Source organism: Pseudomonas sp. Pseusp18 (assembly GCF_059506005.1).
Window position 1 is genome coordinate 5001 of record NZ_CP169240.1, and the last position, 57671, is coordinate 62671.

The following is a 57671-nucleotide window of genomic DNA, read 5'->3' on the forward strand; positions in this document are numbered from 1 at the left end:
TGAGAGGGGCTGCTCCTAGTACGAGAGGACCGGAGTGGACGAACCTCTGGTGTTCCGGTTGTCACGCCAGTGGCATTGCCGGGTAGCTATGTTCGGAATAGATAACCGCTGAAAGCATCTAAGCGGGAAACTAGCCTCAAGATGAGATCTCACTGGGACCTTGAGTCCCCTGAAGGGCCGTCGAAGACTACGACGTTGATAGGTTGGGTGTGTAAGCGCTGTGAGGCGTTGAGCTAACCAATACTAATTGCCCGTGAGGCTTGACCATATAACACCCAAGCAATTTGAGTCGAAAGGCCAGATTGCGGTGTGTGAAGACGCAATGAACCGAAAGTTCGCAACTATTCACAAAAGCCGCACAAACTATCGCATACCCAATTTGCTGAAGCGTCGAAAGACGGTTCGGTACCCGAATTTCTTGACGACCATAGAGCATTGGAACCACCTGATCCCATCCCGAACTCAGAAGTGAAACGATGCATCGCCGATGGTAGTGTGGGGTTTCCCCATGTGAGAGTAGGTCATCGTCAAGATTAAATTCCGAAACCCCTATCTGCATATGCAGGTAGGGGTTTTGTTTTAGTAGAAGTCACCAATTTTGCTGGCACGTTACCGCTGTAACGGGCTGGTCACAGAATTTCTTGACGACCATAGAGCATTGGAACCACCTGATCCCATCCCGAACTCAGAAGTGAAACGATGCATCGCCGATGGTAGTGTGGGGTTTCCCCATGTGAGAGTAGGTCATCGTCAAGATTAAATTCCGAAACCCCTGTCTGCTTATGCAGACAGGGGTTTTGTCTTTCTGGGCTTATAGACGTCTAAGTCTGAAGCGGGTCAAATCCAGGTCTGCGTGTCTCGCTGCTCCTTCGAGCCAGTAGCATCAGATATAGACCCCCCCTCATCGATACACCACAGCCAAAACACCCAACACCGCGATCATGACGTGCGGTAAGCCCAATAATCCGTCCCTTCTAGCACGCCGTTCGGCGGTTATCTGACGGGTTTTGTACAAATCCTTAAGTTTTCTCCCGCTCGTGCCGAAAGACTGATGAGACATGCGTGCACCAAAGTAGAGCGGCTTCAGAATGCCGTCTGCGCTGTTACATGGAATGTTGCAACCCGGAACGCATCCCCACTTTTGGCATAAGAAGTCCCATGAAATGAATCTCAAGTTCAGCCATAAAATCCTGCTGGCCGCTTCAGGCGTCGTGGTGCTGGCGTTTGCGTTGTTCACTTTGTACAACGACTATCTGCAACGAAACACCATTCGGCAAAACATCGAGTCCTCCGTTGAGCAAGCCGGCGACCTGACTGCCAGCAGCGTGCAGAACTGGATGAGCGGCCGCGTGCTGGTCCTGGAAAACCTCGCGCAGAACGTCGCCCATCAGGGTGCCAATGCTGACTTGCCAGGGCTGGTCGATCAACCGGCCCTCACCTCGAACTTCCAGTTCACCTACGTCGGGCAGGCCAATGGCATGTTCACCCAGCGCCCCGACGCGAAGATGCCAGACGGCTACGATCCGCGTCAGCGCCCCTGGTACAAACAAGCCGTGGTCGCCGACAAGACCATGCTGACCCCGCCTTATATGGCGGCGGTCGGCGGGCTGGTGGTGACCGTTGCCATACCGGTGAAAAAGAACAGCGAACTGCTGGGCGTGGTCGGCGGTGACCTGAGCCTGGAAACCCTGGTGAAGATCATCAACTCGGTGGACTTCGGTGGTATCGGTCACGCATTCTTGGTCAGTGCCGACGGTCAGGTGATCGTCAGTCCGGACAAAGACCAAGTGATGAAGAACCTGAAAGACATCTATCCGGGTTCCAGTGTTCGCATCGAGAAAGGCATCCAGGAAGTCGTACTGAACAAACAGGACCGCATCCTTTCGTTCACACCGGTGAGCGGTTTGCCGAATGCCGAGTGGTACGTCGGTCTGTCGATTGACAAGGCCAAGGCCTACGCACCACTGAGCCAGTTCCGCACCTCGGCGCTGATCGCGATGTTCATCGCCGTGACCGCTATTGCGGTGCTGTTGAGCCTGCTGATCAGCGTATTGATGCGTCCGCTGACCACGATGGGCCGTGCGATGCAGGACATCGCTCAGGGTGAGGGCGACCTGACCCGTCGTCTGGTCGTAGAAAGCAAAGACGAGTTCGGCGAGTTGGGTGGTTCCTTCAACCAGTTCGTGGAGCGGATTCACGCATCGATTTGCGAAGTGTCCTCGGCGACCCGCCAGGTTCATGATCTGTCGCAACGGGTGATGGCATCGTCCAACGCTTCGATCATCGGCTCCGACGAACAAAGCGCCCGCACCAACAGCGTGGCCGCGGCGATCAACCAATTGGGCGCCGCCACCCAGGAAATCGCCCGCAATGCCGCCGATGCTTCGCAACACGCCAGCGGCGCGAGCGAGCAGGCCGATGACGGCCGTCAGGTGGTGGAACAAACCATCCAGGCCATGACCGAGCTGTCGCAGAAAATCAGCCTGTCCTGCACGCAGATCGAAACCCTGAACGCGAGCACCGACAACATCGGCCACATTCTGGATGTGATCAAAGGCATCTCCCAGCAGACCAATCTGTTGGCGCTCAACGCGGCCATCGAAGCGGCCCGTGCCGGTGAGGCCGGTCGTGGTTTTGCGGTGGTGGCGGATGAGGTGCGCAACCTGGCTCATCGCACCCAGGAGTCGGCGGAAGAGATCCACAAGATGATCAGCTCGCTGCAGATCGGTTCTCGCGAGGCGGTGACTACGATGAACGCCAGTCAGGTGTCCAGCGAGCAGAGCGTCGAAGTGGCGAACCAGGCCGGCCTGCGACTGGTCAGCGTGACCCAGCGCATCGGCGAAATCGACGGCATGAACCAATCGGTGGCCGCGGCGACCGAAGAGCAGACGGCCGTGGTCGAAACCCTCAACGTCGACGTCAACCAGATCAACCTGCTGAACCAGCAGAGCGTGGCCAACCTCAATGAAACATTGAAGGATTGTGATGCGCTGTCCCAGCAGGCCAATCGTTTGAAGCAACTGGTTGATAGCTTCAAGATCTGATTGAGGTCAGTAGGATCGCGTTATCGTTCTTCGCGTGCAAGTCGGATCGCCGCACCGCTCGCTCCTACAAGAGCTAACCTGTAGGAGCGAGGCTTGCCTGCGATAGCGGTAGATCAGTCACCGCTGAACCGAAGTGTTACACAAACAGCTTCACCACATTCCCCATCGCATCATCGGCAAACCCCTGAACGAACTGCTTGAACCCCGGCAGGGCCTCGGCGCCGCCCTGGGCCGGTTCGGCGATGATCGTCCAGGTCGCCCGCGAGTTGTCTGTACCCAGGGATTCCACACTCATCGCCGCCCACAAATTGGCCACGCCCAAGGTGTTGTAGATCGTGGTCCAGGTCATGTTCAGCGCCTGGTCGTTGCGGGAGTTGAGCTGCTCGACCACCAGGTTGCCGTCCTTAAAGAACTTCTTGCGCAGCGACGACACACCTTCGCCGGTCATCTCGATGTGCGACAGCGCCGGAATGAATTTGTCGAAGCCGGCAAAGTTGCCGACCACCGCCCAGACTTGCGCCGCATCGACTGGCACTTCCACCGAAGACACAACGTGGCAGCCTTGAGGGTTTTTGATCAGGGTATCGGGTTGCAGGGTATTCATGTTTTTTGCTCCGTGCTTGGTTGGGGTGACTCAGATGAAGTTGATTTCTTTGAGGTAGTCGCAGCCGCGTCGCAGCAGCGCCGGGGATTTTTCCGGGTAGTGCGCGCCCATCTGCCGTACACCGGCCTGGGCGTTGTCGTGGCCGATCATCGAGATGTCGCCGATGTCTTCCTCGAAGCCGTTGAGGTAGAAACCCAGCACGCCAAACAGCGCGTTATCACTGTCGACCCGGCCCAATTGCTGCTGCCAGTCGGCGACGCTGACCATCGAGAACTCCCTTCCGGCTTCGCGAAAGGAAGCCACGTAGGTGTCCCAGCTCAGAGGTTCGGGGTTGTGCAGGTTGAACACCGCTTTTTCGGCCTGGTAACGGCTGGCATGGAAGGCGATGAAACGGGCGAGAAAATCCACCGGCATCAGGTCGAAATTCAGTGCGAACTCCGGTACCTGACCAAGCTGGATCGAGCCCTTGAGCATCAGCATCAGGCGATTCTTGTGGGGCTGGCAGACGCCGGTGAGGCTGTTGAAGCTGATATTGCCAGGGCGGTAAAGATTGACCCGAACTCCTCGTTCCCGCGCCCTTTCGAGAATCCGCTCACCGACCCATTTGGACAGGTTGTAGCCGTTCTTGATGTAGATCGGTGGTGTCTGCGCGGCGGGCAACTCCAGCACCCGGCCATCGTCGGAAATCGTGCTGGACGCCGAGAGCGTCGAGACGAAGTTGAAGATCTTCTTGCTGCGGCCTTCACACAGGCGCAGACACTCGAAAATCGGTTCGACGTTATCCCGCGCCAACGACTCGTAATCGAGGACGTGATTGACGTTGGCGGCGTTGTGCACCAGTGCGCCGAACTCTCGATCCAGCCGTTCGTAAACCGCTTCGCTGAGCCCCAGTTGCGGGCGAGTGATGTCCGCCGCGTAAACCTGCACCCGGCTCAGGTCCAGATGCTCCAGGCGGTTTTCCCGCAACGCATCCGCAAAGCGTTGCGCCGCCGATTGCCCACCGCCATCGCGCACCAGGCACGCCACTTCGCTGGCGCCCCAGGCAAGCAGCGCTTCGACGATATGCACACCGACGAAGCTGTTGGCACCGGTGACGATCACCTTGTGCACATCGCCCATTCGGCTGACCGGCAGCGGCTCGATGTCCAGTTCACGGAAGGCATCGGCCAAGGCTTTTTCACTCAGCACTTCCTCGGTCCCGGAGCCGCGCACCAACGTCGCCAGCTTCGCAATCGTCGGCAGTTCGATGAAGCGGTTGATCGAGATACTGCGGCCGAACTCCTCACGCAAACGCAGGAGCATGCGCGACAGCAGGATCGAGTGCCCGCCGAGGTTGAAGAAGCTTTCGTCGGTGGAAATGTCGCTGGCGGGTAGCTCCAGCAGCTCAGCCCAGATTTCTAACAACAGCGCTTCATCGGCGCTGGCGGGTAAACACCGTGGGCTGTTTTCGGTCACATTGACGGGCAATTCCAGCAGCGCTTTGCGGTCGACCTTGCCGTTGCTGGCGAACGGCATGCTTACCAGTTCGGTCCAGGCGATCGGCTGCATGTAGTCCGGCAAAAACTGCATCGCGTGGGCTTTCAAGGCTTCGCGAGCGGCACCGGGTTGCACTTCCTGGGGTTGCGCGAGAAAGGCCAGAATCCGCCGATGACAATCGATGACCACCGCCACCTGACGGTACAGCTGGCTGTCGCGCAGGCAGCGTTCGATCTCTTCCGGCTCGACCCGAAAGCCGCGAATCTTCACCTGATTGTCTCGCCGTCCGCACAGCTCGATACCGTCGGCGGTCCACTTGGCCATGTCGCCGGAGCGGTAGGCGCGCAGGCTCTGGCCGTTCGGCAGGTGCAGGTTCAGATAGCGTTCGGCAGTCTGCTGCGGATTGTTCAGGTAACCCAGGCACACCCCCGGGCCGACGATGTACAACTCACCGACGGTTTGCTCGGTTACCGGTTGCAAATCCTCATCAAGGATCAGCACCTGACTGTTGGCAATCGGTGCACCGAGGGTCCGGTTGCTGTCGCCGGTACGCAGTTGCCGCGCGGTGATCAGCACCGTGGCTTCGGTCGGGCCATAGAGGTTGTAGAGATTGCCTTGGCGGGTCAGTTGCTGGACTACGTAGGGTTCGCAGACATCGCCGCCGGTCATCACATGATCGAGGACCTGCAACTGATCCAGCGGCAGGATGCTCAGCAAGGCTGGCGGCAAAAAGGCATGGCTGAGTTGTTGGTGGCGGATCAGCTCGACCAGTTGCAGCGGGTCGCGACGTTGGTCCTCGTTGGGCACGATCAGCTCTGCGCCCTGCAGCAGGGTCGGGAAGATATCGATCAGTGACGAGTCGAAACTCAACGATGAAAACTGCAACGCCCGACTCTGTTCGGTCAGCTGCACGTAGTCGGCGTACCACGCGGTGAAGTGCGCGAGGTTGGCCTGGCTGAGCACCACGCCTTTGGGGTGACCCGTGGTGCCCGAGGTGTATAGCGCCATGCATGGCGCGTCGAGATCGGGGCGTTGGCGCATCAAGGGTTGATCGAAGTTCACATCGCCGCTGTCGATACGGCTGATGTCCAGCCCCGGCATCGTCTCGCTGAGTGGATGTTCTCCGTCATGCAGCAACAACACCGCTCCAGCGTTTTCCAGAATGTACTGCTGACGTTGCAGCGGGTGGCTCGGCTCCAGCGGCAGGTACACCGCGCCGCTGCCCAGGATCGCCAGAATTCCCGCATACAACGCGCTGCACTTTGGCAGGCAGATCCCGACCACCAACCGTCCTTGATGCTGTTCGAGCAACGGTTGCAATCGCTGTTGGATGGCGCGGCTGTGGGCGTGCAGTTGCCGATAGCTCAGCGACGTGCCGGCGATGTTCAGTGCCGCACGCTCGGCAGACTGAATGAAGCGCTGTTCAAGCCGCTCGATCATCGGGATCTGCCCAAGTTGCAGCAGTCGTGGTTCTGCCGTGTTGTTGAGGCGGTGGACGAAGGCCAGGTGCTCTAAAAACTGCAGGTTTTCCACCTGCTCGAAGTGCGCGGAAATCGTCGGCTCGGCCTGCAGGAAATAGTCGGCATCCCGGGAGAAGCGGCTGACCAGCAGCGCCACATGATCGACCAGCTCGGCCACCGCTCGCAGGCGCAATGCCTGGCCGTTGCCGGACAACTCTTCGGCGACCGGCACGCGACTCAACGGCGTCGAGTTGTACGTGCACAGCAGGTCCAACGGTGGCAGCCCGCAGGCTCCAGGCAGCCCGACACCCAGCTGTAGCATCAAGCGCGGCGCATTGCCGAAGTCTCGAAACGGCAGGCTGGCATCGTCGATCAACAAATCAAATAGGCCCGGTGGCGGCTCCTCCACATTCGCAAGTCGCGCCAGTGAATGACCGTGTTGTTCGAGCTCCAGTGCCAGTTCGGTCAGGGCCTGGCTTTGCCCGATGAGCAAAATATCGAGACGTCTCATGATGTTCTCCTCGTTAAACCAGGTAGTCGCTCAGGGCGCTTTGCACGCACGGTGAATCGAGCAGCGAACTGCTGCGGAAAAACCGCACGATGTTGGCGACCAGCGGGTGATGGCGATTGATCGGGAAGGCCAGCCCCGACATTTCGCCCTTGAGGGCCTGACGTGCTGCATCGCTGATCTGCAAGGCGTCGATCAGGCGGAAGTCGAAGGACTTCTGGATGTCGTTGGTCAGGTAATGGCCGATGAACACCGGCAGGATGTGCGCGATGCACTGGCGATCGTCTTCGCTTGCGGTGTGCCAGTAGATGCGCACCAACCGCGACCAGAACCCGGAATGACGGCCCTCGTCGAGCAAGTGGTCGGCCATCAGGCCTTTGATCGATTGCTTGACCGTGTCGTCCTTGGCGAACGCCGCCACATCACCGGTCACGGTGTTCTCGGCGATGGCTACGCAGATCAGTTCCACGGCGCTGCGCAGGTGCTCCGGTGCGAGGGCCACGGCCGCCGGGATGGCACGGCTCAGTTCGATTTCATCCGGCAGTTCGATGGGGGTGATGCCGGTCATGGCGACGGTCTGCTGCATGAAGTCCATGGCCACCAGGGCGTGGTAATCCTCGTCCACCACCACGGTCATGGCGTCGTAGCGACAGGCGAACGGGAACGCCACGCTGAAGCGGTTTTTAGCGATGCTGCGGGCGGTCTTGTCGACGATCTCGGTTTCGAAAATCACCACGTCATTGATGAACTTGTAGAGCGTCTGTACCAGGGCGAAGTCCCGTTGTTCCGGGCATTCGCGCAGGAAGGTTTCGCTCAGCACCAGCGGCTGGCGGCTCAGTGGATAGATCAGCTTGTCGTCGTTCTCCAGCACACGCCGGGGGCGGGTGCGAATGGTTGCGCGGCTTTCCCAGGCGTCGGCGAAGGATTGGTAGTCGGCGGCGTTCATGCGTTCACCTCGGCAACCGGTTCGCTCATGCTCAGGCGCAAGCCGTCCCACAGCGCGATGCGACTTTCCACGGCGGCGATGGCGCTGGCGTATACGTCTTCTTCGCGCTGCGGATCGCCATTGACCAGGCGTGCGAGGAATTTTTCCGCCGCTGGGCCGTGGTCTTCGGAGTCGACTTCGATGTGCCGTTCCAGGTAGTAACGGAAGGTCGGCGCCTGTTCGATGCCAATGCCCCAGTCGTCGAGAATCCGCTGGAACATCTGCGGGATGACACTCTCGCGGCCGTGCAGAAACGCCGCCGCCACACTGTGCCCCGGCGCATGCAACGCGGTGTGCAAGGTGTGGCGTACGAACTGTGCGGCCGCCGGGTCGACGTCCACGCTTTGCAAGGCCACGTCGTAGCTCACGCCTTCTTTTTGCAACGCCACGAAGCGTTCGACGGCGACCGTGCTTGCACCGACTTCGCGCATCGCATCGAGGTACAACTCGAAATGGCTGTAGTGACCTTGGGCGGGACGATCATCGGACTCTTCACCGAGCACGATCTCGTTGATCAGACGCGCGGCCTGCGGATCTCGTGGCGGTAGCCAGGGCAGCTGAACGCAGGTCAGTTCCTGTTGCAGGCGTTTGGTCAGCGACATGAAATCCCACACTGCGAACACATGGGTTTCCATGAAGCGTTGAAGCACCGATAACGAATGTATTTCAGAAAAGATCGGGTGCGCACTAAGTTCTGCTTTCTTCTGATTAAGACGATCTTTAGTCGGTTTCATGAGCGAGCCTATAAGTGATCTGGAATACCGTTGAGGGGGTGTTGATCAATAAGTAACGGTTGCTTGAAGTTTTCTATTGGCGAGCGGGTGCCTCAATTGAATTGATGCTTGTTAGGGTCATGCAATCGCTGAGTAGTGCTTGGCCCGGTGTTTATGGGCGGCGGAGAAAAACTAATGCATGAATAAAGTGTCGGGCAAGTGTTTTTTTAATTAATTGAAAGTTTAACTTTCTCGAGTGCGACAAGTTCCAATAAGACTTTCATATAAAGTTTTATTTGGGCGTAGTTGCTCCTTTCGGCGTATATAAGCCAAAATTCAAATAAAGAGTGAATGCCTCACTCGAAGCAACTTTCTACTTGGGTCATTGATGTGATCTGAGGGGGTGGAAGTTGGCTGGGAGCGACGCCGGTTCTTCCTTTCCCGTGACAAGACTCCTTCCGTTGGTTCTTGTGGTGCGGGTGACTGCTCCGGAGTGCGGTGCGTCGCCCGTCATTATTCGTTGGCAGCTCAAGAGTGAGCGTAATTCACGGCAGTCGCTATCACCCCTGCATGATCTGATAGGTGCAATTATCGGGCTCGGGGGTGACAGGGCTTTGGGAATGGGCATGAAGTCGCTGCACACCGGCGCGGTGTAGGCGAAAGGGGGATTTGTAAGCAGATTTGTTCGTCGAGCAGTCCAGGTGCGGATCAGCCAGAAATCGCGGCGAGCCGTTCAATGGCTCGCTCGGAGCTGTCGCCACGGATTACTTCGAGGTTTTCCTGCGCTGTGCCTCAGGGCTTGCGAGGTAGTGCGTAATGACTTCGACACCCCGGTTGAGGTGGTTTTCGAGCAACATCACCGAGTGCTCGATATCCCGGTCCTCGGCGGCCCGCAACAACGCTCGGTGATCTTCCTGAGACAGTTTGCCCAGGCCCATGGCTTCCAGGTTGAAGCGCAGGAAGCGTTCCTCTTCGTTCAACCCGTCTTCGACCAGTCTCAGCAGCCGCTGGTTGGGGGCTTTGTGGTAAAGCGCCATGTGGAACAGGCGATTGAGCCGGCCGATCTCGGTGTAGTCGTGTTCCGTTTCCAACTCGTCGATGTAGCGTGCAGCCTGTTTGAAATCGGCGTCTTCAAGCAGGGGGATCGACCGACGCAAGGCTTCTGACTCCAGCAGGATCCGCAACTCATAGGTCTCTGTCGCATCGCCCTGAACCAACGGTGCGACCACCGCGCCTTTATGGGCGATCACGTTGAGCAGTGCTTGCGCTTCAAGCTGGCGCAAGGCTTCGCGCACCGGCATGCGGCTAACGCCGAACAGGTCGGCGAGGTCTTGCTGACGCAGGGCCGTGCCGCAAGGAATGCGACCGTCGAGAATGGCTGCGCGCAGGGTTTCTTCGATCACCGAGCGTGCCAAATGAGCGGGAATCGGCCCGTTGACCTTGATGCTGCTGAGAGGGTTGGGCTTCTGTGTCACGACAAACGCACCCTGATTGGCTGAAGTATTTGGATCCAAATGGACACTAGTGACTGCCTGACGGGTTGTCAAACAGTCAAAAGGCGCAGTCTTCGGCAGCTCCTGCAGACTTCGGCACAGGAGTTGCCGAAGGCTGCGATCTTTATATTGCACCCGTAACGCAAAGTTTAGCGTGTTGGCAGTGATCTCACCGTGCCATTGTCTTTTAGCAGACGAACCTTCACCATCAAGCCAGATTTCCATCTGCCTGATCTGGATGCCTCGCATTGGCGGTACGTTTCGCGATCCCTCGGACTTTGCGCTGGCTAGGCTGCGCACTGCTGCTGGCCGGCGTCATGCTGGGCGGGCTGCATGCCGACTGGGATTTTTCGCTGATCAGCCGTCGTGCGCAGGCATTGTACGGGCCTTTGGGTGAAGGGCGGCAGCGCATCGATGCCTGGCAGCAGTTGCTGGCCACGCAAAAACAGGTCGGCGAGCTGGAGCAGCTCAACGTGGTCAACCAGTTCTTCAACAGGCAGATGCGCTACGAAGAAGACATCGACCTGTGGCACGAGGTCGATTATTGGGAAACCCCCATCGAAGCCTTGTGGAAGGGCGCCGGCGATTGCGAAGACTACGCTATCGCCAAGTATTTCAGTCTGCGTCATCTTGGTGTCTCCAGTGACAAGCTGCGCATTACCTACGTCAAGGCTTTGCGCCTGAACCGCGCGCACATGGTGCTGACCTACTACGCGAGCCCCGAGGCCATGCCTTTGGTGCTCGACAGCCTGATCGATGCGATCAAGCCCGCCAACCAGCGAACCGATTTGCTGCCGGTCTACTCTTTCAATGCCGAAGGGTTGTGGCTGCCGGGTGCCAAGGGCAACAAGAAGGTCGGAGACACCAAACGCCTGTCTCGCTGGCAGGACGTGTTGAAGAAAATGCAGGCCGAAGGTTTCCCGGTCGAGACGATTAACTAGGAGCACGCGCTCAGATGTCTTTGTTCAAACAGCTGTTGATCGCTATCTGTCTGTTCCTGGTGGTCGCCTTCACCGGCAGCTTCATGGTCAGTCTGGAAAGCTCGCGCACCCAGTACGTCAATCAGTTGCGTTCTCACGCCCAGGACGCCGCGACGGCATTGGCGCTGTCCCTGACGCCGAACATCGACGACCCGGCAATGGTCGAGTTGCTGGTCAGCTCGATCTTCGACAGCGGTTACTACGCGAGCATCCGCGTGGTCGATCTGGCCAACGACAAGACGATTGTCGAGCGCAGCGGCATCCCGGCGGTCACCAACGTGCCCGACTGGTTCGTCAAACTGATCGGCCTGGAGCCGGCCGGTGGTGATGCGATTGTCAGCCGTGGCTGGGAGCAGGCCGCGCGGGTCGAGGTGGTCAGCCATCCGATGTTCGCGTTAGCCAAGCTGTGGCAGAGCGCGTTGGGCAGCCTCGGCTGGTTGCTGCTCTGTGGCGCGGTGAGTGCGGTGCTGGGCGCGTTGTTGCTGCGTCGGCAACTGAAGCCGCTGGACTACATGGTCAAGCAATCCCATGCCATTGCTCGCCGGGAATTCTTAAGCCTGCCAGAACTGCCGCGCACCCCGGAACTGCGTCGGGTGGTGCAGGCCATGAACCAGATGGTCGAGAAGCTCAAGGCGCTGTTCCAGGAACAGGCCGAACGCAGTGAAAAGCTGCGCGCCGAGTCCTATCAGGACAACCTGACCGGCCTGGCCAACCGGCGCTATTTCGAAATGCAATTAAACGCGCGATTGAACAACTCGGAGCAGGCCAGCTCCGGTTATTTACTGCTGTTGCGGGTGAAGGATCTGGCTGGTTTGAACCAGCGGCTGGGCGGTCAGCGTACCGATGAATTGTTGAAAGCGGTCGGTGAGCAGTTGTCCCGCGAGTGCGCCAAGTACCCGGAAATCCAGAACCTCGTGACGCGTATTCGTGGTGGGGAATTCGCCGTGCTGGCGCCGGGGCTGGTACGTGAAGAAGCGCTACAACTGGCGAGTAATCTCGAAAGTGCCTTGGGGAGCCTGCATGCGACGGGCGCCACGGACGTGGCTTCGGTGGCTTCGATCGGGTTGGCGCCGTTTGCCCATGGCGACTCGCCGCAAGCGGTGATCGGGTTGGCGGATCAGGCACTGGCCCAGGCAGAAAGCCAGGGTGAACCGAGCTGGGCATGCCTCGATCAGGGCGCGCCGGCGCGGGTTGGCGACGATCACCATGCCTGGCACACCCTGCTGGATCAGGCGTTGGACCAGCAGCGTTTCGAGCTGTATTTCCAGCCGGTAGTGGCCAGCCACGACACAGAGTTGGTGCTGCATTACAAAGTGCTGTCGCGCCTGCTCGACGAACAGGACCAGACCATTCCCGCCGGGCGTTTCTTGCCATGGCTTGAGCGTTTCGGCTGGACCGCGCGACTGGACCGTTTGATGCTGGAATTGGTGCTTGAGCAGATGGTCGACCATGAGGAGTCGCTGGCGCTGAACCTGTCTTCGGCGACACTGGCGGACCCGCAGGCGCTGAACGCAGTGTTCGATATCCTGCATCAGCATTCGAATCTTGGCGAACGACTGACCCTGGAAATCGGCGAAGAGCAACTGCCCGAGCAAGCGGTATTGGAGCAGCTGACGCGGCGTTTGCGCGAGCTTGGGTTCTCGCTGAGTCTGCAGCGCTTTGGTGGGCGCTTCAGCATGATCGGCAACCTGGCGCGGCTGGGGCTGGCGTATCTGAAGATCGACGGCAGTTACATCCGCGCGATTGATCAGGAAAGCGACAAGCGCCTGTTCATCGAGGCGATTCAGCGAGCGGCGCACAGCATCGATTTGCCGTTGATTGCCGAGCGGGTCGAGACCGAAGGGGAGTTGTCGGTGATTCGCGAGATGGGGTTGTATGGAGTTCAGGGGCAGTTGTTTGGTGAGCCGAAGCCTTGGCAGTAGCCCGCTCATCATTCCCACGCAGAGCGTGGGAATGATCGGCGTCAGGGGTTAAATCAACCCCGTCTCATCATCATCGATCAACTGGCTCAACCCGCCCAACGCCTCACGTGCCTGGGTCCGGTCCATCAGCTTGGCCTGTGCGGCCGGCGGCAGGTCGGTGACGCGGATCACGCCTTTTTGGGTCAGCACCTGAATCAAGTCGTCGAGTACCCGAATCATCTCCAGGTCGCTCTGCTTGAGCTGCTTGAGGCTGGTTTCCACCACTTCGTGGGCATACCAGGCCTGGATTTCATGGTGGTCGGCCGGCAGCGTTTCCGTGGCCTCGGCGTAGGCCGTGGCTTCCACGCGCACTAACTGACCTTGCGCATCGCGTTGCACGTAAAACATTAAGCATCCCTCGGAAATGGACCAGCGTCGTGCTGTCAGCAGCATAGGCCAACGCAGGCGAGTATGCGGTGCGACGACGGAATCGTCACCCGTGAGGTGTGGGCATACATGACGGCCGCCCGGTTGGGGCGGCCGTCAGCCTGCGTATCAGCTGTTGTTGTGATCGATCTTGATGGTCGGATCACTGCCGGCGATCAACGAGTTGATGCTGGCGCTGGACCAATTGTTACCTTCCAGTTTGATCGTCACGTCCGGGGTTGCCGCTGCGGTGTCGGCGCCGTTGAACTTGCCGGCGGAACTGACTTGCAGGGACGACACGCCGTCCACGGTGGTGATCTTCAGGAAGTGGTCGATTGTGCTGCCGCTTTCACCCTGCAACAAATCACGCAGGTCGATGCGGTCGCCTTCGCTGGCCTTGAAGTCCTTGATTACATCGCTGCCGGTGTCGCCAGCCTTCCAGATGAAGGTGTCGGCACCCGAGCCGCCAATCAGGATGTCGTTGCCTTGACCGCCGATCAACGAGTCATTGCCGGTACCGCCGAGCAGGATGTCATTGCCCTTGCCGCCGTCGAGGAGGTCATTGCCGCCCTGGCCAAAGAGAATGTCATTGCCTGCGCCACCCAGCAGCGTGTCGTTACCATCGTGAGCGCCAGACACGTCGAACGCGGTGTAGTGCTCGGTGATGTACTGGTGCACGTTGCTGGTGGTGACTTTGCTGACGTCGACGCCGGTTTGCTGGGCGACGAATGCCTGCATCGCCTGATAACCCTCGCCGGCAATGCCATTGAAGCTCACCAGATCGCCGAACAGGAGGTCGTTGCCGTCACCGCCGCTGACCGTGTCGGCACCCGGCATTGTCGCTTCGGTATGGCCGATGATCGAGTTGGCCAGGTCTTTCGGATCGATGTTGGTTTGTGGCGTTTGATCCGAGTCGTAGGGCTTGAGGTCGGTGAGGGTGACGTCTGTGTTCAGGCCGATCGCTTCCACCGTCGACACGTTGCTCAGCAATGCGAAGCCGCTGGAGGAGTTGTCGATGGCGGTGGAATCGGTGCTGTAGCCGGTGCCATCACGATAGGACAGCTCGTAGGTGCCGTTACCCTCGGCATGCAGGGTGCCCAGTTCTGAGCTGTTCCAGTGCCCCGAGTTTTTCTGAGTCTGCAGCGTGACGTTGCCGGCGCTGTCGATGGTCAGGTAGTGAGTGCTGTCCAGATAGCCGGAATAGGTCTGCCCCAACTTGTAATTGGTGGTGGTGATGACGTCATCGAGCTTCACGTTGCCGTACAAGGTCGGGTTGGTTTGCTCGCCGCTCTGGTAGTAGGTCGGCTTGCCGTCGGTGATGAAGTACGTGAGGTTTTTCGCGCCAGTATTGGCAATGGCGTCGGCGCTCTGGAACCAGTTGGCCGTGGTTTTGAACACGTCCTCGTAGTTGGTGCCGCCACCGGACGACATTGAGTCCAGTACGGATTTGAGCAAGGTCAGCGCGTTCGGGTCGTTCAGGTTCACCGACACCGATTTGTTGACCTGGGTATCGAAGTCCACCAGGAAAATTTTCACGGTCCCGGAGTTGCCGCCCAGGCTTTGCTTGAGGGTGTTGAACACCGCCGTCAGCGAATCCTTGGCCGCGCTGATCGAGGAGGCACTCATGCTGCCCGAGCTGTCGACCATGAATGCGATGTTGTAGTTGGTGCCCGGCACCACGGTCAGCCCGCCGATGTCGGCGACCATGATGTCGTTGCCGTCGGTGCCGGTGATCGTGTCGTCGGCCGCCGTGGCGGTCACGGCGTTGTAGACCGACGGGTACACCGTGACCGGGATCTGCGCGGTGCTCAGTGCCGAACCGCCGAGTGCTTCGGTGGACGTCGAGGTGACAGTCAGGGTGAACTGGCCGTTGTAGTACGGCGGTGGGGTGACGGTCAGGCTGCCGAGGTTCCAGCCGGTGACATTGGCTTCGCCATTGGTGGTTGTGAAGGTGTGGCCCGCGCCATCGCTGAGCACCGAGCCCGCCGGCATGCCGCTGATTTTCACGCTCAGGCTTTCAGAGCCGTCGGTGTCGGTCAGTGCGGTTTTGATCGCGGACAGGTGAACGCTGGTGCCTTCGGCGCCTTCGTTGAGTTTGTAGCCGTCGTAGTAGCCTTCGCCATTGGTGCCGTGCAGGTCGGAAACCGTCACGCCAGAGGCGGCCAGATCCGTCACTCCGGTGTACAGCGGCAAGCCGGCGCTGCTCAGGTCGACCGCTGTACCGCCGTTGACCGACAGGTTGACGTCATAGCTGCCGGGGCCACTCTGGTTGTGGTGGTAGATGTCCAGGGTGTAGTAACCGCTGGTGGTCGGGGTGAACGAACCATTCAGCTTGCCGCCTGCACCCCAAGTCGTCGCGGCCACGTTCTTGCCACCGATGGTCACCAACAGGCTGTCATCGCCGGTACCGCTGAAGGTGTACGTCTTGCCGGCTTCCAGGTAGATCAGGCCGGATGTTTTCGAGGCCGTGCCGGCGGTGACGCCGCCATCGGACTGAACGTTGGTCACGGTGCCGGTGGAGTTCGGGGTGCCTGCGGCGTCGATGACCGATTTCAGCGTGCCGGACGACGCGCCGCTGCCATCGGTGCCCAGGCCAGACAGACCGGTCCAGACTTCCTTGACCAGGCCGGTGGACTTGACGCTGTTATCCGCGACGCTCAGGGATGGCGCGTCGGCAACCGGCGTGATGTCGATTTTCACCGTGCCGGTGTTGCCCAGCAGTTGACCGTCGGTTGGCTGGAACTTGATCTGCGCGTAGTCCGCCTGGTTATTGCCCGCACCGCTGCCACCATAGCCGTCAACGCCCGATTCGTTGGCATCCGGCGTGAAGCGCAACTTGCCGGCGTCGATGTCGGCCTTGCTGATGGTCTGGTTGGTCGCTACGTCTTTCCAGGTCGCACCGTCCAGGTACTGCAATTTGCCTTCGCCCGGCAGCTGAGTGATTTTCACCCCCAGGTTGGCGGCCGGACTGTCGACATCGCTGACGCCGAAGGTCGACCAGCCGAGGATCAGCGGGGTGTCTTCGGTACCGGTGACGTTAACCGGCGCGGCGGTCGGCGCGTCGTTTACGGCCACCACGTTGACGGTGGTGGTTGCGGTGTTGGAGTAATTGCTGCCATCGGTCACCGTCACGGTGATGATCCGTGGCACGGTGCTCGGATCCTCACTGCTGTTGGTGAAGCTGATGTTTTTGATCTGCTGCATGTAGTCGGCCAGCGTCGCGTTGCCCGACAGGGTCAGGGTGACCGTGCCGTTCTGGCTGTTGGCATTGATGCTGATGCCATTGACGCTGTTGCCCAGGTTCAGCGCATCGCCCGGCTGACGGTTGGTCAGCACGATGGTGGCGCCGGTCAGCATCGTGCTGTCCGGGTCGGTGATGCTCAGGTCGGTGTCGCCGATCGAGACGCCCTGGCCGGTGGTGCCTTCGGTGAAGGTCACGTTGTAGTTGGCCCCGGTGGCGCCGCTGGAGTTGTTGGCGTCCAGGTCGAGAACCGGCGCGGCATCGTTGTCGATGATCGAGGTGCTGACGCTGCCGTTGGTGCTGCTGACCGCGAGGTTTTCGAAGTTGCCGCCGGTGGCCGAGTCGATCTTGACCACGAAGTTCTCGGTACCCTCGGTGAGCTTGTCGTCCAGCGTCGCGACGTTGAAGCTCGCGCTGCTGGCGCCGGCCGGGATCTTCACGGTGTACACGCCGGTGAAGTCCGAACCGTCGGCGGCGGTACCGCTGTAGACGATTTTCAGGGTCACTTCAGTCTGCGCCGGGTGGGTCAGGCTGACGGTGTAGCTGGCGGTCTGGCCTTCGGTCACCGAGGTGCTGCCGCTGATGCTGACTTCGGTTTTGTCGATGGTATCGGTGACGGTGGTGACTGCCGGGGCAGTGCTCGGCACCAGGTTTTCGAAACTGCCACCGGTGGCGGTGGAAATGGTGGCCTGGACCGTACCGGCATCTTTGTAAACGTCATCGGATGGAGCCGGGACGGTCACGGTGCCGGTGGTTTTACCGGCATCGATGGTGATCACGGCGCCGTTGCTCAGGGTCACGGTGACCGGAGTGCCGGCGGCATTGGTCAGGGTCGCGGTGTAAACGATGGAACCACCTTCGGCTACCGAGTTGGATGCGCTCAGGCTGAGGTTGGTGGTGTCGACGGTGTCGGTCACAGTGGTGCTGACCGGCGTTTTGTCCGCCACCAGGTTCTCGTAATTGCCGCCGCTGACGTTGGTGATCGAGTTGGTCAGCGGAGCATGGCCGGTCAATGCGTCGTTCGGCGCGGCGGTGGTCACGGTACCGGTGGTTTTGCCGACATCGATGGTGATCGTCTGGCCGTTGGCCAGGGACACGGTGACCGGGCTACCGGTCACTGGCGCACCGACGGTTGCGGTGTAAGTGACGGTGCCGCCTTCGGCTGCCGAAGCGGTGGCATTCAGGGTCACGGTCGTGGTGTCGATCGTGTCAGTAATGGTGGTCACTGCCGGGGCAGTGCTCGGCACCAGGTTCTCGAAACTGCCACCGGTGGCGGTGGAGATGGTCGCTTGGACCGTACCGGCATCTTTGTAAACGTCATCGGATGGAGCCGGGACAGTCACGGCGCCGGTGGTTTTGCCGGCGTCGATGGTGATTACGGCGCCGTTGCTCAGGGTCACGGTGACCGGAGTGCCGGCGGCGTTGGTCAGGGTCGCGGTGTAAGTGATCTGGCCGCCTTCGGCCACCGAGTTGGTTGCGCTCAGGCTGAGGGTGGTGGTGTCGACGGTGTCGGTCACGGTGGTGCTGACCGGCGTTTTGTCCGCCACCAGATTCTCGTAGTTGCCACCGCTGACGCTGGTGATCGAGTTGGTCAGCGGAGCATGGCCGGTCAATGCGTCGTTCGGCGCGGCGGTGGTCACGGTACCGGTGGTTTTGCCGACGTCGATGGTGATCGTCTGGCCGTTGGCCAGGGACACTGTGACCGGGCTACCAGTCACTGGCGCACCGACGGTTGCGGTGTAAGTGACGGTGCCGCCTTCGGCGACGTTCGCGGTTGCAGTCAGCGAAACGGTGCTGGTATCGATGGTGTCGGTAACGGTGGTCACTGCCGGGGCAGTGCTCGGCACCAGGTTTTCGAAATTGCCACCGGTGGCGGTGGAGATGGTCGCCTGGACCGTACCGGCATCTTTGTAAACGTCATCGGATGGAGCCGGGACGGTCACGGTGCCGGTGGTTTTACCAGCGTCGATGGTGATCACGGCGCCGTTGCTCAGCGTCACGGTCACGGGTGTGCCGGCGGCGTTGGTCAGGGTCGCGGTGTAAGTGATCTGGCCACCTTCGGCTACCGAGTTGGTCGCACTCAGGCTGAGGTTGGTGGTGTCGACGGTGTCGGTCACGGTGGTGCTGACCGGCGTTTTGTCCGCCACCAGGTTTTCGTAATTGCCGCCGCTGACGTTGGTGATCGAGTTGGTCAGCGGAGCGTGGCCAGTCAATGCGTCGTTCGGCGCGGCGGTGGTCACGGTACCGGTGGTTTTGCCGACATCGATGGTGATCGTCTGGCCGTTGGCCAGGGACACGGTGACCGGGCTACCAGTCACTGGCGCACCGACGGTTGCGGTGTAAGTGACGGTGCCGCCTTCGGCTGCCGAAGCGGTGGCATTCAGGGTCACGGTCGTGGTGTCGATCGTGTCAGTAATGGTGGTCACTGCCGGGGCAGTGCTCGGCACCAGGTTCTCGAAACTGCCACCGGTGGCGGTGGAGATGGTGGCCTGGACCGTACCGGCATCTTTGTAAACGTCATCGGATGGAGCCGGAACGGTCACGGTGCCGGTGGTTTTGCCGGCGTCGATGGTGATCACGGCGCCGTTGCTCAGGGTCACGGTGACCGGAGTGCCGGCGGCGTTGGTCAGGGTCGCGGTGTAGACGATGGAACCGCCTTCAGCCACCGAGTCGGTCGCGCTCAGGCTGAGGGTCGTGGTGTCGACGGTGTCGGTCACGGTGGTGCTGACCGGCGTTTTGTCCGCCACCAGGTTCTCGTAATTGCCGCCGCTGACGTTGGTGATCGAGTTGGTCAGCGGAGCGTGGCCAGTCAATGCGTCGTTCGGCGCGGCGGTGGTCACGGTACCGGTGGTTTTGCCGACGTCGATGGTGATCGTCTGGCCGTTGGTCAGGGACACTGTGACCGGGCTACCAGTCACTGGCGCACCGACGGTTGCGGTGTAAGTGACGGTGCCGCCTTCGGCGACGTTCGCGGTCGCAGTCAGCGAAACAGTGCTGGTGTCGATGGTGTCGTTGACGGTGGTGACCGCTGCCGCTGGGCTGGTGGCCAGGTTCTCGAAGTTGCCGCCGGTGGCGTCTTTGATGGTCGTTTCAATGGTTCCGGCGTCTTTATAGACGTCGTCCTTCGGCGCATCGACGGTTACGGAACCGGTGGTTTTGCCTGCTTCGATGGTGATGACGGCACCGTTGCTCAGCGTCACGGTGACCGGCGTGCCGGCGGCGTTGGTCAGGGTCGCGGTGTAAACGATGGAGCCGCCTTCGGCCACCGAGTCGGTCGCGCTCAGGCTGAGGGTCGTGGTGTCCGGTGTGTCGGTCACCGAGGTGTCCGCCGACTTGCCGTCGACTTCCAGCTTCTCGTAGTTGCCGCCCTTGGCGTCGTCGATCTTGACACTTAGCGAACCGCCACCGGCCAAGGCATCGTTCGGTGCGGTGAAGTTGACGCTGGCGCTGCTCGAGCCGACCGGGATGGTGATGGTCTGGCCATTGGACAGGGTCACAACCACTGGCGAGCCGGTCACCGGAGCAGTGACGGACGCGGTGTACACCACGGTCCCACCTTCGGCGACGTTCGCGGTTGCAGTCAGCGAAACGGTGCTGGTATCGATGGTGTCGGTGACGGTGGTGACTGCCGGGGCAGTGCTCGGCACCAGGTTTTCGAAATTGCCACCGGTGGCGGTGGAGATGGTGGCCTGGACCGTACCGGCATCTTTGTAAACGTCATCGGATGGAGCCGGGACGGTCACGGAGCCGGTGGTTTTGCCCGCTTCGATGGTGATCACGGCGCCGTTGCTCAGGGTCACGGTCACGGGTGTGCCGGCGGCATTGGTCAGGGTCGCGGTGTAAACGATGGAACCGCCTTCAGCCACCGAGTCAGTTGCGCTCAGGCTGAGGTTGGTGGTGTCCGGTGTGTCGGTCACCAAGGTGTCCGCCGACTTGCCGTCGACTTCCAGCTTCTCGTAGTTGCCGCCCTTGGCGTCGTCGATCTTGACGCTCAAGGAGTTGCCGCCTGCGAGGGCGTCGTTGGGTGCAACGAAATTGACAGAACCGCTGCTGGCGCCAACCGGAATGGTGATGGTCTGGCCGTTGGACAGGGTCACCACCACTGGCGAACCGGTGACTGGCGCGGACACGGACGCGGTGTACACCACGGTGCCGCCTTCAGCGACGTTCGCAGTCGCAGTCAGCGAAACGGTGCTGTTGTCGATGGTATCGGTGACGGTGGTGACTGCCGGGGAGGTGCTTGGCACCAGGTTCTCGAAGTTGCCACCGGTTGCGTCTTTGATGGTCGTTTCAATGGTTCCGGCGTCTTTATAGACGTCGTCCTTCGGCGCATCGACGGTTACGGAGCCGGTGGTTTTACCCGCTTCGATGGTGATGACGGCGCCGTTGCTCAGGGTCACGGTCACTGGCGTGCCGGCGGCATTGGTCAGGGTCGCGGTGTAGACGATGGAACCGCCTTCAGCCACCGAGTCGGTCGCGCTCAGGCTGAGGGTCGTGGTGTCGACGGTGTCGGTCACGGTGGTGCTGACCGGCGTTTTGTCCGCCACCAGGCTCTCGTAATTGCCGCCGCTGACGTTGGTGATCGAGTTGGTCAGCGGAGCGTGGCCATTCAATGCGTCGTTCGGCGCGGCGGTGGTCACGGTACCGGTGGTTTTGCCGACGTCGATGGTGATCGTCTGGCCGTTGGCCAGGGACACGGTGACCGGGCTACCAGTCACTGGCGCACCGACGGTTGCGGTGTAAGTGACGGTGCCGCCTTCGGCTGCCGAAGCGGTGGCATTCAGGGTCACGGTCGTGGTGTCGATCGTGTCAGTAATGGTGGTCACTGCCGGGGCAGTGCTCGGCACCAGGTTTTCGAAATTGCCACCGGTGGCGGTGGAGATGGTCGCCTGGACCGTGCCCGCATCTTTGTAAACGTCATCGGATGGAGCCGGAACGGTCACGGTGCCGGTGGTTTTACCAGCGTCGATGGTGATCACGGCACCGTTGCTCAAGGTCACGGTGACCGGAGTGCCGGCGGCATTGGTCAAGGTTGCGGTGTAAACGATGGAACCACCTTCGGCGACCGAGTCAGTTGCCGACAGGCTGAGAGTCGTGGTGTCCGGTGTGTCGGTCACCGAGGTATCCGCCGACTTGCCGTCGACTTCCAGCTTCTCGTAGTTGCCGCCCTTGGCGTCGTCGATCTTCACGCTCAAGGAGTTGCCGCCGGCCAACGCGTCGTTGGGTGCAACAAAATTGACAGAACCGCTGCTGGCGCCAACCGGAATGGTGATGGTCTGGCCGTTGGACAGGGTCACGACGACTGGCGAACCGGTGACCGGGGCCGACACGGAAGCCGTGTAAACCACGGTGCCGCCTTCGGCGACGTTCGCGGTCGCAGTCAGCGAAACGGTGCTGGTGTCGATGGTATCGGTGACGGTGGTGACCGCCGGGGTAGTGCTCGGCACCAGGTTCTCGAAATTGCCGCCGGTGGCGGTGGAGATGGTGGCCTGGACCGTGCCGGCGTCTTTGTAGACGTCATCGGATGGAGCGGGGACGGTTACGGAGCCGGTGGTTTTACCGGCGTCGATGGTGATCACCGCGCCGTTGCTCAGCGTCACGGTGACCGGCGTGCCGGCGGCATTGGTCAGGGTCGCGGTGTAAACAATCGAGCCGCCTTCAGCCACCGAGTCGGTCGCGCTCAGGCTGAGAGTCGTGGTGTCCGGCGTGTCGGTCACCAAGGTGTCCGCCGACTTGCCGTCGACTTCCAGCTTCTCGTAGTTGCCGCCCTTGGCGTCGTCGATCTTCACGCTCAAGGAGTTGCCGCCGGCCAACGCGTCGTTGGGTGCAACAAAATTGACAGAACCGCTGCTGGCGCCAACCGGAATGGTGATGGTCTGGCCGTTAGACAGGGTCACGACGACTGGCGAACCGGTGACTGGCGCGGACACGGACGCGGTGTACACCACGGTGCCGCCTTCAGCGACGTTCGCAGTCGCAGTCAGCGAAACGGTGCTGGTGTCGATGGTATCGATGACGGTGGTGACCGCCGGGGTAGTGCTCGGCACCAGGTTCTCGAAATTGCCACCGGTGGCGGTGGAGATGGTGGCCTGGACCGTGCCGGCGTCTTTGTAAACGTCATCGGACGGTGCCGGGACAGTGACGGTGCCGGTGGTTTTGCCGGCATCGATGGTGATCACGGCGCCGTTGCTCAAAGTCACGGTGACCGGTGTGCCAGCAGCATTGGTCAGGGTCGCGGTGTAAACGATGGAACCACCTTCGGCCACCGAGTCGGTCGCGCTCAGGCTGAGGGTGGTGGTGTCCGGCGTGTCGGTCACCGAGGTATCCGCCGACTTGCCGTCGACTTCCAGCTTCTCGTAGTTGCCGCCCTTGGCGTCGTCGATCTTGACGCTCAGGGAACTGCCGCCGGCCAAGGCGTCGTTGGGCGCGGTGAAGTTGACGCTGGCGCTGCTCGAGCCAACCGGGATGGTGATGGTCTGGCCGTTGGACAGGGTCACAACCACTGGCGAACCAGTGACCGGAGCAGTGACGGAAGCGGTGTACACCACAGTGCCGCCTTCGGCGACGTTTGCGGTGGCAGTCAGCGAAACGGTGCTGGTATCGATGGTGTCGGTGACGGTGGTGACTGCCGGGGCAGTGCTCGGCACCAGGTTTTCGAAATTGCCGCCGGTGGCGGTGGAGATGGTCGCCTGGACCGTGCCGGCGTCTTTGTAGACGTCATCGGATGGAGCGGGGACGGTCACGGTGCCGGTGGTTTTACCGGCATCGATGGTGATCACGGCGCCGTTGCTCAGCGTCACGGTCACTGGTGTGCCGGCGGCGTTGCTCAAGGTGGCGGTATAAACAATGGAACCGCCTTCAGCCACCGAGTCGGTTGCCGACAGGCTGAGGGTGGTGGTGTCCGGTGTGTCGGTCACCGAGGTATCCGCCGATTTGCCGTCGACTTCCAGCTTCTCGTAGTTGCCGCCCTTGGCGTCGTCGATCTTCACGCTCAAGGAGTTGCCGCCGGCCAACGCGTCGTTGGGTGCAACAAAATTGACAGAACCGCTGCTGGCGCCAACCGGAATGGTGATGGTCTGGCCGTTAGACAGGGTCACGACGACTGGCGAACCGGTGACCGGGGCCGACACGGAAGCCGTGTAAACCACGGTGCCGCCTTCGGCGACGTTCGCGGTCGCAGTCAGCGAAACGGTGCTGGTGTCGATGGTATCGGTGACGGTGGTGACCGCCGGGGTAGTGCTCGGCACCAGGTTCTCGAAATTGCCACCGGTGGCGGTGGAAATGGTGGCCTGGACCGTGCCGGCGTCTTTGTAAACGTCATCGGACGGTGCCGGGACAGTGACGGTGCCGGTGGTTTTGCCGGCATCGATGGTGATCACGGCGCCGTTGCTCAAAGTCACGGTGACCGGTGTGCCAGCAGCATTGGTCAGGGTCGCGGTGTAAACGATGGAACCACCTTCGGCCACCGAGTCGGTCGCGCTCAGGCTGAGGGTGGTGGTGTCCGGCGTGTCGGTCACCGAGGTATCCGCCGACTTGCCGTCGACTTCCAGCTTCTCGTAGTTGCCGCCCTTGGCGTCGTCGATCTTGACGCTCAGGGAACTGCCGCCGGCCAAGGCGTCGTTGGGCGCGGTGAAGTTGACGCTGGCGCTGCTCGAGCCAACCGGGATGGTGATGGTCTGGCCGTTGGACAGGGTCACAACCACTGGCGAACCAGTGACCGGAGCAGTGACGGAAGCGGTGTACACCACAGTGCCGCCTTCGGCGACGTTTGCGGTGGCAGTCAGCGAAACGGTGCTGGTATCGATGGTGTCGGTGACGGTGGTGACTGCCGGTGCAGTGCTCGGAACCAGGTTTTCAAAGTTACCGCCTGCGGCATCCTTGATCGTGACTTCGACTTGGCCAGCGTCCTTGTAGACGTCGTCCTTTGGTGCATCGACGGTCACGCTGCCACTGGTGGCACCGGCGGCAATGGTGATCACCGCGCCGTTGCTCAAGGTCACGGTGACCGGAGTGCCAGCGGCATTGGTCAAGGTTGCGGTGTAAACGATGGAACCGCCTTCGGCGACCGAGTCAGTTGCCGACAGGCTTAGAGTCGTGGTGTCCGGTGTGTCGGTCACCGAGGTATCCGCCGATTTGCCGTCGACTTCCAGCTTCTCGTAGTTGCCGCCCTTGGCGTCGTCGATCTTGACGCTCAGGGAACTGCCGCCGGCCAAGGCGTCGTTGGGCGCGGTGAAGTTGACGCTGGCGCTGCTCGAGCCAACCGGGATGGTGATGGTCTGGCCGTTGGACAGGGTCACAACCACTGGCGAACCAGTGACCGGAGCAGTGACGGAAGCGGTGTATACCACGGTGCCGCCTTCGGCGACGTTTGCGGTGGCAGTCAGCGAAACGGTGCTGGTGTCGATAGTGTCGTTGACGGTAGTGACCGCAGGCGTATCGCTGGTTACCAGGTTCTCGAAGTTGCCTCCGGTTGCGTCTTTGATGGTTGTTTCAATGGTTCCGGCATCTTTATAGACGTCGTCCTTCGGCGCATCGACGGTTACGGAGCCAGTGGTTTTGCCTGCTTCAATGGTGATCACGGCACCGTTGCTCAGGGTCACGGTCACTGGCGTGCCGGCGGCATTGGTCAGGGTCGCCGTATAGGTGATCTGACCGCCTTCATCTACAGCGCCGGTCGCAGTGAGCGACAGGTTGGTGGTGTCCGGTGTGTCGGTCACCGAGGTATCCGCCGACTTGCCGTCGACTTCCAGCTTCTCGTAGTTGCCGCCCTTGGCGTCGTCGATCTTGACGCTCAGGGAGTTGCCGCCGGCCAGAGCATCGTTCGGCGCGGTGAAGTTGACGCTGGCGCTGCTCGAGCCAACCGGGATGGTAATGGTCTGCCCATTGGACAGGGTCACAACCACCGGCGAACCAGTCACTGGGGCGGAGACGGACGCGGTGTATACCACGGTGCCGCCTTCGGCCACGTTCGCGGTCGCAGTCAGCGAAACAGTGCTGGTGTCGATGGTGTCGTTGACGGTGGTGACCGCTGCCGCTGGGCTGGTGGCCAGGTTTTCAAAGTTGCCGCCTGCGGCATCCTTGATGGTGACTTCGACTTGGCCAGCGTCCTTGTAGACGTCGTCCTTTGGTGCATCGACGGTCACGCTGCCGCTAGTGGCACCGGCGGCAATGGTGATCACCGCGCCGTTGCTCAAGGTCACGGTGACCGGTGTGCCGGCGGCATTGGTCAGGGTCGCGGTATAAACGATGGAACCGCCTTCGGCGACCGAGTCGGTTGCCGACAGGCTGAGGGTGGTGGTGTCCGGGGTATCAGTCACTGAGGTATCGGCCGACTTGCCGTCGACCTCCAGCTTCTCGTAGTTACCGCCCTTGGCATCGTCAATCTTGACGCTCAAGGAACCGCCACCGGCCAACGCATCGTTGGGTGCAACGAAATTGACAGAACCGCTGCTCGCGCCGACCGGAATAGTGATGGTCTGGCCGTTGGACAGAGTTACGACGACTGGCGAACCGGTGACCGGTGCCGACACGGATGCGGTGTACACCACAGTGCCACCTTCGGCGACGTTCGCCGTGGCACTCAGCGAAACGGTGCTGGTATCGATGGTGTCGTTAACGGTGGTGACCGCCGGGGTGGTGCTGGTGGCCAGGTTCTCGAAGTTGCCGCCCGCAGCATCCTTGATGGTGACTTCGACTGTGCCTGCGTCTTTATAGACGTCGTCTTTTGGCGCATCGACAGTCACGGAGCCGGTGGTTTTTCCCGCCTCAATGGTGATCACGGCGCCGTTGCTCAAGGTCACGGTGACCGGTGTGCCGGCGGCATTGGTCAGGGTCGCGGTGTAAACGATGGAGCCGCCTTCGGCCACCGAGTCGGTCGCGCTCAGGCTGAGGGTCGTGGTGTCCGGGGTATCAGTCACTGAGGTGTCGGCCGACTTGCCGTCGACTTCCAGTTTCTCGTAGTTACCGCCCTTGGCATCGTCAATCTTGACACTTAGCGAACCGCCACCGGCCAAGGCATCGTTCGGTGCGGTGAAGTTGACGCTGGCGCTGCTCGACCCAACCGGAATGGTGATGGTCTGGCCGTTGGACAGGGTCACCACCACTGGCGAACCGGTGACTGGCGCGGACACGGACGCGGTGTACACCACGGTGCCGCCTTCAGCGACGTTCGCAGTCGCAGTCAGCGAAACGGTGCTGGTGTCGATGGTATCGGTGACGGTGGTGACTGCCGGGGTGGTGCTTGGCACCAGGTTCTCGAAGTTGCCACCGGTTGCGTCTTTGATGGTCGCTTCAACGGTTCCGGCGTCTTTATAGACGTCGTCCTTCGGTGCATCGACGGTCACGGAGCCGGTGGTTTTGCCAGCGTCGATGGTGATCACGGCGCCGTTGCTCAAAGTCACGGTGACCGGTGTGCCGGCGGCGTTGGTCAGGGTCGCGGTGTAAACGATGGAGCCGCCTTCGGCCACCGAGTCGGTCGCGCTCAGGCTGAGGGTCGTGGTGTCCGGTGTGTCGGTCACCGAGGTGTCCGCCGACTTGCCGTCGACTTCCAGCTTCTCGTAGTTGCCGCCCTTGGCATCGTCGATCTTCACGCTCAAAGAACCGCCGCCAGCGAGGGCATCGTTTGGCGCAACGAAGTTGACAGAACCGCTGCTGGCACCGACCGGAATGGTGATGGTCTGGCCATTCGACAGGGTCACAACCACTGGCGAACCGGTGACCGGCGCGGACACGGACGCGGTGTATACCACGGTGCCGCCTTCGGCCACGTTCGCGGTCGCAGTCAGCGAAACAGTGCTGGTGTCGATGGTGTCGTTGACGGTAGTGACTGCCGGGGCAGTGTTAGGTACCAGATTCTCGAAATTGCCGCCCGTCGCATCCTTGATCGTCACTTCGACCTGGCCAGCATCTTTATAAACGTCATCGGCAGGGGCGGCGACGCTCACGCTGCCGGTGGTCGCGCCAGCGGCGATGGTGATCACGGCACCGTTGCTCAAGGTTACGGTGACCGGCGTGCCAGCCGGATTGGTCAGGGTTGCGGTGTACAGAATCTGACCACCTTCGGCCACTTCGGTGGACGCCGACAGGCTCAGGCCGGTGTCGTCTTTCGAGTCGGTGATGGTGGTGAGCGCCGGCTCGGTGCTCGGGGTCAGCTGCTCGAAATTACCGCCGGTGGTGCCGGTGATCGTGGTGCTGACGGTGCTGCCGTTGTTATAGACGTCGTTGGCCGGGGTATCGACGGTCACGCTGCCGGTGGTCTTGCCCGCTTCAATGGTAATGACCGAGCCATTGCTCAAGGTCACGGTCATCGGCGTGCCAGCCGGGTTGGTCAGGGTGGCGGTGTAAGTGATCTGGCCGCCTTCGACAACGGTGCTGGTGGCGCTGAGGCTCAGGCCGGTGTTGTCGATCGAGTCGGTGATGGTGGTGACGGCCGGCGTGGTGCTCGGTACGAGGTTCTCGAAGTTGCCACCGGTGGCACCGGTGATCGTGGTGCTGACGGTGCTGCCGTTGTTGTAGACGTCATTGGCTGGGGTATCGACGGTCACGCTGCCGGTGGTCTTGCCCGCTTCGATGGTAATGACCGAGCCATTGCTCAAGGTCACGGTCATCGGCGTGCCAGCAGGGTTGGTCAGGGTAGCGGTGTAAGTGATCTGGCCGCCTTCGACAACGGTGCCGGTGGCGCTGAGGCTCAGGCCGGTGTTGTCGATCGAGTCGATAATGGTGGTGACGGCCGGCGTCGGGTTCGGCACCAGGTTTTCGAAGTTACCGCCGGTAGCGCTAGTGATCGTGGTGCTGACGGTGCTGCCGTTGTTGTAGACGTCATTGGCCGGGGTTTCGACATTCACGGAGCCGGTGGTTTTTCCGGCTTCGATGGTGATGGTCGAACCGTTGGACAGGGTAACGGTGACCGGCGTCTGCGCCGGGTTGGTCAATGTCGCGGTGTAGGTGATCTGGCCGCCTTCCGTAACGCTGCCGGTGGCAGTCAGGGTCAGGCCGGTACTGTCGATCGAGTCGGTAATGGTGGTGACCGCCGGCGTCGGGTTCGGCACCAGGTTTTCGAAGTTACCGCCGGTAGCGCCAGTGATCGTGGTGCTGACGGTGCTGCCATTGTTGTAGACGTCATTGGCCGGGGTGTCGACGTTCACGGAGCCAGTGGTTTTTCCGGCTTCGATGGTGATGGTCGAGCCGTTGGACAGGGTCACGGTAACCGGTGTTTGCGCCGGGTTGGTCAGGGTCGCGGTGTAGGTGATCTGGCCACCTTCGGTGACGCTTGAACCCGCTGTCAGCGTAACGGTAGTGGTGTCGACGGTGTCGGTGACCTGGGTCACGGCCGGAGCAGTCGGCGGGGTGACCACGATACCGCTACCGCCCGTGGTGCCAGTGACGGTCACGTCGATTTGGGTCGGATCGTTATAAACAGTGTCGTTCGGCGCCAGCGGAACGTTGACGGTACCGGTGGTCTGGCCGGCTGTGATCACGATCACCGCGCCGTTGGACAGGGTGATGGTCAGGTCGGTCAGCGGCGCCTGGGTCAGGGTCGCGGTGTAAACCAGCACGCCACCGGCCTCGGTGATGGTCGGCGTGGCGCTCAGGCTCAGCGTTGATTCGCGCAGGGCATTGGTGCTGGTATCGGCCGTCTGGCCGCCGGTAGTGTTTTGTGTTGCCGACGCCGCAGTGGCGAGGCCTGCGGTCGGGAAGCCGATGGTCGGGTCGACCCGGGCAGCGGTTGCCTCCAGGGCCACGAAGCTGTGGCCGCCACCGGCAGAGCCGCCCGCGCTCGCGGCAGTAGGGCCGGCTGCAGTGGCTTCAAGAGCGGTGGTCGGGTCGACACCGGCAGCGATGGCTTGCTGCAGTTCGTCAACTGATGGCGCCGCTTGTGCAGTGGCTTGCGCAAGGTCGGTGCTGGAGTCCGGATTGCTGCCACTCCACTGAGTGTCGCGGCCCAGGTCCAGGGTCCGGCCGTCAGCCAGTTCAAGGGTAATGGCGCCGGCGGCACCCGTGTCCACCTGGTCGCCCACAAACAACCGGTCGCCTTCAACGAGTACGCGGCGGATGCCCTCTGGGGACACCGCGAAAACCTGACCAACAATGCTTTTGACGATGGCAACAACACTGCTCATTGAAGACTCTCCGGGTGTCACGTTCAGTTGACTTCCATGAACCGCTCGGGCGTGTTCGCCGATCGGGGCTGGACGTTCTTACAAAATTCGATACATAACTTTGACGCGCGAACCGTCAATAATTTGGCTATATTTTTTCGAAATTAACTTTATGCCAAACTATTGACCTTATGGGAGCCATCCTAAACAATCGTCCAAGTAATGTCACATTGATATTTAAGCGGCGACCTGTCCTACAGCGTGTGATCCAGTTCCGATTTTGAACTTTCCGACATACGGTCATTCCGGTTGCCATCATGCGATGCAGCGCCATGTTCTGCAGTGATTCAAGACAAGAAGTCCCGGGAATTCCAACTATGCGTTTGCACCTGTTCAAGGTTCTACCTTTCGCCCTTGCCGCCAGCTTTGTTCAGGCGCAGACCCTTCCACAGGCCATGCAACAGGCACTGGATGTCCATCCGGAAATCCAGGCAGGGGTCAATAGTCGGCTGGCTGCGGATTATCAATTAAAGGCTGCAAAAGGTGGATACCTGCCACGGGTCGATCTGCTGGGCGGTTATGGTCGCGAAGGCACCGACAGTGTCTCCACCCGTGCCGCTGGCGGCAGCAACCACTGGGAAACGCTGAACCGGAGCGAGTCAAGTTTACGTCTGTCACAGATGGTTTTTGACGGTTTTGCGACGTCCAGCGAAGTGGGGCGTCAACAAGCCACCGTTAATTCCCGTGCTTATTCCTTGATGGGCACCTCGGAACGCACCGCGTTGACCGTCGCTCAGGTTTATCTCGATGTGCTGACCCGCCGCGAATTCGTGCGCCTGGCCGAAGACAACCTGAAAAACCACGAACGGATTTTTGACCAGATCAAATTGCGTACCCAGCGCGGCGTGGGCAGCGGCGCCGACCTCGATCAGGCCGAAGCGCGTATGGCCCAGGCCCGCAACAACCTGATCACCGAGCAGACCAACCTGGCAGACGCCCAGACCAACTTCCTCAGTGCCGTCGGCCAAATGCCCGATCAACTGGAGCGGCCTGCCGATTTTATGGCGCTGTTGCCGGCCAACCTGAATGAAGCCCGGGCGCAGATGCTGGAAAACAGCCCGATCCTGCGTTCCGCCGAATCGGATATCGCTGCTGCCGAGAAACAGTACGAAGCCGCCAAGTCGAGCTTCTACCCGCGCTTCGATGCCGAATTGGGTCGCACCGCCGACAACGACCTCGATGGTCAGAACGGTCACAACAACGAATGGCAGGCCATGCTGCGCATGCGCTTCAATTTGTTTGCCGGTGGCAGCAACAAGGCCGATCTGGAATCCAAGTCCTATCTGTCGAACCAGGCGCTGGATATCCGCAACAACGCCCTGCGTGTGTTGAATGAAGAACTGGGCCTGGCCTGGAATGCCTTGAACAACGCCAACGCCCAAGTGCCGATCGCCCAGCAATATGTCGATCGCAGCGCCAGCGTGCGCGGTGCGTATCAGAAGCAGTTCAGCCTCGGCGAGCGAACATTGCTCGACCTGCTCGACAGTGAAAACGAGCTGTTTACGGCTTCCCGTCGGCTCGCCGAGATCAAAAACATTCAGTTATTTACTCAGTACCGAATCAAGGCGACCATGGGCGAATTGCTCAAAAGTCAGGGCGTGGTCGCACCGTTGGCATCCGTTGTGCAAAATGACGTGAAGCCCAAGGTCCAGCTGCCTGGGATGAATTGAGTCCTGCCCCATTTCAACTGTTAGCCAAGAGTGTCGAGCGTGGAATCAGAAGTCAGTCGAGTTCAACTCATCCATGATCCACGCGCGCTGCATGACGATCCGTTACTGGACGGCCTGCTAGCCCTCTGCACTTTGCACCAGAAGCCGGCCAGCGCGGCGATGCTGACCACCGGCCTGCCGTTGCCCAAACAGCGCCTGAGCGTCGAACTGCTGCCTCGTGCAGCCGCTCGCGCCGGGCTGCAAGGGCGGGTGCTGCAACGCAAACTGGAGCAGATTCCGGCAATCGCCATGCCGGCGCTGTTGTTGCTCAAGGACGGACGCAGTGCGGTGCTGCTCGGCTGGCACGGTGAAGACCAGGCCCGCTTGCTGCTCAGTGAAAGCGATGGTGGCGAAGTCTGCGTCAGTCGTGAACTGCTCGCCGACGACTACAGCGGCAAAGTGTTCTTCGCCCAACCCCAGCACAAATTCGACGTCAATCACGGCACGCTGATCCCCCGCGCGCGTTCGTGGTTTCGCGACACCCTCAAGCGTTCGCGCTGGCTGTACGTCGACGCCATCGCTGCCAGTCTGCTGATCAATATCATCGCCATGGCCGCGCCGCTGTTCGTGATGAATGTCTACGACCGCGTGGTGCCGAACCAGGCCGAATCGACCCTTTGGGTGCTGGCCATCGGCATCACCGGCGCTTATGTGTTCGACCTGATTCTCAAGAGCCTGCGCAGTCTGTGCCTGGACCTGGCCGGAAAGAAAACCGACCTGATCATTTCAGCGACGCTGTTTGAGCGCATCGTCGGCATGGCCATGAAGTACCGCCCGGCGCGGGTCGGCAGCTTTGCCCAGAACATCCATGAATTTCAGAGCCTGCGCGACTTCCTCGCGTCGCTGACCCTCACCAGCCTGATCGACCTGCCGTTTACGCTGTTGATCTTCCTGGTCATCGCGATCCTCGGCGGGCATCTGGTGTGGATTCCGGTGCTGGCGTTCCCGATTGCGTTGCTGATCGGTTATGCCTTGCAGAAGCCGCTGGTGGCGACCATGGAGCGAACCATGGCCCTGGGCGCCGAGCGCCAGTCGAGCCTGATCGAAACCCTCGCCGGTCTTGATGCGGTCAAGGTCAACAACGCTGAAAGCGAACGCCAATACCAGTGGGAACAGACTATCGGCACCCTCAGCCGCCTTGAGCTGCGGGTGAAAATGCTGTCCGGTCTGGCGATGAACATCACCTTGCTGATTCAGCAATTGGCCGGGGTGATCATGATCGTCTTCGGCGTGTACCAGATCATTGCCGGCAACCTGAGCATGGGCGGTTTGATCGCCTGTTACATGCTCAGCGGTCGTGCCCTCAGCCCGCTGGCCTCGCTGTCCGGTCTGCTGACCCGCTACCAGCAAGCCCGCGTGACCATGACCTCGGTCGATCAGATGATGGAGTTGCCCCAGGAGCGCAATTTCGACGAGCGCCCGCTGAGCCGCAAGGTCCTGCAAGGCGCCATTGAATGCCGTCAGCTGACCTTCACCTATCCGAATCAACAGAACCCCGCGCTGAAGGGCATCAACCTGACCATCAAGCCGGGCGAGAAGATCGGCATCATCGGTCGCAGCGGCTCGGGCAAAAGCTCCCTGGCCAAACTGCTGGTGGGCCTCTATCAACCGGACGACGGCGCGTTGCTGGTGGATGGTGTGGATATCCGCCAGATCGACGTCAGCGAGCTGCGCCACAACATTGGCTACGTGCCCCAGGACATCCAATTGCTCGCCGGTACGTTGCGCGACAACTTGGTGTCGGGCGCGCGCTATGTCGAAGACGAATTGGTGCTGCAAGCCGCGGAACTGGCCGGCGTCCACGAGTTCGCCCGCCTGCATCCGCAAGGCTATGAACTGCAAGTCGGTGAGCGTGGGCAGAACCTGTCCGGCGGTCAGCGCCAGAACGTGGCCCTGGCCCGAGCGCTGCTGCTCAACCCGCCGATCCTGTTGCTGGACGAACCCACCAGCGCCATGGACAACACTGGCGAAGAGCGCCTGAAACAACGCCTCGCTGCCGTGGTGGAAAACAAGACCGTGGTGCTGGTGACGCACCGGGCCTCGCTGTTGTCGCTGGTGGATCGCCTGCTGGTGATCGACCGCGGGCAGATTCTCGCCGATGGCCCGAAAGCCGCCGTGATGGAAGCGTTGAAAAAGGGGCAGATCAGTGTTGCTTAAGTCCGGGGTCAAAGAATCCATCCGCCGCTACTTCAAAGGCTCCGCGTCGCTGCAAGGCCAGCCCCTTCCCGAGGTCAACAAAGCGCTGATCGAGGACGCCCCGCGCGTGGTGCGGTTGACGATCTGGGCGATCATCGGCTTCTTCGTGTTCCTGATGCTGTGGGCCAATTTTGCGGTGATCGATGAAGTCACCAAGGGCGACGGCAAGGCGATTCCGTCGTCGAAGATCCAGAAAATCCAGAACCTTGAGGGCGGCATCGTTTCCGAGTTGTTCGTCAAGGAAGGGCAAATCGTCGAGGCTGGCGCGCCGCTGATACGTCTGGACGACACACGGTTCGCCTCCAATGTTGGCGAAACCGAGGCCGATCGGCTGTCGATGCTGTTGCGCGTGGAGCGCTTGAGCGCCGAGGTCGATGACCGCCCGTTGAATTTCCCCGCCGATGTGCTCAAAGCCGTGCCCGGCCAAGCTGCCAGCGAAGAATCGTTATACGTCAGCCGTCGTCAGCAACTGCACGATGAGATCGGTGGCTTGCAGGAGCAGTTGATCCAGAAGCAGCAGGAGCTGCGCGAGTTCACCTCCAAACAGGCCCAGTACCGCAGCGGTCTGTCCTTGCAGCGTCAGGAAATCGCCATGTCCGAGCCGTTGGTGGCTCAGGGCGCGGTATCCCCGGTCGAGGTATTGCGACTCAAGCGTGCCGAGGTCGAAACCCGCGGCCAACTGGACGCCACCACCCTGGCGATCCCTCGCGCCGAATCGGCGATCAAGGAAGTGCAGCGCAAGATCGATGAGACTCGCGGCAAATTCCGCAGCGAAGCCCTGACTCAACTCAACGAAGCACGCACCGACCTGAACAAGGCCCAGGCGACCGGCAAAGCGCTGGAAGACCGGGTCAGCCGAACGCTGGTGACATCGCCGGTACGGGGCATCGTCAACAAATTGCTGGTGAACACCATCGGTGGTGTGATTCAGCCGGGCAGCGACCTGGTGGAAATCGTGCCGCTGGACGACACCTTGCTGGTGGAAGCCAAGATTCGCCCGCAAGACATCGCCTTCCTGCATCCGGGGCAAGACGCTACGGTGAAGTTCACGGCTTACGACTACACCATTTATGGCGGGCTGAAAGCCAAGCTGGAGCAGATCGGTGCTGACACCATCACCGACGAAGACAAGAAGACCACGTACTACATCATCAAACTGCGCACCGAGCGCAGCCACCTCGGGACGGATGAAAAGCCGTTGCTGATCATTCCGGGGATGGTGGCGTCGGTGGATATCATTACTGGTAAGAAGACCATACTCAGTTATTTGCTCAAGCCGATTATCCGGGCACGCGCCGAGGCGTTGCACGAGCGGTAGTTTTAGCGGGGAGTCTGAAAAGATCGCAGCCTTCGGCAGCTCCTACAGGGTTTCGAGTACACCTGTAGGAGCTGCCGAAGGTTCGGGCCGCGTTCGGACGATCTTTTGATTTTCGGCCATATCGTTATTCGCTAACGGTATTTAAATTTAAATTCTTATACCCATAAAGTCACTTCCCTGCGTACCTGCCGACCAATCGGCGCGCCGCACGACACGAACCAACACGGGACCTCCGTGAGTTTCTGATCGACGCGCGCCCTTGAGCGCGCCGTGCGTGGGAGTGATTTTTATGTCAGCTGTCTCTTTTTCCCCAAAGCCTGAGCCAACAAGCGCCGCCACCCTCGCGTCGCAAGCCTTCGAAATCCGCCCGTTCAGCGGCGCCGTCGGTGCCGAAATCATCGGCCTGGATTTGTCCCGCCCAATCAATCACCAGGACTTCTCCCGAATCCACCGTGCGCACCTGGATCATCACGTGGTGGTGTTCCGCGACCAGCGTATAACCCCTGAACAGCAGATCGCCTTCAGCCGCCGTTTCGGCGTGTTGCAGATCCATGTACTCAAGCAATTCCTGCTCGCCGGGCATCCGGAAATCCTCATCGTTTCCAACATCATCGAAAACGGCCAATCCATCGGCCTCGGTGATGCCGGCAAGTTCTGGCACTCCGATCTCTCTTATAAAGAACTGCCGAGTCTGGGCTCGATGCTGCATGCCCAGGAGCTGCCCTCCGAAGGCGGCGACACGCTGTTTGCCGACATGCACAAAGCCTGGGACAGCCTGCCCGAGGCGCTGCGTAAAGCCGTCGAAGGTCGTTCGGCCGCGCACTCCTACACGGCGCGTTACAGCGAGAGCAAATTCGAGGGCAACTGGCGTCCGACCCTGACGCCGGAGCAACTGGCTCAGGTCGCTGAAGTTGTTCATCCGATCGTCCGCACCCATCCGGAAAACGGCCGCAAGGCGTTGTTCGTCAGCGAGGGCTTCACCACCCGCATCGTCGGTTTGCCGGAAGACGAGAGCAAACAATTGCTCGACGAGCTCTACGCCCACAGCGTGTTGCCGCAAAACATTTACCGCCATCAATGGCAGGCCCACGACCTGGTGTTCTGGGACAACCGCTCGCTGATTCACCTCGCCGCCGGATGCCCCAGCCATCTGCGCCGCAAGTTGTATCGCACCACCATCCAGGGCGACGCGCCTTTCTGATTTCGGAGAACCCTCATGTCCAAACGTCTTCCATTTGCACCGTTGGCCGCCGCTATCGGCCTGGGTTTCAGCCTGCTCGCCGGCAGCCTGGTGGCGCCGACCGTGGCCCACGCCGAGGGTGAAATTCGTATCGCCGAACAATTCGGCATCGTTTATCTGCTGCTCAACGTGGTGCGCGATCAGAACCTGATCGAGAAATACGGCAAGCAGGAAGGCATCGACATCAAGGTCGATTGGACCCAGCTCTCCGGCGGCTCGGCGGTCAACGATGCGTTGCTCTCCGGCTCCATCGACATTGCCGGTGCCGGCGTCGGGCCGCTGCTGACCATCTGGGACCGCACTCACGGCAAACAGAACGTCAAGGCCGTGGCTTCCCTGGGCAACTTCCCTTACTACCTGGTGAGCAACAATCCAAAGGTCAAAACCATCGCTGACTTCACCGAAAAGGACCGCATTGCGGTGCCGGCGGTCGGGGTGTCGGTGCAGTCGCGCTTCCTGCAATACGCAGCAGCCAAGCAATGGGGCGACAAAGAATTCAATCGCCTCGACAAGTACACCATCGCCGTTCCGCACCCGGATGCCACTGCGGCACTGATCGCTGGCGGCACCGAGTTGACCGGGCACTTCTCCAACCCGCCATTCCAGGATCAGGCGCTGGAAAACCCCAGCGTGCACGTGGTGCTGAACACCTACGACCTGCTCGGCCCGAATTCGCCGACCGTGTTGTTCGCCACCGAGAAATTCCGCAACGAGAACCCGAAAACCTATAAAGCCTTCATCGCGGCGCTGACCGAAGCGGCCGAGTTTGCGCAGAGCGATAAAGGCGCGGCGGCCGACACATACATCCGTGTCACCAAGGCAAAAATCGACCGTGCGGCGTTGCTGAAAATCATCGACAACCCGCAGTTCGAATTTACCGTCACGCCGAAAAACACTTACCCACTGGCCGAGTTCCTCTACCGCGTCGGCGCGATCAAAAACAAACCGGATTCGTGGAAGGATTACTTCTTCCAGGATGCCAAGCCGCTGCAAGGGAGCTGATCGACATGAACGCCCCCTTGCAAGGCCACACGGCCAGCAATCCGATCGCGGCCGCGCAAGCGCTGCTGTCGGTCGACAAGGTCAGCCTGGAATACCGCACGCCCGCGCGTGTGGTTCGAGCGACCCATCAGGTCAGTTTCGAGATCGATCCGGCGGACCGCTTTGTGTTGCTCGGTCCGTCCGGCTGCGGCAAATCGACGTTGCTCAAGGCGATCGCCGGGTTTATCCCGCCCTGTGAGGGCGAGATTCGCCTGCAAGGCCAGCGGGTCGATGCGCCAGGGCCGGACCGGATCGTGGTGTTCCAGGAGTTCGATCAGCTGCCGCCGTGGAAAACCGTCAAACAGAACGTGATGTTTCCGCTGCTCGCTTCCAAAACCCTCAAGCGCAAAGAGGCTGAAGAGCGGGCGCTGCATTATCTGGACAAGGTCGGTCTGGCGGCGTTTGCCGATGCCTATCCGCATACCTTGTCTGGCGGCATGAAAGCTCGGGTGGCGATTGCCCGGGCGTTGGCGATGCAACCGAAAATCCTGTTGATGGATGAACCCTTCGCCGCCCTCGACGCGCTGACCCGACGCAAGATGCAGGAGGAGTTGCTGCTGCTTTGGGAAGAGGTGCGTTTCACGCTGCTGTTCGTTACTCACTCCATCGAAGAGGCGTTGGTGGTGGGCAATCGGATTCTGCTGCTGTCGCCTCATCCGGGACGGGTACGAGCCGAAGTCCACAGCCATCAATACGATTTGCACAGCCTCGGCGGCGTGGCGTTCCAGGAATCGGCGCGGCGGATTCATCGGCTGTTGTTCGATGAAGGCCAGTCCCCGGAAACCGCGCGTGAGCTGGATTTCGCTGACATTCGCATCGCTTATTGAGCCATTGAGAGGAGTGCCCGATGAGCCCGTTATCATCCGCGCGTAAAGAGTACGAAACCGTTTTGCAGCCGCTGACGAGCGTCCCGCTGGAGCGTGAGTTACCCCTCGGTCAGCGTCTCTGGCAACAGGGCTGGTTGCGTAAAAGCCTGATCCTGATTGTGCTCGCGCTGATTTGGGAAGCCGTTGCCCGTTACCAGAATAACGACCTGCTGCTGCCAGGTTTTCTGCAAACCGCCAGCGCGCTATACGACGGCCTGCTCAGCGGTGAGCTGTTGGGCAAGGTGTGGATTTCGCTGGTGGTGTTGTTGAAGGGCTACCTGATCGGGATTGTGCTGGCGTTTGCCCTGACCACGCTGGCGGTGTCGACGCAATTGGGGCGCGATCTGCTGAGCACGCTGACCTCGATGTTCAACCCGCTGCCGGCGATTGCGCTGTTGCCGCTGGCGCTGCTGTGGTTCGGACTGGGGCAGAACAGTCTGATTTTTGTACTGGTGCATTCGGTGCTCTGGGCGTTGGCCTTGAACACCTATGCCGGGTTCCTAGGCGTTTCGGAAACCCTGCGCATGGCCGGGCGCAATTACGGCCTCAAGGGCATGCGTTTCGTGCTGTTCATCCTGATCCCGGCCGCGCTGCCGTCGATCCTCGCCGGTTTGAAAATCGGCTGGGCGTTCGCCTGGCGCACGCTGATCGCCGCTGAACTGGTATTTGGCGCCACCAGCGGCAAGGGTGGGTTGGGCTGGTACATCTTCCAGAACCGTAATGAGCTGTACACCGACAAGGTGTTTGCCGGGTTGGCGGTGGTGATCCTGATTGGGTTGCTGGTGGAGAATCTGGTGTTTGATACGTTGGAGCGGGTGACGGTGAAGCGTTGGGGGATGCAGCGCTGATCCGATTAACTTAGGCGATCTTTTGATCTGCTAGCATTGCGTCTGAATCAATCCAGATCAGCCACGAGTGCTCAGCATGCAACTCCCGGACATGAACCTGTTGGTCGCCCTCGACGCCTTGCTCGACGAGGGCAGCGTGGTGGGCGCTGCGCGGCGGATGAACCTCAGCCCGGCGGCGATGAGCCGGACGTTGACGCGGATTCGCGAGGCCATCGGCGATCCGATTCTGGTGCGCGCCGGCCGTGGCCTGGTGCCGACACCCAAGGCGCTGGAGCTGCGCGAGCAAGTGCGGGACCTGGTGGAGCAGGCCGCCTTGCTGTTCCGCTCTGCCGATGACGTGGACTTGGGCAGCTTGCGCCGGCGGTTCAGCATTCGCGCCAATGATTTCTTTGTGGGCGTCTATGGCGGCAAGCTGTTCGACACGATGGAGCGCCAGGCTCCGCATTGCGAACTACGCTTTGTCCCCGAGGGCGACGGGGACGATGAAGCCTTGCGCGAAGGACGCATCGATCTGAGCGTCAGCAACAATCGACCGCTGATGCCGGAAGTGAAGGTGCAAAACCTGTTCTCCACCCACTTTGTCGGGTTGGTGCGCGAAGACCATCCGCTGTTCGATGACGAGATCACCGCCGAGCGTTACGCCGGCTTTTCCCATATCAGCATGTCCCGTCGCGGGATCGCCCGTGGGCCGATCGACACGGCGCTCAATGCCTTGGGGCTGGAGCGGCGGGTGGCGGTGATTGCGCCGAGTTTCCATGCGGCGATGTTCGCCTTGCCGGATTCCGACCTGATTCTGCCGGTGCCCAAAGAAGCATTGCTGAGTGTGCGGCGCCTGGGCTTGAAGCTGCGCTCGTTCACCCTGCCGATTCCGCTACCTACCCTCATGCTGACCCAAGCCTGGCACCCGCGTTTCGACAAAGACCCGGCGCACCGCTGGATGCGCGAGACGCTCAAGGCTTGTTGCGACGAGACCTGGTTGGCGGCGCAGCCGGTTTGAAGGTCAAAAGATCGCAGCCTTCGGCAGCTCCTACGCGCCTGTGGGCGCCGCCGAAGGCTGCGATCTTTTGACTTTAACCATTGCGTATCGCGCACTTATAAGCTGCCAATAAGTCAATTTTCGTAAGCTCTCGCACTTCCTAAAATACTTCGGAATCCCCCTTCCGGAGCGTGCAGTACATGACTTCCCTCGCGGCAACGGCACCTCTCGTCGCGGCCAAACCTGCGACCGCCGTCGCACCACCGGTCTTCGGCCCGAGAATCATCATCGGCCTGGTGGGCGTGTTGCTGGCGGTGTTGGTGTCGGGCCTGAACGAGATGGTGACCAAGGTCGCCCTGGCCGACATTCGCGGTGCGTTGGCCATCGGCTACGACGAAGGCACCTGGCTGGTTGCCAGCTACACCGCGACCTCGGTGGCCGCCATGGCATTTGCCCCTTGGTGTTCGGTGACGTTCTCGTTGCGGCGTTTCACCCTGTGCGCCATCAGCGTCTTCACCCTGTTGGGCGTGCTGAGCCCGTTTGCTCCGAATTATGAAAGCTTGCTGGTCATGCGCACCCTGCAAGGCCTGGCCGGTGGTGCGTTGCCGCCGATGCTGATGACCGTTGCGCTGCGGTTCCTGCCGGCCAACGTGAAGCTCTATGGTCTGGCCGGTTATGCCCTGACGGCAACCTTCGGCCCTGGTCTCGGCACGCCGCTGGCCGGGTTGTGGACCGAGTACGTCGGCTGGCAATGGACTTTCTGGCAAATCGTCGTGCCGTGCCTGATTGCCATGGCGGCGGTGGCTTACGGTCTACCCCAGGATCCGCTGCGTCTGGAACGCTTCAAGTCATTCAACTGGCGTGGCTTGCTACTGGGGTTTCCGGCGATCTGCATGTTGGTGATCGGCATCCTGCAAGGCAATCGGCTGGACTGGTTCGAGTCGAGCCTGATCTGCGCACTGCTCGGCGGCGGGCTGCTACTGCTGGTGCTGTTCCTGATCAACGAGTGGTCGCAACCGATTCCGTTCTTCAAATTGCAGATGCTCGGTATCCGCAACCTGTCGTTCGCGTTGTTGACCCTGGCCGGCGTGCTGGTGGTGTTGCTCGCTGTGGTCATCATTCCCTCCAGTTACCTGGCTCAGGTCCAGGGTTATCGCCCGCTGCAGACGGCGCCAATCATGCTGTTGGCAGCGTTGCCACAGTTGATCGCGCTGCCGTTGGTGGCGGCGCTGTGCAACCTGCGTTGGGTCGATTGCCGTTGGGTGCTGGGGATCGGCCTGAGCATGCTGGCGCTGTCTTGCATCGGCGGCTCGCAGCTGACGTCGGCGTGGATTCGTGACGATTTCTATGTCCTGCAATGGCTGCAGATTTTCGGTCAACCCATGGCCGTGCTGCCGCTGTTGATGCTCTCCACCGGCAGCATCACCCCGATGGAAGGGCCGTTCGCCTCGGCCTGGTTCAACACCGTGAAAGGCCTGGCGGCGGTGATCGCCACCGGTGTGATCGACGCGCTGACCACCGCAAGGCTGCATTTTCACTCGACCGTGCTGGTGGACAACCTCGGTAACTCGCCTCTGGCTGATGGCGCCAGCGCGGGCCTCGCTCACCGACTGCATCAGCAGGCCGTGGTGCTGACTTCTTCCGATCTTTATCTGTGCATGGCTGGCGTCGCCGTGGCGCTGATCCTGCTGATTTTCTGGCTGCCGACGCGGATTTATCCACCGCGCGCGCCAACTTGAACGCTTCACTGGAACAGAAGGTTTTTATGACGACTCAATCAAAGCAAAAAGTCGCTGTCGGCGTTGCCGCAGCGATGGTGGTCGGCGTGTTGATTTACCTGGTGGCGCCGGGCTTGTTCGGCAAGCGTACACAGCAAAGCACCAACGATGCCTTCGTCTCGGCGGACTTCACCCTGGTGGCGCCGCGCGTGGCGGGATTCATCAAGGAAGTGCTGGTGGAGGACAACCAACAGGTCAAGGCCGGGCAGTTGCTGGCGTTGATCGACGACCGCGACCTGCGCGCTGCCGCCGAGGCCGCCGACGCGCAAACCCTGGTGGCCAGGGCGCAGCTGCAAAACGCCAGGGCAACCCTGGAGCGCCAGACGTCGGTGATCGCTCAGGCCCAGGCTACGGTGGTTTCGGCGAAGGCGGAGATGGCTTTCGCCGAGCATGAACTGAACCGCTACAACCACCTCGCCGGGGTGGGCGCCGGCACCGTGCAGAATGCCCAGCAGGCGCGCACGCGCATCGATCAGGCCACCGCCCGGTTGGCCAATGCCACAGCGGTGCTGGCGGCGGAACGCAAACAAGTGGAGATCCTGACCGCCCAGCGCGATGCCGCCGAAGGTGGGCTGAAACGAGCGCAAGCGGCGCTGGAAATGGCCAGCTATGAACTGTCCTATACGCGCATCGTTGCCCCCCAGGACGGCATGGTCGGCGAGCGCGCGGTGCGGGTCGGCGCCTATGTCACACCGGGCAGCAAGATTCTGGCCGTGGTGCCGCTGGAACGGGCGTATGTGGTCGCCAATTTTCAGGAAACCCAACTGACCGACGTACAGCCGGGGCAGGACGTGCAGGTGCATGTCGACAGCCTTGGTGGCGAAGCCCTGCAGGGACGCGTCGAGAGCATCGCACCGGCCACCGGCGTGACCTTCGCGTCAGTCAAACCGGACAACGCCACCGGCAACTTCACCAAGGTTGTGCAACGGATTCCGGTGAAAATCATCCTCGATCCAGGCCAGCCATTGGCTGAGCGGTTGCGGGTGGGGATGTCGGTGGAGGCGAGTATTGATACTGCCAGCGCTACGGCCGATGAGCATGAGGTCGCACAACGATGAACTTCGCTAATCGCGCATCCCTGTGGCGAGGGAGCTTGCTCCCGCTGGGCCGCGAAGCGGACCCAAAATTTGCGAGTGCTACGCACTCGAACGGGAGCAAGCTCCCTCGCCACAAAGTCGGCATTCATTCAGTAGTTTTTGTGTTGAGTCTGTTTTCATTGAACGCCTGCACCGTCGGCCCGGACTTCCAGCGCCCTCAGCCGCAGCAAGTCGCCCAATGGTCGAAACCGGCCAAAGCCGCCGCCAGTCAGGCCGTCCCCAACGAGATGGACGAACGCTGGTGGGAAGTGTTCCACGATCCGAAACTCTCGGCCCTGACCCAACGCGCCCTGACCGATAACCTCGACCTGAAACTCGCCAGCAGCCGTTTGCAACAAAGCCGCGCCGCGCGCCAGGTAATCACCGCCGACCGCTATCCCAACACCGCCGCCACCGGCAGCTATGGGCGCAAACGCAACAGCGGTGAAGGCCTGAACGATCCGTCGGGCAACAGTGGCGACTCAGCCTACAACCTGTGGGATGCAGGCTTTTCCGCCTCCTGGGAACTGGATTTCTGGGGGCGTGTGCGCCGCGAAACCGAAGCCGCCGATGCCACCCTGGAGGTGGCGGAAAACGATCGCCGTGGCGTGCTGCTGTCGGTGCTCGCCGAAACGGCTCAGGACTACATTCAACTGCGCGGTGTGCAAAGCACCCGGACCGTCACCGAGCAGAATCTCGACGTCGCCCGGCATAGTTTGAAACTCTCGCAACTGCGCCTGGCCGACGGTGTGGCGACGGATCTGGACGTCGCCGAAGCCGCCGCGCAAGTCGCGGCCATCGAATCACGTTTACCGGCGCTGGAGCAGCGTCAGTCGCAACTGATCAACGCGCTGAGCCTGTTGATGGGCGAACCGCCGCAAGCGTTGTCCGCCGAGTTATCCACAGACGCCCCGGTACCGCAAACCCCGCGACAGGTCGCCATCGGCTTGCCGTCGCAATTGGCCGAGCGCCGCCCGGATATCCGCCAGACCGAAGCCCGACTGCATGCCGCGACCGCCAGCATCGGCGTGGCCAAGGGTGACTTCTATCCGCGAATCACCCTGTCGGGCAACATCGGTTCGCAAGCCCTGCAACTGAGCGATTTCGGCTCCTGGGGCTCGCGCTCGTTCAGCATCGGTCCGCAATTGAGCTTGCCGCTGTTCGACGGCGGTCGACTGCGGGGCGTGTTGCATCTGCGCGAAGCCCAACAACAGGAAGCGGCCCTGGCTTACCAGCAAACCGTGCTGCGGGCCTGGCATGAAATCGACAATCAACTCACCGCCTACAACGCCAGCCAATTGCGCCGCGACAGCCTCGCCGAAGCCGTGCGCCAAAACCAGATCGCCCTGCGCACCGCGCAACAGCAATACGTCGAAGGGGTGGTGGATTTCGTCAACGTCCTCACCGTGCAAAGCGAATTGCTGGCGACCCAGCAGCAGTGGGTCGAGAGCTCGACCGGGGTGTCGTTGGCAATGGTTGGGTTGTACAAGGCGTTGGGTGGGGGATGGGAGTCGGCGTATCCGGTGGCGGAGATGGCGCAGCGTTGATATGGATAGTTTGTAAGGAAATTAACACCTATCCGCCAACGCGCGCTCCAACCAATGATGGCCATCCGCTTGACGAGCCTCCCCGCTGTCGTAGACTCCGTTCATCCGTCAGGGAGTTACGGTTATGCGGCGTTTTCGTATTTGGGTTGCGGGATTAACCTTTGTAACGTGCGTAGTACAGGCGCAAACGCCTGCGCCAGACGATCCGTTGCTGGAAAGCAACGCGGTCGGCGGTAACGCGTCAGCCAGCAGTGAGGCCCGTGGTGTGTTGCGAGCCCGGGATCAGGCGGTGCTCGCCAGTGAGTTGTCCGGGCGGATTGTCGAGTTGCCGTTCAGTGAGGGCGAGTCGTTCAAAAAGGGCGACACCCTGGCGCGGTTTGACTGTTCGGCTTATCAGGCTCAGCTCAACGCGGCTCAGGCCGCCAACCGTGGCGCCGGTGAGGAGCTGGCCCATAACCGGCAACTGGCGGCGTTGAATTCGGTGGGGCGCTTTGAAGTGGCGCGGGCCGAGGCCAAGGTCAGCGAAACCCAGGCGCAATCTCAGGTTTATCAGGTTCAGGTCAAACGCTGCAGCGTGGTCGCGCCGTTCGATGGCCAGGTCGTCGAGCGCAAGGTCAAACGCTACGAAAGCGTTGCCGCCGGCGCGCCGTTGCTGGATGTGGTCGATAACCGCACCCTGGAAATTCACCTGTTGGTGCCGTCACGCTGGATGGGCAAACTCAAGCCCGGCCAGACGTTCAGTTTTGTCCCCGATGAAACCGGTCAGCCGCTGGATGCCACGGTCAAGCGTCTCGGCGCGCGGATCGACGAAGGCAGCCAGACTTTGCTGCTGGTGGCGACGCTGCCCAACGCCAGCGGTCTGTTGGCCGGCATGAGCGGAACGGCACGTTTCGCGGAGCTCAAGTGAACGCCCCGGTAACGGGCGGCGCGGAGCAGGTGTTCGCCAGGTTTCTTGATCTCGAACGCCAGACCCGTGCCGCTCGCAATCCTTCGCAGCTGGCTTACAGCCTGGTCAATGACGGCCAGGCGCTGTTCGGTTTCCGCCATGCTGCGTTGTTGATCGCCGGCAAGGTGCAGGCGGTGACCGGTGTCAGTGCCGTGGAGCCGAATGCGCCGTTCGTGGCGTTTGTCGAGCAAGCGGTCGCGCAGCTGTTCAAGCTTGAGGTGTTGAAACAGGCACGGGTGATCGCGCCCGATCTGCTTAGCGAACCGATTCAGGCTGACTGGCAAAGTCTGTCGGCCGCTCAGGTGTTCTGGTTGCCACTGATTGATCATCAGGGCGAGATCTTCGGCGGGCTGTGGCTGGCGCGGGATGTGCCATGGAACCCTGCCGAGCAGGTGCTGTTGTCGCAACTGGGCGACACCTACAGCCATGCCTGGCTGGCGCTGCAACCGCGCAAACCCTGGCGACTGCGCTGGACGCGCAAGCGTCAGGTGGCACTGGTCGCCGTGTTGTTGCTCGGGTTACTGATTCCGGTGCGCCAATCGGTGTTGGCACCGGCCGAAGTCGTCCCGTTGGGCGGCCGGGTGGTCGCCGCGCCGCTGGACGGAGTGATCGCCGAGTTCCTGGTCAAACCCAACCAGACGGTGAAGACCGGCGACCTGCTACTGCGCTTCGAAAGCACCACGCTCAAGGCTCAGGCTGATGTGGCCGAGCGCGCTCTGGGCGTTGCCGAAGCGGAACTCAAGGCCAATTCCCAACGCTCCTTCGCCGATGCCGAATCCAGTTCGAAAATCGATCTGCTGGCCGCACGTGTCGAGCAGAAACGCGCCGAACGGGATTACGCCCGTGAACTACTCAAGCGCAGCGAAGTGCGTGCCGAGCGGGATGGCATCGCGGTGTTCGCCGACGCCGAACGCTGGACCGGCAAACCGGTGCAGACCGGCGAGCGCTTGATGGAAATCGCCGACCCGAACCAGGCCGAGTTGCGCATCGAATTGGCCGTGGGCGATGCGATCGCCCTGGAGCCTGGGGCGCAGGTCGCGCTGTTTCTCGACAGCGATCCACTGCAGCGGCACCAGGCCAGGCTCGAACGTTCGGCCTATGAAGCGCAGCCAACAGCTGGTGGGCAACTGGCTTATCGACTGGATGCGACATTCGACGGCGCACCGCCGCGCATTGGCCTGCGTGGCACGGCGAAAGTCTTCGGTGACCGTGCGCCGCTGGCGCTGTACCTGTTGCGTCGACCGCTGGCCGGGTTGCGTCAGAGCGTGGGCCTTTAGATGAGCCTGCCGAGCCTGCGGGCAGACCTGCAATTGTCGACGGCGGCGCCGGCCCTCGACGGGTCACCGTGCTGGACCCTGGCCGACCCGGTGCGTGGACGTTATTTCAAACTCGGCGCGGCGGCGATGCGCTTGCTGCGTCATTGGTCCCTGGGTGATCCCGAGCAGGTGCTGCGTGCCGCCAACCGCGAGCCAGGGCTGCCGCTGGACGGCGCGGCGCTTGAGCAATTGCTGGATTTTTTGCGCGGCCACGACCTGATCAGCGCCCTCGACCCATCGCAGCGCGCCAGTTACAGCCTGAAGGCCGCGGCGCAGCGCCAGAGCCTGTGGAAAATCCTGCTGCATCAATACCTGTTTTTCCGGATTCCGCTGTGGCGTCCGGACGCCTTTCTCAATCGCGTCTGGCCGTGGCTGGAGCGTTTCGGCCCGCGCGCATTGCGCTACGGACTGCCCGCGACGCTGGGGCTCGGGGTGTTTCTGGTGTCGCGGGACTGGCAGCGATTCATCGCCACCTTTCCGCACCTGTTCAGCCTCGGTGGCGCGCTGGCGTTCGCGGTGGCGCTGTTTTTCGCCAAGCTGTGCCACGAGTTCGGCCACGCCTTCATGGCCAAGCGCGCCGGTTGTCGGGTGCAGAGCATGGGCGTGGCGTTCATGGTGCTGCTGCCGATGTTCTACACGGACGTCAGTGACGCCTGGCGGGTCAACGATAGACGTGCGCGTTTGCTGATCGGCGCCGGCGGGGTGCTGGCGGAACTGGTGCTGGCCTGTATCGCGCTGCTCGCCTGGTCCCTGCTGCCCGATGGCCCCGGGCGCACGGCGGCGTTCATGCTCGCCAGTGCGACCTGGATCACTACGCTGGTGATCAACCTCAACCCGTTCATGCGTTTCGACGGCTACTTCTTGCTCAGCGACTTCTGGGAAGTGGACAACCTTCAGGGACGTGCCTTTGCCTTGTGTCGCTGGCGATTGCGCGAGTTCCTGTTCGGCTACGCTGCCCCGGCGCCGGAGCCGTGGGCGCCGAGGATGCAGCGGCGGTTGTTGATCTGGGGATACGGCTCGTGGCTATGGCGCGCGGCGTTGTTTTTCGGGATTGCGCTGGCGGTTTATCACCTGTTCTTCAAGGTATTGGGGATCTTCCTGATGCTGGTGGAGCTGGTGTGGTTCATCTTCCTGCCGATCCTGAGCGAGTGGCGGCAATGGTGGAGTCGTCGCGAACAGGCGCATACGCCTCGGGTACTGCTTAGCAGCCTGACATTGTTAGGGCTGTTGTTGCTGCTGGCGCTGCCGTGGCGCAGCGCGGTGGAGTTGCCGACGATGTTGGAGGCGGGACACACCAGCGCCTTGCACGCGCCGGTGGCGGCGCGGGTAAAAACGGTGAATGTGCATGACGGCCAGGTTGTCGCCCAGGGCGAGGTGCTGATCGAGCTGGAATCACCGGACCTGGACTCACGCCAGGCCATCGTCCGCCGCGAGATCCAGATTCAGCAGTTGCAGATGCGTCGTCAGGCCAGCCGCAGCGAAACCGCGGCCGACGCCGGAATCGTCGAGCAGCGCCTGGCGGAAGCGGTGGCTGAATACCGCGGCCTGGTCGCCCAGCGTGAGCGACTGCTACTGCGCGCGCCCCACGCCGGCAAGGTGCGCGACCTGTTGCCGCAGTTAACGGTCGGTCGCTGGCTTTCGACTAAAGATCCTTTGGCGCGGGTGGTCGAAGACGGCGCGCGGTTGCGCGGTTATCTGGCCGAAGCCGAGCTCTGGCGTGTTGCTTCGGGTGCTCGCGGGCGGTTCATCGCCGATGACCCGATGCACCCGGCGATCGCCGTGCAATTAAGCGAAATCGATACCAACGGCGCGGCTTATGTCGATCAAGAGGCGCTGACTTCCGATCATCACGGGCCGATTGCCGTGCGCCGGGATGAGCATCAGCGCGCCGAGCCGGTGCAGGCGCAGTATGGCGCGCGGTTGAGTGTCCTCGAAGAGACGCCGACGCCGGTGCAACCTTTGCGCGGCATTGTGGTGTTGCAGGGCAGCGGCGAATCGTTGCTGGGCGTTGCCTGGCGGCGCATGGCGGCCCTGGGGGTCAGGGAAAGCGGTTTCTAAGGGAGAACAGCGATGGCGAGCAGCGATTCAGTGGCAGCGGACGGCTTGGTGGTCAGGCCTTCGCGCACCAGCGATGGACCTTTTCTGCACAGCCTTTACCAGGCGGCGCGGCCGGATCTGCAATGGATCGACGGCGAGCAGGAAGTGGTCCAACAGGTGGTTGCCCAGCAATTCAACGTGCAGGAACAAGGGCTGGGGGAGAACTTTCCCAACGCCATGCATTACGTGATCGAGAAACTCGACACGGCCATCGGCGCACTGACCACGGATTTTGGCCCCAATGAAATTCGCGTGCTGTACCTGGCGTTCATCCCCCAGGCCCGAGGTCGGGGTTACGGGCGGACGGTGCTGCAAGGCGTGCAAAAAGCCGCGCAACAAATTCGCTGCCCGGTGGCGACGGTGGTCTGGGCCAACAATCCCCATGCGCGCCAGCATTACCTGGCGCTGGGGTTTCAGGTTGAAGAGCGCAACCCGGCGGCGGAGCGGCTGGTGTGGTATCCCCAAGGCTGAACCCATAATCGATTGTAGGAGCTGCCGAGTGAAACGAGGCTGCGATCTTTTGATCTTAAAAAATCAAAATCAAAAGATCGCAGCCTTCGGCAGCTCCTACGTAAAGCGATCAGCGTCACTCTTCAATTGAACGCAATGTAGAAATAACCCACGTCGGGATCCCGCCCCATGTTCGGTACTCGCGAGACAAAAATATTTTCCACCTGGCCCAGTTCCGGTAACTCCAGCGCACACAAGCCATCGACAAAGTCAGTGGGTTGCAGGCTGTTGAGCTCGACGCTGAACGGCATGCGCTCGCTTTTGGGCATCTGTGAATGGGGCGTTTCTTTCAAGGTGTCGATATGGATCGGCAGCTCACTGCCATCTGGCAGCCGCAGCGTTCCGGTCTTGCCCAGCAGTGCCTGAAAGTGTTGGCTTTGAACCTGTTGCAGCATGGCATCCCTCCATCAAGCAAAAGTGGCCGGGGGATGTGCATCCCCCGGCCAGACCCTCAGTTACGCGAAGGGAACAGCCCGTTCAGCGCGATGCTGAAGTTGAGCACCAGGAACGGGTTCATCACCGTCATGGGCAAACCATTGCCGGCGGACGAGATTTCCCCCGTCACCGTGCTGGTGACGCCCTTGAGCGGTACCGCCGCAGCACCTTGCTGATCGGAGTAGATGCTCGCCGAGCCTGGCCCGCCGCCCGAGGCACCGATGTACGAGTTGGTTGCGGTCGGGTTGGTGACCGGGTTGCTCGCCGGGCTGGCCAGTTGCAGGGTGGTGGTGGCCGTGAGCCCGGACAGGGCGTGGGTGTGGTTGGGCAGGTTATTGATGGTCGCGGTGACGTTTTCGGTCCCGGAGACCTCGCCGATGACACGCGGGGTCAGGCCCAGGCCGTTGCCTTGGGCAATCGGCATGCGTCCCTGCAGGTTGGGCAGCATGAAATTGGTGGTGCCATTGCCTCCATAGTAGGTTCCCAGCAGTGAGAAAAGCGCCTGGTATTGCGAGATCCCCAGCGTCTGGCCATAGCACAGGGCCCAGCCGTTGGGGGCGAAGTTAAAGGCGAAAGGTTGGATAGTGCCCATGAATACTTCCATAGTTCCTCATCCCTCAGGTTAGTGTCTGATATGTCACATCGCAGGCCCGGTTATCCGGGCGGATCGCAGTGATCAGCCGACTCCGTTCATCTCCGTGGCTGGGTCACGCCACGCCAAAGCGTAGACGCTGATCGGAATGATTGCCGGACGTCGTCCGTCTTAAAGCCAGCATCGACGACGGGCCTGAGCCTGTCCTACAGTGCTTGAGAAAATTGCGTATTCACTGGGTCGAAGCTCATTGGGTCGAGGCACATCAGGTCGAAAAAGGGGAGGCAATGGAGGCACGTAGAGAAACACCGCTGGGTGACACTCAGGATCCGCACGCGACACCGGGCTCATGGGCGGCTGCCCGCCGCTTATTGCGGTGGGCGCGGGAGCACTGGCTGCTGCCGATCCTGGCATTGGCTGCGCTGGTGCGTTTTTACGACCTGACGGCGGCGGCGATCTGGGGTGACGAAGGGTCCAGCCTGTTGTTGAGCCAGTACTCTCTGGCCGGGATCTGGGAGCATGCAGCCCATGATGTGCATCCGCCGCTGTATTTCATGCTGCTGCACGGCTGGATCGGGCTGTTCGGCGACGGCATTTTTTCGATTCGTTGCCTGAGCGCGCTGCCGGGGATTGCGACGGTCGGGCTCGGTGTCTGGCTGGTGGACCTGCTCGCGACCCGCCGCGCCGCGTTGCTGGCCGGGGTTCTGCTGGCGCTGTTGCCGACGGCGGTGCGGTATAGCCAGGAAGTGCGGATGTATTCGCTGTTGGGGACGTGGCTGATCGGCGCCACGATCGCCCTGGTGTACTGGATAAAACGACCACAACGCACGCGCTATCTGGTGATCTACACCCTGCTGATGACAGCGGCGTTCTACACCCATTACTTCACCGCGCTGTGCGTGCTGTGTCACTGGTTGTATCTGGGCCTGATCCGTGTACAGCCAGGGTATCGACTGCGACACATTCAGCGCTCGGGCTGGTGGCTGGCCAATGTGGCGATTGTGCTGTTGTACCTGCCGTGGGTGCCCAGCCTGATCGATCTGATCCAGCACTTGGATCTGCTCAAGGCCAATGGTGATGTGGGGTGGGAGCCCCCCGTCATGCTCGACTCATTGCCGTCGATGATCTGGTCGCTCCTGATCCAGGACGATGGCGAGAACCTGCCCACGCTGATTTTTATTGCGCTGCCACTGGCATTGGTGGCCCTGGCGGGCGTGGCGCTGGCCCGCGACCGCAGTGTGTTCCGTGGCAGTGCGCTGGCGGTGATCTACACCGCGGTCCCGTTATTGCTGGTGTTTGCGGTGTCGTTCATCTCGCCGGTGTTCATCGAGCGTTACCTGACCGCTTACGCCTTGGGTCTGCCGATGGTTGTCGCACTGGCCGTCGATCGCTTGTACGCAGACTTCAAGGTCTTGGCGCTGGCCGTGCTGCTGCTGTTTGTCGGTGTCGAGCTGGTGGGGGTGAAGAACAATGCCACGGTGGATACTGAGGATCAGATCAGCGTCATGGCCAAACACGTGAACCAGCACTTCATGCCCGGCGACCGAATCGTCACCAGCGATATGCTCTGGTACCTGAGTTACGTCTATTACAACCAGACCAACGCCAAACCGATGTTGTACACGCCACCATTGGCCGATGGCCGGTCGAGCCGGCCGAACGCCTACGGTTTCGGTACGCTGGTGACCAATGATATCTACCTGGATAGCCTCGATGCCTTGCCCAAAGGCACTGGTCGGGTATGGCTGGTCGGTACCCTCGAGGGGGCGGACGAGTTCGCTCCATTGCCCGCGGGCTGGCGACGCGTCGACGAAGCCCGGGGGGGAGGCGCCGTGGCACGCTTGTATGTGCTGAAGTAATTCGTGGTTTCAGGGCTTAAACGATTCAACTTTTAAACAGTTATATAAACTGCGTTTTCCAGTCGATTTAGCTCCGATTTGATATCAAAACACCACTAGCTGTAGGGCCATTCATGGTCTACGCTCCGTCGTACAAAGGACTGAATGACGGGTGAATGGATTGCAACAATTCCACTTTATCTCCGGCTTGCCGCGCTCGGGCTCGACCCTGCTTTCTGCCATTCTTTTGCAGAATCCGCGCTTTCATGCCGGCATGACCAGCCCCGTGGGCGCACTCTTTTCCGGCGTTCTGGAGCAATGCAGCGCCGGCAGCGAATTCGGCGCGGTGATCGACACCGACCTGCGTCGCCGCCTGTTGCGTGGCTTGTTCGATTCTTACTATGCCGACAAGGCCGACAAACCGGTGGTGTTCGACACCAATCGCTTGTGGAGTTCGCGCCTGCCGGCGATCAGCGATCTGTTCCCTCAAGCCAAGATCATTGCCTGTGTGCGCAATGTCGCCTGGGTCATGGACAGCATCGAGCGCCTGTACCGCGCCAATCCCTTCGAAAACACCAAGTTGTTCGGCGATGCAGTCGAACGCAACACGGTCTACAGCCGCTGCGAAACCCTGGCCCAGCGCAATCGGCTGGTGGGGTTTTCCTGGGCCGCCCTCAAGGAAGCCTATTACGGCGAACACGCCGACTCACTGCTGATCATCGATTACGACCTGCTGAGCCAGGCGCCAGAGCGGGTGATGCGGCTGGTCTACGACTTCATCGGTGAACCCTGGTTCGAACATGATTTCGATCATTTGGCCTACGACGCGCCGGAATTCGACCAGGCCCTTGGCCTCTCGGGGCTGCATAAGGTGAAGGCCAAGGTCCAATTGCAGTCCAGGCGCACGATCCTGCCGCCGGATTTGTTCAAGCAATACGCCGAGTTGTCCTTTTGGCTCGATGGCTCAGCCAGCGCCGCCAATGTCATTCGTATGAAAGCCGACGCCGCGATCAGTTGATCGCGGCGTTTTCATTAGCCTGTCAAAAAGTTCGAGTCCGGGTGAGCAGCATGTGGTGGAGCAAAGGCAAGTCGCGGGTTACCGAAGGCGCACGAGCGCTGGCCTCGCCAATGATTATGTCCCTGGAGCCGCGCATGCTGTTCGACGGCGCGGTGGCCGCCACGGTGGCCGATACTGCCCAGGCTGACAGCCATACCACGGCCGACGCGGTCAAGGCACCGACTGCCGATCAGCCGGTCGCCAGCAAGGACACCCACGGCCAGGCCGATGCCACGCCAACCCCGACACCTGTCGCGGTGCCGGGGCAAAGCGTGGTGTTCGTCGATTCGCGGGTCAAGGACGCCGACAGCCTGCTTAAAGGCGTCGCGCCTGGCACTCAGGTGGTTCAGCTGGACGCGAGCAAGGACGGCTTGCAGCAGATTGCCGACTACCTCGATACCCATCAAGGCATCAGTTCGGTGCAGATCATCGCCCACGGCAACGCAGGCGATCTGTGGCTGGGTAACAGTTATCTGTCGGCCGATAACGTCGCGGCCCGCAGCGCCGTGCTGGCGGAAATCGGCAAGGACATGAACGTCGGCGGCGACATCTTGATCTACGGCTGCTACACCGCCGAAGGTGAGCGCGGCTTGAGTTTCGTCGACTCGCTGGCGCAACTGACCGGTCGTGATATCGCCGCTTCCAGCAACCGCACCGGGGTCGGTGGCGACTGGAATCTGGAAATTGCCACCGGCAACATCGAAAGCGCCAACGTGCTCTCGACCACGGCCATGAACGATTATCACTGGGGCCTGGCCACCTGGACCGCCACCAACAACGCCAACACGGGCGTCGGCTCGTTGCGTGCCGCCCTCGCCTCGGCGCAGAACGGCGATATCGTCACATTCAGCACCGGCATGACGGTGCAGTTGACCTCCGAGTTGCTGATCAACAAGAACGTCTACGTTGATGGCGACTTGAACAACGACGGTGTGGCAGATGTGACTCTCGATGGTCAGTACAAGACCCGAGTGGTTGAAGTGGCGTCTGGCAGCATCGTGACACTCGATGGCCTGGTGATCACCCGCGGCCTGGTGGCGGGCAACGGTGGCAACGGTGGCTACGGTGCCACGGGCGCGATGGCGGGGGGGATTTTCAACGCAGGGATACTGACCCTGAAAAACGTTACCGTGACCTCCAACGCCGCTTCCGGTGGTGGTGGCGGCGGCGGTGTCACGGGCGCTTTTTACGGCGGTGGCGGCGGTGGCGGTGGCGGTTTGGGCGGCCAGGGCGGCGGGCACGGCGGTTCGGCAGGGCCGGGCACCGGCACATTGGGCGGCCAGGCGGGCAGCGCCGGTGTCGGTGGTTATGGCGGCGGTTATGACGCCACCCATATGGGCGGTCGCGGCGGTACCACCACTGGCGGTGCTGGCGGGGTGGGCGTTTCCTATTACAGCAACGGCGGTAACGGTTCGACGGCCACCAATGGCACGATTTCCATTGGCGGTGGCGGCGGCGGGGCCGGTTGGGACAAGGTAGGTGGCGCTGGCGGCAATGCGGTGGGCGGGATCTACAACGCCAGCAGCGGCACCATAACCGTCATCGGCACGTCGACCATCAGCAACAACATCGGCGCCGGTGGCGGCGGTGGCGGTGGTGGTGGCCAAGGCAGCAATGCCAGTAATGGCGGCATTGGCGGCCGGGGCGTCGGTGCGATCTGGAACAAAGGCACGCTACTGATCACGGCTGCCAACTTCGCGGCCCTGGCCGGTAATGCCGCGGCCAGTGGTGCAGGCGGTACCGCGCAGGGCGGAGGTTCAACCGGCACCTCGCCGACCTCCTTCGCGACTATCTATAACGACGGTGGCGTACTCAACACCGCGTATTCGCCACCGCCGACCGCGACCATTGTGGTCGCCGACACCACACTGAGCATCGGCGAAACGTCCTTGGTGACGATCACCTTTTCCGAGGCCGTGACCGGTTTCACCAACGCGGACCTGACTATCCCCAACGGCACCCTGAGCTCCGTCAGCAGCAGCGATGGCGGCATCACCTGGACGGCAACGTTCACCCCGTCCGCCAGTATTTCCGATACGACCAACGTCATCACCCTGGACAACACCGGCGTGATAAACGGCCTGGGCACCGCCGGCGTCGGCACCACCAACTCCAATAACTACACGGTCGACACCGTACGCCCGACCGCGACCATCGTGGTGGCGGACAATGCGCTGAAAGTCGGCGAAACCTCGCTGGTGACCATCACCTTCAATGAAGCGGTCACCGGCCTCACCAACGCGGACCTGACGATTGCCAACGGTACGCTCACGGCGGTGAGCAGCAGCGATGGCGGCATCACCTGGACGGGAACCTTCACCCCAACCGCCAGCATCACCGATACGACCAACCTGATCACTCTGGACAACACCGGAGTCAGCGACCTGGCGGGCAATGCCGGGAGCGGTACCACCGATTCGAACAACTACGCCATCGATACCGTGCGCCCGACCGCGACCCTGGTGGTGGCCGATACCAGCCTGAGCATTGGTGAAACCTCGCTAGTGACCATAACGTTCAGTGAGGCAGTCAGCGGTTTCACCAACGCGGACCTGACGATTGTCAACGGTACGCTTACGGCGGTGAGCAGCAGCGATGGCGGCATCACCTGGACCGCGACCTTCACGCCTTCGGCCAGCGTCAATGACACCACCAACCTGATCACCCTGAACAACACCGGGGTCAGCGATCTGGCGGGCAACACCGGGAGCGGCACCACCGATTCGAACAACTATGCCATTGATACGCTCCGCCCGACCGCGACCATCGTGGTGGCGGACAATGCGCTGAAAATCGGCGAAACCTCACTGGTGACGATCACCTTCAGCGAAGCGGTAACCGGGTTCACCAATGCCGACCTGACCATCGCCAACGGCACACTTACTGCGGTGAGCAGCAGTGACGGCGGCATCACCTGGACGGCGACCTTCACCCCGACCGCCAGCATCAGCGACACGACCAACCTGATCACCCTGGACAACACCGGGGTCATCGATGCTGTCGGCAATGCCGGCAGCGGCACCACCGATTCCAACAACTATGCGATCGACACCGTGCGCCCGACGGCCACTATCGTGGTCGCGGACACGGCACTGAAAATCGGCGAAACCTCGCTGGTGACCATTACGTTCAGCGAAGCGGTGAGCGGTTTCACCAATGCGGACCTGACCATTGCCAACGGTACGCTCACTGCGGTGAGCAGCAGCGACGGCGGCATCACCTGGACCGCAACCTTCACGCCTTCGGCGAGCATCAACGACACCACCAACCTGATCACCCTGGACAACACCGGGATCAGCGACCTGGCGGGCAATGCCGGCAGCGGCACCACCGATTCGAATAACTACGCCATCGACACCGTGCGCCCGACCGCCACGATTGTGCTGGCCGATACAACCCTGACCGCAGGCGAAACCTCGCTGGTGACCATTACGTTCAGCGAAGCGGTGAGCGGTTTCACCAACGCCGACCTGACCATCGCCAACGGTACGCTCACGGCGGTGAGCAGCAGCGACGGCGGCATCACCTGGACGGCGACCTTCACGCCTTCGGCGGGCATCAACGACACCACCAACCTGATCACCCTGAACAACACCGGGGTCAGTGATCTGGCGGGCAACACCGGCAGCGGCACCACCAACTCGAACAACTACGTGATCGACACCGCCCCGCCGACCGCGACGATCGTAGTAGCCGACAACGCACTGAAAATCGGCGAAACCTCACTGGTGACCATCACCTTCGATCAGGCCGTAACCGGTTTTACCAACGCCGACCTGACGATCGCCAACGGTACGCTCACGGCGGTGAGCAGCAGCGACGGCGGCATCACCTGGACGGCGACGTTCACCCCGACTGCCAGCATCACCGACGCGACCAACCTGATCACCCTGGACAACACCGGCGTGCAGGCGGCCGCCAGCGGTAACGTGGGCACTGGCACGACCGACTCCAACAACTACGCCATCGACACCGTGCGCCCGACGGCTACCATCGTGGTCGCGGACTCGGCACTGAAAATCGGCGAAACCTCGCTGGTGACCATCACCTTCAGCGAAGCGGTGAGCGGTTTCACCAACGCTGACCTGACCATCGCCAACGGCACGTTGAGCGCGGTGAGCAGCAGCGACGGCGGCATCACCTGGACCGCGACCTTCACCCCGAGCGCCAGCATCAACGACACCACCAACCTGATCACCCTGGACAACACCGGGATCAGCGATTTGGCGGGCAACGCCGGCAGCGGCACCACCGATTCCAATAACTACGCCATCGACACGGTACGCCCGACCGCCAC

At 61.3% G+C, this 57671-nt stretch carries 30 protein-coding genes and 3 rRNA genes (2 of these 33 cut by a window edge); 24 read left to right on the top strand and 9 right to left on the bottom strand.

Features of this window, described 5'->3' with window-relative positions:
* The 4 genes from ACEN9A_RS00010 to ACEN9A_RS00025 all read left to right on the top strand — a co-directional run.
* Positions 1–268 (top strand): 23S ribosomal RNA (locus tag ACEN9A_RS00010) (it extends 2624 nt beyond the left edge of the window).
* A 149-nt stretch (positions 269–417) separates the two neighbouring features.
* A 5S ribosomal RNA gene (gene rrf, locus ACEN9A_RS00015) occupies positions 418–533 on the top strand.
* A 107-nt stretch (positions 534–640) separates the two neighbouring features.
* Positions 641–756, top strand: a 5S ribosomal RNA gene (gene rrf / locus ACEN9A_RS00020).
* Between the two features lie 407 nt (positions 757–1163).
* Positions 1164–3044 (top strand): methyl-accepting chemotaxis protein, encoded by a 1881-nt coding sequence (locus tag ACEN9A_RS00025; protein ID WP_258671848.1) that lies wholly within the window; start codon positions 1164–1166, stop codon positions 3042–3044.
* 136 nt (positions 3045–3180) lie between these two features.
* Here ACEN9A_RS00025 and ACEN9A_RS00030 read toward each other — a convergent pair whose 3' ends face one another.
* The 5 genes from ACEN9A_RS00030 to ACEN9A_RS00050 form a co-directional block, all read right to left on the bottom strand.
* On the bottom strand, positions 3181–3648 hold the full coding sequence (locus ACEN9A_RS00030; protein ID WP_019651881.1) for an SRPBCC family protein: 468 nt from the start codon (positions 3646–3648) through the stop codon (positions 3181–3183).
* Between the two features lie 30 nt (positions 3649–3678).
* Complete coding sequence (locus ACEN9A_RS00035; RefSeq protein ID WP_258671851.1) at positions 3679–7095, bottom strand: non-ribosomal peptide synthetase; 3417 nt, start codon at positions 7093–7095, stop codon at positions 3679–3681.
* Positions 7096–7108: 13 nt separating this feature from the next.
* On the bottom strand, positions 7109–8038 hold the full coding sequence (locus ACEN9A_RS00040) for a diiron oxygenase (RefSeq protein WP_258671853.1): 930 nt from the start codon (positions 8036–8038) through the stop codon (positions 7109–7111).
* Positions 8035–8811, bottom strand: a complete 777-nt coding sequence (locus ACEN9A_RS00045; RefSeq protein WP_413388604.1) for a DUF3050 domain-containing protein — start codon at positions 8809–8811, stop codon at positions 8035–8037. Before ACEN9A_RS00045 ends, ACEN9A_RS00040 begins: the two co-directional genes overlap by 4 nt.
* A 743-nt stretch (positions 8812–9554) precedes the next feature.
* Positions 9555–10265, bottom strand: coding sequence for a GntR family transcriptional regulator (locus ACEN9A_RS00050; RefSeq protein WP_019651884.1), 711 nt, complete (start codon positions 10263–10265; stop codon positions 9555–9557).
* A 266-nt stretch (positions 10266–10531) separates the two neighbouring features.
* Between ACEN9A_RS00050 and lapG the strand changes: the two genes are divergently transcribed.
* Both lapG and lapD read left to right on the top strand, forming a co-directional pair.
* Positions 10532–11224: a cysteine protease LapG gene (lapG, locus tag ACEN9A_RS00055; RefSeq protein WP_018930302.1), complete on the top strand. Its 693-nt coding sequence runs from the start codon at positions 10532–10534 to the stop codon at positions 11222–11224.
* A gap of 14 nt (positions 11225–11238) precedes the next feature.
* Positions 11239–13185: a cyclic di-GMP receptor LapD gene (gene lapD / locus ACEN9A_RS00060; protein WP_258671854.1), complete on the top strand. Its 1947-nt coding sequence runs from the start codon at positions 11239–11241 to the stop codon at positions 13183–13185.
* 48 nt (positions 13186–13233) lie between these two features.
* Here lapD and ACEN9A_RS00065 read toward each other — a convergent pair whose 3' ends face one another.
* A complete protein-coding gene (locus ACEN9A_RS00065) occupies positions 13234–13572 on the bottom strand; it encodes a hypothetical protein (RefSeq protein ID WP_019582912.1) in 339 nt (112 codons plus the stop codon).
* Positions 13573–13719: 147 nt separating this feature from the next.
* Positions 13720–29949 carry a LapA family giant adhesin gene (locus ACEN9A_RS00070; protein WP_258671856.1) on the bottom strand — a complete coding sequence of 5410 codons (16230 nt, stop codon included), beginning with the start codon at positions 29947–29949 and terminating at the stop codon, positions 13720–13722.
* Between the two features lie 356 nt (positions 29950–30305).
* Here ACEN9A_RS00070 and ACEN9A_RS00075 point away from each other — a divergent pair, with 356 nt between their 5' ends.
* From ACEN9A_RS00075 to ACEN9A_RS00145, 15 genes are all read left to right on the top strand, one after another.
* Entirely contained in the window at positions 30306–31658 is a 1353-nt protein-coding gene (locus ACEN9A_RS00075) for a TolC family outer membrane protein (RefSeq protein ID WP_019651589.1), read from the top strand.
* 39 nt (positions 31659–31697) lie between these two features.
* The gene (locus tag ACEN9A_RS00080; protein ID WP_258671858.1) at positions 31698–33854 is read left to right on the top strand and encodes a type I secretion system permease/ATPase; all 2157 of its coding nucleotides are present in this window, start codon (positions 31698–31700) and stop codon (positions 33852–33854) included.
* A complete protein-coding gene (locus ACEN9A_RS00085; RefSeq protein WP_019651587.1) occupies positions 33844–35211 on the top strand; it encodes an HlyD family type I secretion periplasmic adaptor subunit in 1368 nt (455 codons plus the stop codon). The genes ACEN9A_RS00080 and ACEN9A_RS00085 overlap by 11 nt, the downstream gene beginning before the upstream one ends.
* Positions 35212–35500: 289 nt before the next feature.
* Positions 35501–36412 (top strand): TauD/TfdA dioxygenase family protein, encoded by a 912-nt coding sequence (locus ACEN9A_RS00090; protein WP_258671860.1) that lies wholly within the window; start codon positions 35501–35503, stop codon positions 36410–36412.
* Between the two features lie 15 nt (positions 36413–36427).
* Entirely contained in the window at positions 36428–37453 is a 1026-nt protein-coding gene (locus tag ACEN9A_RS00095) for an ABC transporter substrate-binding protein (RefSeq protein ID WP_086944200.1), read from the top strand.
* 5 nt (positions 37454–37458) lie between these two features.
* Positions 37459–38319 (top strand): ABC transporter ATP-binding protein, encoded by an 861-nt coding sequence (locus ACEN9A_RS00100; RefSeq protein ID WP_258671861.1) that lies wholly within the window; start codon positions 37459–37461, stop codon positions 38317–38319.
* A gap of 20 nt (positions 38320–38339) precedes the next feature.
* Positions 38340–39206, top strand: coding sequence for an ABC transporter permease (locus ACEN9A_RS00105; protein ID WP_258671862.1), 867 nt, complete (start codon positions 38340–38342; stop codon positions 39204–39206).
* Between the two features lie 76 nt (positions 39207–39282).
* Positions 39283–40203 carry a LysR family transcriptional regulator gene (locus ACEN9A_RS00110; RefSeq protein ID WP_019651583.1) on the top strand — a complete coding sequence of 307 codons (921 nt, stop codon included), beginning with the start codon at positions 39283–39285 and terminating at the stop codon, positions 40201–40203.
* Positions 40204–40382: 179 nt separating this feature from the next.
* Positions 40383–41921, top strand: coding sequence for an MFS transporter (locus ACEN9A_RS00115; RefSeq protein WP_258671863.1), 1539 nt, complete (start codon positions 40383–40385; stop codon positions 41919–41921).
* Positions 41922–41947: 26 nt separating this feature from the next.
* Positions 41948–43018 carry an HlyD family secretion protein gene (locus tag ACEN9A_RS00120; RefSeq protein WP_019651581.1) on the top strand — a complete coding sequence of 357 codons (1071 nt, stop codon included), beginning with the start codon at positions 41948–41950 and terminating at the stop codon, positions 43016–43018.
* Positions 43015–44583 carry an efflux transporter outer membrane subunit gene (locus tag ACEN9A_RS00125; protein WP_413388558.1) on the top strand — a complete coding sequence of 523 codons (1569 nt, stop codon included), beginning with the start codon at positions 43015–43017 and terminating at the stop codon, positions 44581–44583. The genes ACEN9A_RS00120 and ACEN9A_RS00125 overlap by 4 nt, the downstream gene beginning before the upstream one ends.
* A 124-nt stretch (positions 44584–44707) precedes the next feature.
* Positions 44708–45490: an efflux RND transporter periplasmic adaptor subunit gene (locus ACEN9A_RS00130; protein WP_026331885.1), complete on the top strand. Its 783-nt coding sequence runs from the start codon at positions 44708–44710 to the stop codon at positions 45488–45490.
* On the top strand, positions 45487–46806 hold the full coding sequence (locus ACEN9A_RS00135; RefSeq protein WP_258671867.1) for an efflux RND transporter periplasmic adaptor subunit: 1320 nt from the start codon (positions 45487–45489) through the stop codon (positions 46804–46806). Before ACEN9A_RS00130 ends, ACEN9A_RS00135 begins: the two co-directional genes overlap by 4 nt.
* The gene (locus ACEN9A_RS00140; RefSeq protein WP_258671868.1) at positions 46807–48903 is read left to right on the top strand and encodes a site-2 protease family protein; all 2097 of its coding nucleotides are present in this window, start codon (positions 46807–46809) and stop codon (positions 48901–48903) included.
* A gap of 12 nt (positions 48904–48915) precedes the next feature.
* Positions 48916–49413: a GNAT family N-acetyltransferase gene (locus tag ACEN9A_RS00145; protein ID WP_258671869.1), complete on the top strand. Its 498-nt coding sequence runs from the start codon at positions 48916–48918 to the stop codon at positions 49411–49413.
* Positions 49414–49535: 122 nt separating this feature from the next.
* Here the strand turns inward: ACEN9A_RS00145 and ACEN9A_RS00150 are convergent, their stop codons facing one another.
* Together ACEN9A_RS00150 and ACEN9A_RS00155 are read right to left on the bottom strand one after the other, a co-directional pair.
* A complete protein-coding gene (locus ACEN9A_RS00150) occupies positions 49536–49847 on the bottom strand; it encodes a DUF6916 family protein (protein ID WP_019651576.1) in 312 nt (103 codons plus the stop codon).
* 56 nt (positions 49848–49903) lie between these two features.
* Positions 49904–50491 (bottom strand): phage tail protein, encoded by a 588-nt coding sequence (locus ACEN9A_RS00155; protein WP_018929399.1) that lies wholly within the window; start codon positions 50489–50491, stop codon positions 49904–49906.
* Between the two features lie 275 nt (positions 50492–50766).
* Between ACEN9A_RS00155 and ACEN9A_RS00160 the strand changes: the two genes are divergently transcribed.
* The 3 genes from ACEN9A_RS00160 to ACEN9A_RS00170 all read left to right on the top strand — a co-directional run.
* Positions 50767–52338, top strand: a complete 1572-nt coding sequence (locus tag ACEN9A_RS00160) for a glycosyltransferase family 39 protein (protein WP_258671870.1) — start codon at positions 50767–50769, stop codon at positions 52336–52338.
* Positions 52339–52489: 151 nt separating this feature from the next.
* On the top strand, positions 52490–53335 hold the full coding sequence (locus ACEN9A_RS00165) for a sulfotransferase family protein (RefSeq protein WP_018929397.1): 846 nt from the start codon (positions 52490–52492) through the stop codon (positions 53333–53335).
* 50 nt (positions 53336–53385) lie between these two features.
* Positions 53386–57671, top strand: partial view of an Ig-like domain-containing protein gene (locus ACEN9A_RS00170; protein WP_258671871.1) — the 5' portion only. Its footprint extends 3580 nt past the window's final position; the window shows 4286 of its 7866 coding nt (coding positions 1–4286); the start codon lies at positions 53386–53388; the stop codon falls past the right edge of the window.

Bases quoted from the DNA above. Each gene is read 5' to 3' on its own strand.
- ACEN9A_RS00040 (WP_258671853.1), bottom strand. From the start codon at position 8,038: ATGAACGCCGCCGACTACCAATCCTTCGCCGACGCCTGGGAAAGCCGC.
- ACEN9A_RS00065 (WP_019582912.1), bottom strand. From the start codon at position 13,572: ATGTTTTACGTGCAACGCGATGCGCAAGGTCAGTTAGTGCGCGTGGAA.
- ACEN9A_RS00140 (WP_258671868.1), top strand. From the start codon at position 46,807: ATGAGCCTGCCGAGCCTGCGGGCAGACCTGCAATTGTCGACGGCGGCG.
- ACEN9A_RS00025 (WP_258671848.1), top strand. From the start codon at position 1,164: ATGAATCTCAAGTTCAGCCATAAAATCCTGCTGGCCGCTTCAGGCGTC.
- ACEN9A_RS00030 (WP_019651881.1), bottom strand. From the start codon at position 3,648: ATGAATACCCTGCAACCCGATACCCTGATCAAAAACCCTCAAGGCTGC.
- ACEN9A_RS00155 (WP_018929399.1), bottom strand. From the start codon at position 50,491: ATGGAAGTATTCATGGGCACTATCCAACCTTTCGCCTTTAACTTCGCC.
- ACEN9A_RS00130 (WP_026331885.1), top strand. From the start codon at position 44,708: ATGCGGCGTTTTCGTATTTGGGTTGCGGGATTAACCTTTGTAACGTGC.
- ACEN9A_RS00095 (WP_086944200.1), top strand. From the start codon at position 36,428: ATGTCCAAACGTCTTCCATTTGCACCGTTGGCCGCCGCTATCGGCCTG.
- ACEN9A_RS00115 (WP_258671863.1), top strand. From the start codon at position 40,383: ATGACTTCCCTCGCGGCAACGGCACCTCTCGTCGCGGCCAAACCTGCG.
- ACEN9A_RS00145 (WP_258671869.1), top strand. From the start codon at position 48,916: ATGGCGAGCAGCGATTCAGTGGCAGCGGACGGCTTGGTGGTCAGGCCT.
- ACEN9A_RS00035 (WP_258671851.1), bottom strand. From the start codon at position 7,095: ATGAGACGTCTCGATATTTTGCTCATCGGGCAAAGCCAGGCCCTGACC.
- ACEN9A_RS00045 (WP_413388604.1), bottom strand. From the start codon at position 8,811: ATGAAACCGACTAAAGATCGTCTTAATCAGAAGAAAGCAGAACTTAGT.
- ACEN9A_RS00160 (WP_258671870.1), top strand. From the start codon at position 50,767: ATGGAGGCACGTAGAGAAACACCGCTGGGTGACACTCAGGATCCGCAC.
- ACEN9A_RS00070 (WP_258671856.1), bottom strand. From the start codon at position 29,949: ATGAGCAGTGTTGTTGCCATCGTCAAAAGCATTGTTGGTCAGGTTTTC.
- ACEN9A_RS00120 (WP_019651581.1), top strand. From the start codon at position 41,948: ATGACGACTCAATCAAAGCAAAAAGTCGCTGTCGGCGTTGCCGCAGCG.
- ACEN9A_RS00090 (WP_258671860.1), top strand. From the start codon at position 35,501: ATGTCAGCTGTCTCTTTTTCCCCAAAGCCTGAGCCAACAAGCGCCGCC.
- ACEN9A_RS00125 (WP_413388558.1), top strand. From the start codon at position 43,015: ATGAACTTCGCTAATCGCGCATCCCTGTGGCGAGGGAGCTTGCTCCCG.
- ACEN9A_RS00105 (WP_258671862.1), top strand. From the start codon at position 38,340: ATGAGCCCGTTATCATCCGCGCGTAAAGAGTACGAAACCGTTTTGCAG.
- lapD (WP_258671854.1), top strand. From the start codon at position 11,239: ATGTCTTTGTTCAAACAGCTGTTGATCGCTATCTGTCTGTTCCTGGTG.
- ACEN9A_RS00075 (WP_019651589.1), top strand. From the start codon at position 30,306: ATGCGTTTGCACCTGTTCAAGGTTCTACCTTTCGCCCTTGCCGCCAGC.
- ACEN9A_RS00110 (WP_019651583.1), top strand. From the start codon at position 39,283: ATGCAACTCCCGGACATGAACCTGTTGGTCGCCCTCGACGCCTTGCTC.
- ACEN9A_RS00150 (WP_019651576.1), bottom strand. From the start codon at position 49,847: ATGCTGCAACAGGTTCAAAGCCAACACTTTCAGGCACTGCTGGGCAAG.
- ACEN9A_RS00100 (WP_258671861.1), top strand. From the start codon at position 37,459: ATGAACGCCCCCTTGCAAGGCCACACGGCCAGCAATCCGATCGCGGCC.